This window comes from Actinotalea sp. JY-7876, assembly GCF_014042015.1.
Lineage (GTDB): Bacteria > Actinomycetota > Actinomycetes > Actinomycetales > Cellulomonadaceae > Actinotalea.
Genome location: NZ_CP059493.1, coordinates 1,665,538 through 1,723,089, shown reverse-complemented (window position 1 = coordinate 1,723,089; position 57,552 = coordinate 1,665,538). Strand labels below are relative to the sequence as shown.

At 74.7% G+C, this 57,552-nt stretch carries 50 protein-coding genes and 1 riboswitch (2 of these 51 cut by a window edge); of the genes, 24 read left to right on the top strand and 26 right to left on the bottom strand.

Annotated elements, in window-relative coordinates; all coding sequences use genetic code 11:
• A protein-coding gene (locus tag H2O74_RS08050) for an HNH endonuclease signature motif containing protein (protein ID WP_182113901.1) crosses the window boundary here: on the top strand, positions 1-794 show its 3' portion. It extends 631 nt beyond the left edge of the window; the window shows 794 of its 1,425 coding nt (coding positions 632-1,425); its start codon lies off the left edge, out of view; the stop codon is at positions 792-794.
• Positions 795-861: 67 nt separating this feature from the next.
• Here the strand turns inward: H2O74_RS08050 and H2O74_RS08045 are convergent, their stop codons facing one another.
• On the bottom strand, positions 862-1,929 hold the full coding sequence (locus tag H2O74_RS08045; RefSeq protein ID WP_255491860.1) for a low specificity L-threonine aldolase: 1,068 nt from the start codon (positions 1,927-1,929) through the stop codon (positions 862-864).
• A gap of 13 nt (positions 1,930-1,942) precedes the next feature.
• Positions 1,943-3,253 (bottom strand): DUF6421 family protein, encoded by a 1,311-nt coding sequence (locus H2O74_RS08040; protein ID WP_182114154.1) that lies wholly within the window; start codon positions 3,251-3,253, stop codon positions 1,943-1,945.
• 677 nt (positions 3,254-3,930) lie between these two features.
• Here H2O74_RS08040 and H2O74_RS08035 point away from each other — a divergent pair.
• Together H2O74_RS08035 and H2O74_RS08030 are read left to right on the top strand one after the other, a co-directional pair.
• Positions 3,931-5,448 carry an SDR family oxidoreductase gene (locus H2O74_RS08035; protein ID WP_182113900.1) on the top strand — a complete coding sequence of 506 codons (1,518 nt, stop codon included), beginning with the start codon at positions 3,931-3,933 and terminating at the stop codon, positions 5,446-5,448.
• Positions 5,449-5,738: 290 nt separating this feature from the next.
• Complete coding sequence (locus H2O74_RS08030; RefSeq protein WP_182114152.1) at positions 5,739-7,520, top strand: DEAD/DEAH box helicase; 1,782 nt, start codon at positions 5,739-5,741, stop codon at positions 7,518-7,520.
• Positions 7,521-7,547: 27 nt separating this feature from the next.
• Here H2O74_RS08030 and H2O74_RS08025 read toward each other — a convergent pair whose 3' ends face one another.
• The 4 genes from H2O74_RS08025 to H2O74_RS08010 form a co-directional block, all read right to left on the bottom strand.
• Positions 7,548-8,210, bottom strand: a complete 663-nt coding sequence (locus tag H2O74_RS08025; RefSeq protein ID WP_182113899.1) for a DUF305 domain-containing protein — start codon at positions 8,208-8,210, stop codon at positions 7,548-7,550.
• A 23-nt stretch (positions 8,211-8,233) separates the two neighbouring features.
• Entirely contained in the window at positions 8,234-8,866 is a 633-nt protein-coding gene (locus tag H2O74_RS08020; RefSeq protein WP_182113898.1) for a DUF3105 domain-containing protein, read from the bottom strand.
• A 50-nt stretch (positions 8,867-8,916) separates the two neighbouring features.
• Positions 8,917-9,546, bottom strand: coding sequence for a PilZ domain-containing protein (locus H2O74_RS08015; protein ID WP_182113897.1), 630 nt, complete (start codon positions 9,544-9,546; stop codon positions 8,917-8,919).
• A 61-nt stretch (positions 9,547-9,607) separates the two neighbouring features.
• Positions 9,608-10,156, bottom strand: a complete 549-nt coding sequence (locus H2O74_RS08010; protein WP_182113896.1) for a cob(I)yrinic acid a,c-diamide adenosyltransferase — start codon at positions 10,154-10,156, stop codon at positions 9,608-9,610.
• Positions 10,157-10,229: 73 nt separating this feature from the next.
• Positions 10,230-10,305: riboswitch (cobalamin riboswitch) on the top strand.
• Positions 10,306-10,409: 104 nt separating this feature from the next.
• On the opposite strand from H2O74_RS08010, the gene H2O74_RS08005 reads away from it, so the two are divergent.
• The 16 genes from H2O74_RS08005 to H2O74_RS07930 all read left to right on the top strand — a co-directional run bounded on the left by H2O74_RS08005 (position 10,410) and on the right by H2O74_RS07930 (position 30,197).
• Positions 10,410-11,129: a hypothetical protein gene (locus H2O74_RS08005; protein WP_182113895.1), complete on the top strand. Its 720-nt coding sequence runs from the start codon at positions 10,410-10,412 to the stop codon at positions 11,127-11,129.
• A gap of 8 nt (positions 11,130-11,137) precedes the next feature.
• Positions 11,138-12,211: an energy-coupling factor transporter transmembrane component T gene (locus H2O74_RS08000; RefSeq protein WP_182113894.1), complete on the top strand. Its 1,074-nt coding sequence runs from the start codon at positions 11,138-11,140 to the stop codon at positions 12,209-12,211.
• Positions 12,208-13,968: an ABC transporter ATP-binding protein gene (locus tag H2O74_RS07995; RefSeq protein WP_182113893.1), complete on the top strand. Its 1,761-nt coding sequence runs from the start codon at positions 12,208-12,210 to the stop codon at positions 13,966-13,968. The genes H2O74_RS08000 and H2O74_RS07995 overlap by 4 nt, the downstream gene beginning before the upstream one ends.
• A complete protein-coding gene (locus H2O74_RS07990) occupies positions 13,965-14,849 on the top strand; it encodes an ECF transporter S component (protein ID WP_255491859.1) in 885 nt (294 codons plus the stop codon). The genes H2O74_RS07995 and H2O74_RS07990 overlap by 4 nt, the downstream gene beginning before the upstream one ends.
• 424 nt (positions 14,850-15,273) lie before the next feature.
• Positions 15,274-18,189 carry a vitamin B12-dependent ribonucleotide reductase gene (locus H2O74_RS07985; RefSeq protein ID WP_182113892.1) on the top strand — a complete coding sequence of 972 codons (2,916 nt, stop codon included), beginning with the start codon at positions 15,274-15,276 and terminating at the stop codon, positions 18,187-18,189.
• Positions 18,190-18,293: 104 nt separating this feature from the next.
• Positions 18,294-18,587, top strand: a complete 294-nt coding sequence (locus H2O74_RS07980; protein WP_182113891.1) for a hypothetical protein — start codon at positions 18,294-18,296, stop codon at positions 18,585-18,587.
• A 170-nt stretch (positions 18,588-18,757) separates the two neighbouring features.
• Positions 18,758-20,161 carry a D-alanyl-D-alanine carboxypeptidase family protein gene (locus H2O74_RS07975; RefSeq protein ID WP_182113890.1) on the top strand — a complete coding sequence of 468 codons (1,404 nt, stop codon included), beginning with the start codon at positions 18,758-18,760 and terminating at the stop codon, positions 20,159-20,161.
• 25 nt (positions 20,162-20,186) lie between these two features.
• Positions 20,187-21,893 carry a DUF885 domain-containing protein gene (locus H2O74_RS07970; protein WP_182113889.1) on the top strand — a complete coding sequence of 569 codons (1,707 nt, stop codon included), beginning with the start codon at positions 20,187-20,189 and terminating at the stop codon, positions 21,891-21,893.
• 113 nt (positions 21,894-22,006) lie between these two features.
• Positions 22,007-22,423, top strand: coding sequence for a ChaB family protein (locus tag H2O74_RS07965; protein WP_182113888.1), 417 nt, complete (start codon positions 22,007-22,009; stop codon positions 22,421-22,423).
• Between the two features lie 48 nt (positions 22,424-22,471).
• Positions 22,472-23,488: a magnesium and cobalt transport protein CorA gene (locus H2O74_RS07960; protein WP_182113887.1), complete on the top strand. Its 1,017-nt coding sequence runs from the start codon at positions 22,472-22,474 to the stop codon at positions 23,486-23,488.
• 311 nt (positions 23,489-23,799) lie between these two features.
• Positions 23,800-25,353 (top strand): D-alanyl-D-alanine carboxypeptidase family protein, encoded by a 1,554-nt coding sequence (locus H2O74_RS07955; RefSeq protein ID WP_182113886.1) that lies wholly within the window; start codon positions 23,800-23,802, stop codon positions 25,351-25,353.
• A gap of 61 nt (positions 25,354-25,414) precedes the next feature.
• Entirely contained in the window at positions 25,415-25,705 is a 291-nt protein-coding gene (locus H2O74_RS07950) for a hypothetical protein (RefSeq protein ID WP_255491858.1), read from the top strand.
• 99 nt (positions 25,706-25,804) lie between these two features.
• A complete protein-coding gene (locus tag H2O74_RS07945) occupies positions 25,805-27,076 on the top strand; it encodes a glycoside hydrolase family 3 N-terminal domain-containing protein (RefSeq protein ID WP_182113885.1) in 1,272 nt (423 codons plus the stop codon).
• Positions 27,077-27,116: 40 nt separating this feature from the next.
• The gene (locus tag H2O74_RS07940; RefSeq protein WP_182113884.1) at positions 27,117-28,592 is read left to right on the top strand and encodes an amino acid permease; all 1,476 of its coding nucleotides are present in this window, start codon (positions 27,117-27,119) and stop codon (positions 28,590-28,592) included.
• Positions 28,589-29,344, top strand: a complete 756-nt coding sequence (locus tag H2O74_RS07935; RefSeq protein ID WP_182113883.1) for a histidine phosphatase family protein — start codon at positions 28,589-28,591, stop codon at positions 29,342-29,344. Before H2O74_RS07940 ends, H2O74_RS07935 begins: the two co-directional genes overlap by 4 nt.
• On the top strand, positions 29,331-30,197 hold the full coding sequence (locus H2O74_RS07930) for an NAD(P)H-hydrate dehydratase (RefSeq protein ID WP_182113882.1): 867 nt from the start codon (positions 29,331-29,333) through the stop codon (positions 30,195-30,197). The genes H2O74_RS07935 and H2O74_RS07930 overlap by 14 nt, the downstream gene beginning before the upstream one ends.
• On the opposite strand, the gene dinB is transcribed toward H2O74_RS07930, so the two are convergent.
• The gene (dinB, locus tag H2O74_RS07925) at positions 30,178-31,461 is read right to left on the bottom strand and encodes a DNA polymerase IV (RefSeq protein WP_255491857.1); all 1,284 of its coding nucleotides are present in this window, start codon (positions 31,459-31,461) and stop codon (positions 30,178-30,180) included. The two genes, H2O74_RS07930 and dinB, sit on opposite strands and share 20 nt — an antisense overlap.
• Before the next feature lie 179 nt (positions 31,462-31,640).
• Between dinB and helR the strand changes: the two genes are divergently transcribed.
• On the top strand, positions 31,641-33,848 hold the full coding sequence (helR, locus tag H2O74_RS07920) for an RNA polymerase recycling motor ATPase HelR (RefSeq protein ID WP_182113880.1): 2,208 nt from the start codon (positions 31,641-31,643) through the stop codon (positions 33,846-33,848).
• Here helR and H2O74_RS07915 read toward each other — a convergent pair.
• From H2O74_RS07915 to H2O74_RS07890, 6 genes are read right to left on the bottom strand one after another with little or no spacing between them, the layout of a single operon-like run.
• A complete protein-coding gene (locus H2O74_RS07915) occupies positions 33,836-35,131 on the bottom strand; it encodes an OmpA family protein (protein WP_182113879.1) in 1,296 nt (431 codons plus the stop codon). The two genes, helR and H2O74_RS07915, sit on opposite strands and share 13 nt — an antisense overlap.
• A gap of 6 nt (positions 35,132-35,137) precedes the next feature.
• Complete coding sequence (locus H2O74_RS07910) at positions 35,138-36,952, bottom strand: S8 family serine peptidase (RefSeq protein WP_182113878.1); 1,815 nt, start codon at positions 36,950-36,952, stop codon at positions 35,138-35,140.
• Between the two features lie 22 nt (positions 36,953-36,974).
• Positions 36,975-37,448, bottom strand: coding sequence for a hypothetical protein (locus H2O74_RS07905; RefSeq protein WP_182113877.1), 474 nt, complete (start codon positions 37,446-37,448; stop codon positions 36,975-36,977).
• A 1-nt stretch (position 37,449) separates the two neighbouring features.
• On the bottom strand, positions 37,450-38,211 hold the full coding sequence (locus H2O74_RS07900; RefSeq protein WP_182113876.1) for a hypothetical protein: 762 nt from the start codon (positions 38,209-38,211) through the stop codon (positions 37,450-37,452).
• Positions 38,212-38,244: 33 nt separating this feature from the next.
• Entirely contained in the window at positions 38,245-38,721 is a 477-nt protein-coding gene (locus tag H2O74_RS07895) for a hypothetical protein (RefSeq protein WP_182113875.1), read from the bottom strand.
• Positions 38,721-39,977 carry a M15 family metallopeptidase gene (locus H2O74_RS07890; RefSeq protein WP_182113874.1) on the bottom strand — a complete coding sequence of 419 codons (1,257 nt, stop codon included), beginning with the start codon at positions 39,975-39,977 and terminating at the stop codon, positions 38,721-38,723. Before H2O74_RS07890 ends, H2O74_RS07895 begins: the two co-directional genes overlap by 1 nt.
• A gap of 350 nt (positions 39,978-40,327) precedes the next feature.
• On the opposite strand from H2O74_RS07890, the gene H2O74_RS07885 reads away from it, so the two are divergent.
• On the top strand, positions 40,328-41,095 hold the full coding sequence (locus tag H2O74_RS07885; RefSeq protein ID WP_182113873.1) for a BTAD domain-containing putative transcriptional regulator: 768 nt from the start codon (positions 40,328-40,330) through the stop codon (positions 41,093-41,095).
• 16 nt (positions 41,096-41,111) lie between these two features.
• Here H2O74_RS07885 and H2O74_RS07880 read toward each other — a convergent pair whose 3' ends face one another.
• Complete coding sequence (locus tag H2O74_RS07880) at positions 41,112-42,323, bottom strand: S1C family serine protease (RefSeq protein ID WP_220458035.1); 1,212 nt, start codon at positions 42,321-42,323, stop codon at positions 41,112-41,114.
• Positions 42,324-42,402: 79 nt separating this feature from the next.
• Here H2O74_RS07880 and H2O74_RS07875 point away from each other — a divergent pair, with 79 nt between their 5' ends.
• Positions 42,403-43,275 (top strand): hypothetical protein, encoded by an 873-nt coding sequence (locus H2O74_RS07875; protein ID WP_182113872.1) that lies wholly within the window; start codon positions 42,403-42,405, stop codon positions 43,273-43,275.
• Between the two features lie 80 nt (positions 43,276-43,355).
• Positions 43,356-44,267 carry a sensor domain-containing diguanylate cyclase gene (locus H2O74_RS07870; protein WP_182113871.1) on the top strand — a complete coding sequence of 304 codons (912 nt, stop codon included), beginning with the start codon at positions 43,356-43,358 and terminating at the stop codon, positions 44,265-44,267.
• Between the two features lie 16 nt (positions 44,268-44,283).
• Here the strand turns inward: H2O74_RS07870 and H2O74_RS07865 are convergent, their stop codons facing one another.
• The 12 genes from H2O74_RS07865 to H2O74_RS07810 form a co-directional block, all read right to left on the bottom strand.
• On the bottom strand, positions 44,284-45,051 hold the full coding sequence (locus tag H2O74_RS07865) for an ABC transporter permease (RefSeq protein WP_182113870.1): 768 nt from the start codon (positions 45,049-45,051) through the stop codon (positions 44,284-44,286).
• The gene (locus H2O74_RS07860; RefSeq protein ID WP_255491856.1) at positions 45,048-45,815 is read right to left on the bottom strand and encodes an ABC transporter ATP-binding protein; all 768 of its coding nucleotides are present in this window, start codon (positions 45,813-45,815) and stop codon (positions 45,048-45,050) included. Before H2O74_RS07860 ends, H2O74_RS07865 begins: the two co-directional genes overlap by 4 nt.
• A gap of 35 nt (positions 45,816-45,850) precedes the next feature.
• Positions 45,851-46,423, bottom strand: a complete 573-nt coding sequence (locus tag H2O74_RS07855; RefSeq protein ID WP_182113868.1) for a TetR family transcriptional regulator — start codon at positions 46,421-46,423, stop codon at positions 45,851-45,853.
• Positions 46,424-46,501: 78 nt separating this feature from the next.
• A complete protein-coding gene (locus tag H2O74_RS07850) occupies positions 46,502-47,707 on the bottom strand; it encodes a class II aldolase/adducin family protein (RefSeq protein ID WP_182113867.1) in 1,206 nt (401 codons plus the stop codon).
• Position 47,708: 1 nt separating this feature from the next.
• On the bottom strand, positions 47,709-48,596 hold the full coding sequence (gene lsrF / locus H2O74_RS07845) for a 3-hydroxy-5-phosphonooxypentane-2,4-dione thiolase (protein WP_182113866.1): 888 nt from the start codon (positions 48,594-48,596) through the stop codon (positions 47,709-47,711).
• Positions 48,597-48,654: 58 nt separating this feature from the next.
• Positions 48,655-49,032, bottom strand: a complete 378-nt coding sequence (locus tag H2O74_RS07840; protein WP_182113865.1) for a cupin domain-containing protein — start codon at positions 49,030-49,032, stop codon at positions 48,655-48,657.
• A 37-nt stretch (positions 49,033-49,069) separates the two neighbouring features.
• Positions 49,070-50,626 (bottom strand): autoinducer-2 kinase, encoded by a 1,557-nt coding sequence (gene lsrK / locus H2O74_RS07835; RefSeq protein ID WP_182113864.1) that lies wholly within the window; start codon positions 50,624-50,626, stop codon positions 49,070-49,072.
• On the bottom strand, positions 50,623-51,615 hold the full coding sequence (locus H2O74_RS07830; RefSeq protein ID WP_182113863.1) for a sugar-binding transcriptional regulator: 993 nt from the start codon (positions 51,613-51,615) through the stop codon (positions 50,623-50,625). Before H2O74_RS07830 ends, lsrK begins: the two co-directional genes overlap by 4 nt.
• Before the next feature lie 67 nt (positions 51,616-51,682).
• Positions 51,683-52,744 (bottom strand): autoinducer 2 ABC transporter substrate-binding protein LsrB, encoded by a 1,062-nt coding sequence (gene lsrB / locus H2O74_RS07825; protein WP_182113862.1) that lies wholly within the window; start codon positions 52,742-52,744, stop codon positions 51,683-51,685.
• Between the two features lie 52 nt (positions 52,745-52,796).
• On the bottom strand, positions 52,797-53,831 hold the full coding sequence (locus H2O74_RS07820; protein WP_182113861.1) for a hypothetical protein: 1,035 nt from the start codon (positions 53,829-53,831) through the stop codon (positions 52,797-52,799).
• Positions 53,828-54,886 carry an ABC transporter permease gene (locus H2O74_RS07815; RefSeq protein WP_182113860.1) on the bottom strand — a complete coding sequence of 353 codons (1,059 nt, stop codon included), beginning with the start codon at positions 54,884-54,886 and terminating at the stop codon, positions 53,828-53,830. Before H2O74_RS07815 ends, H2O74_RS07820 begins: the two co-directional genes overlap by 4 nt.
• Entirely contained in the window at positions 54,883-56,394 is a 1,512-nt protein-coding gene (locus tag H2O74_RS07810; RefSeq protein ID WP_182113859.1) for a sugar ABC transporter ATP-binding protein, read from the bottom strand. The genes H2O74_RS07815 and H2O74_RS07810 overlap by 4 nt, the downstream gene beginning before the upstream one ends.
• 634 nt (positions 56,395-57,028) lie before the next feature.
• On the opposite strand from H2O74_RS07810, the gene H2O74_RS07805 reads away from it, so the two are divergent.
• On the top strand, positions 57,029-57,552 hold the 5' portion of the coding sequence (locus H2O74_RS07805) for a hypothetical protein (protein WP_182113858.1). Its footprint extends 16 nt past the window's final position; only the first 524 of its 540 coding nucleotides appear in the window; the start codon lies at positions 57,029-57,031; its stop codon lies off the right edge, out of view.

The window sequence follows — 57,552 nt, the reverse complement described above, 5'->3', positions numbered from 1 at the left end:
AGAACGGTCAGCTCCTGGCCACCGCCGTCCGATCCATCGCCGGCGTGCCCGCGAAAGACGACCAGCGACCCGTTGAGCAGCGCCAGGCCGAAGCCCTGGTCGACCTCGCCCGGCTGGTCCTGGACCAGGGCCTGACCGGTGTCGGGGCCCAGGTTCGCCCGCACCTGAACGTCCACGTCTCCTGGGACACCTTCCAACGCCTGGCCACCGACGCGGCCGCCCGCGACGGCGACGGCGCACCCGCCCGGCGCACCGGGCTCGAAACCGATCTCCTCGACCCCGCCGAGCTCGACTCCGGCGACCCGGTCCCGCCCTCGGTCCTGGCGCGCATCGCCTGCGACTCCGAGGTCACTCGGATCGTGTTCGGACCCGACCGGCAGATCCTCAACGTCGGCCAAACCCGACGCACCTACACCAAACAACTCCGCCGCGCGGTCATCGCCCGCGACCGGCACTGCCAGTACCCCGGATGCACCGCACGACCCGCCCTGGGCGACATCCACCACATCCGGTGGTGGTCACGCGGCGGCGACACCTCCACCGACAACGGCGTCCTGTTGTGCTGGCACCACCACGACCACGTCCACACCCACGACCTACGGATCACCCGAGTCCCGCACGGGTTCGAGTTCCGACACCCCGACGGCCGACCCGCTGTCCTGCCCGAGCACGCACCCGGCGCGCCACCGGGCCGCATCGCCGTCGATGCCCCGGACAGAGGGGCGAGCGGGCCTCCGGGCGAGAACGTGGGGCTCTTCGACGAGACGACGTTCGTCGACGCGCCGGCCGCATGAGCCGAACGGCCCGGCGAGGTGGGAGGGGAATGCCCGGTGCCGGGGCTCGCCCTTGCTCCCGAGCGCCTCAGCCGGCGGGCTGGTCCTCGCGGGCGAGCTCCTCGCGGAGCGCGGTGGCGAACGCGTCGACGTCGGCCTCGGTGGTGTCGAAGGCGCACATCCACCGCACCTCGCCGCGCGCGCGGTTCCAGTCGTAGAAGCGGAAGCGCTCACGGAGCCGGTCGGCCGCGCCGACCGGCAGCGCCGCGAACACCGCGTTCGACTCGACGCGCTGGACGACCTCGACGCCCGGCAGCGGCACGACCGCATCACGCAGGCGCAGCGCCATCGCGTTCGCGTGCTGCGCGGACCGCAACCACAGGTCGCCCTCGAGCAGGGCCACGAGCTGCGCGGAGAGGAAGCGCATCTTGGAGCCCAGCTGCATGTTCATCTTGCGCAGGTAGGGCAGCCCCTGCGCGGCCTCCGGGTTCAGGACGACGACGGCCTCGGCGCCGAGCAGGCCGTTCTTCGTCCCGCCGAACGAGAGCACGTCCACGCCGACGTCCGTCGTGAGCGCCCGCAACGGCACGCCGAGCGTCGCGGCGGCGTTGGCCAGCCGCGCGCCGTCGAGGTGGACCCGCATGCCGAGCGAGTGGGCGTGGTCGCACAGGGCGCGCAGCTCGTCGGGCGTGTAGCAGGTGCCGAGCTCCGTCGTCTGGGTGAGCGAGACGACGAGCGGCTGTGCCCGGTGCTCGTCGCCCCAGCCCCACGCCTGCCGGTCGACGAGCTCGGGCGTCAGCTTGGCGTCCGGCGTCGGCACCGTGAGGAGCTTGATGCCCGCGACGCGCTCGGGCGCGCCGTTCTCGTCCGTGTGGATGTGGGCGTTCTCGCTGCACACCACCGCGCCCCACGGCGGCAGCATGGCCTGGAGCGACAGCACGTTCGCGCCGGTCCCCGTGAACACCGGGAAGACCTCGACCTCGCGCCCGAGGTGGGCCGCCATGACCTCCCGCAGGCGCGCGGTGTAGACGTCCTCGCCGTAGGAGACCTGGTGTCCCCCGTTGGCGTCGACGAGGGCCTGCAGGATCTCGGGGTGGGCGCCGGCGTAGTTGTCGGACGCGAAGCTCGTGGCGGCGGGGTCGTGCAGCGTGGTCACGCGGTGAATCCTCTCACCGCCCCGTGATGCCCGCGGTCGAGCCCACCACGTCGCCGATGCGCCGCGTCAGGGCCTCGTAGAACATCGACAGCGGGAACTCGTCCGGCAGCACCGCGTCCGTGAGGCCCTTGAGGGGGCCGTCGAGCGGCAGCGCGTCGGCGCCCTTCGCCCAGGTGGACGACGGGTGCGGCGTGAGGGTGGCGGAGACGAGCCCGTACGCGGCGAGCCAGTGCGACACCTTGGGCCGGTCGATCGAGCGCCAGTACAGGTCCTCGATCTCGCGGCCGAGCGCGAGCACCACGTCCGGCAGGCCCTCCCAGTCGATCGAGAGCCGGTTGTCCGTCCAGTGCAGGACGTGGTGCTGGTGCAGCCACGCGAACAGCAGCTGCCCGCCCAGGCCGTCGTAGTTCCGCACCCGGCTGCCGGTGATCGCGAACCGGAAGATGCGGTCGAAGACGACCGCGTACTGCACGAGGCGGGCGTGCGGCACCTCGTCCTGCAGGCGCACCGCCTCCCGGAAGGCGACGAGGTCGCAGCGCAGCTCCTCGAGCGCGTAGAGGAAGTACGGCATCCGCTGCTTGATCATGAACGGGTCGAACGGCAGGTCCCCGCGCATGTGGGTGCGGTCGTGGATGAGGTCCCACATGACGAAGGTCTCCTCGGCCAGGCGCTGGTCCGCCAGGAGCCGGGCCGCGTCCGGCGGCAGCGACAGCCGCGTCGTCTCCGCCGCCGCCCGGACCACCCGCCGGAAGCGCGCCGCCTCGCGGTCCGCGAAGATCGCGCCCCACGTGAACGTGGGCACCGCGCGCATCGCGACCGTCTCGGGGAAGAGCACCGCCGAGTTGGTGTCGTACCCCGCCGTGAAGTCGACGAAGCGGATGGGCACGAACATCGCGTTCGAGTAGTCCCCCGCCTCGAGCTCGGCGACGAACTCCGGCCACACCACCTCGACGAGCACCGCCTCGAGGTGCCGGTCCGGGCTGCCGTTCTGCGTGTACATCCCGAAGACCACGAGGTGCTGGAGCCCGTCGATCCGGTGCCGCTGCGGCTGGAAGGCGACGAGCGAGTCGAGGAAGTCCGGCACGAGGAAGCCGCCGTCGGCCCAGCGGGCCAGGTCGACGTCGAGGGCCGCCAGGTAGTCGTCGTCGTGCGGGAACCATGGGCGCAGCGCGGCGACCGCGGCGCGGACGGCGTCGACGGCGGCGCGGGCGGTCGCGTGGTCCGCGGCCTGCGGCACGGATCCGTCCGCGGCCTGGACCGCCTGGAGCGAGGCCACCGCGGCCTTGAGGCGCTGCCACGCCGGATCGGCGACCGCGCCGGACAGGGCCGCCGCGGGCGCGAGCGGCGCCGGCTCGGGCGCGCACCACGCGCTGAGGTTGCGCAGCAGCGCCGCGGCCGAGGCGCCCGGCGTCAGGTCGGCGGCCACGACCGCGGTGCGGCCGTGCTCGCCCTCGGCAAGGACCCCGCAGACGGCCCCCGCGGACGTCCGGACGAAGGGGGCGGCCGTCCCGGTCACGCCCAGGTGGGCGCCCAGCGTGCCCTCCAGGTCGCCGACCCAGGCCCCGAGGTCCTGGTCGGTGACACCGGCCGCCGCGTCGAGCCGCAAGGGGCCCGGCTGGGGCGGGACGGGCACGACGTCGATGCCGCGCGCGGCCAGCAGCGCGACGACCTCGGGGTGCCAGGGGTCCGCCCCGACGACCAGCAGCCCGGCGCCGCGGCCCAGCCGCGTCGCCACCTCACCGTCCGGCGCCCGTCCGGGGCCCAGGACGACGACGTCCGGAACCGCGGCCTGCGAGCTGTCGGTGCTGGTCGTGGCGGCCATGGTGCTCCTCACCGGGTGGTGGTGCAGGACGGGTGCTCGTGCAGCGTGACACCGCTGGGTTACTGGTGGGTAACGGCACGCTAGGGGCGCGGGATCGGGGGGTCAACGATGCGGTGCGTACAGTTGTCCGGGCGCTCTCCGGCCGATCCGGGCGCCGCCACCGACCGAGGACCACCGCCGTGCAGCGCACCACCACCCCCACCACGTCCCCCGCGACCCCGTCCGCGAGCTCCCCCGACGCGATCGAGCCCACCGAGCTCGCCGCGTGCCTCGACGTGCTCCGGCGTGCGGAGCAGCTCCCCGAGGACCACCCGGACGCCCTCGCGCTGCGACGCGCCACCGCCCGCCTCTTCAAGGCGGTGAAGAAGCAGCGGCGCCTGGACCGCCGCGCCGCCGTGAGCGCGCAGGACGCCGCCGTCGTGGCCGCGACCGCCACGGGCAGCCCGCAGCGCATCGACGACGAGACGGCCGGCCTGCCGCTCGTGTCCCAGACCCGCGGCGCGAGCGCCGGCACCCTGCTGCGACCGCGCGCCTGCTACATCTGCAAGGAGCTGTACAGCCAGGTCGACGCGTTCTACCACCAGCTGTGCCCGCAGTGCGCCGCCCTCAACCACGCCAAGCGCGACGCGCGCACCGACCTCACCGGGCGCCGCGCGCTGCTCACCGGCGGCCGCGCCAAGATCGGCATGTACATCGCCCTGCGGCTGCTGCGCGACGGTGCCCACACCACCATCACGACCCGGTTCCCCCGCGACGCCGTGCGCCGGTTCTCCTCCATGCCCGACGCGCACGAGTGGATCGACCGCCTCACGGTCGTCGGCATCGACCTGCGCGACCCGGCGCAGGTCGTCGCCCTCGCCGACGAGGTGGCCGCGGCGGGTCCGCTCGACGTGCTGATCAACAACGCGGCGCAGACGGTGCGCCGGTCCGCCGGCTCCTACGCACCGCTCGTCGAGGCCGAGAGCGCGCCGCTGCCCGACGGCCCCCTCCCGCGCCTGGTGACCTTCGACCACGCCAGCGACGCGCACCCGGCAGCCCTCGTGCGCTCGGTCGGCACCACCGCCGTGGCCCACCACGACGACGACACCAGCACCACCGAGGGGGCCGACCGGCTCACCGCCGCGGCGCTGCGGGCCGGCTCGACGTCGCTCGAGCGCCTCACGAGCGGCGCGAGCGGGACCATCGACGCGGGCGGCCTCCTGCCGGACCTGCACGACACCAACAGCTGGGTCGCCACGGTCGACCAGGTGGACCCCCTCGAGATGCTCGAGGTCCAGCTCTGCAACGAGACGGCGCCGTTCATCCTCGTCAGCCGCCTGCGTCCCTCGCTCGCGGCCTCGCCCGCGCGCCGGACGTACATCGTCAACGTCTCCGCCATGGAGGGCGTCTTCTCCCGCGGCTACAAGGGCCCCGGGCACCCGCACACCAACATGGCCAAGGCCGCGGTCAACATGCTGACGCGCACGAGCGCCGCCGAGCTCGCGCGGGACGGCATCCTCATGACCAGCGTCGACACGGGCTGGATCACGGACGAGCGCCCGCACCCCACGAAGGTGCGCCTCGCCACGGAGGGCTTCCACGCCCCGCTCGACCTCGTCGACGGCGCCGCGCGGGTCTACGACCCGATCGTGCGCGGCGAGGCCGGCGAGGACGTCTACGGCGTCTTCCTCAAGGACTACAAGCCCGCGGGCTGGTAAGGGTGGGCACAACCCCGGAGGCTTGTGTCGTCGGGGGTGGCGGGCGTCACGGCCGCGAACCCGGACGCCGCGCCGGTCGACCGGTAGGGTGGACCGCGAATCCCCAGGAGCACGTCGCCCTTCCCTGTGTGTGACCGCCGACATCGGCGGCTGTGTGCAGCCGGCCCAGAGCCGGCCGATCGAGAGTTCGGGACAGCGACGGACGGCCCCGCCGACACGGCGAGGCACCGCCTGGACCCACCTCGACCGATGCGGACACCGTGACCACGACTGCCTCCTCGCTGCCTGCCATGCCCTCGAACGCCCCGGCAGCCCCCTCCGAGTCGCGCGAGCTCGACCTCGTCGACCTCGGCCTGCCCGAGCCGCTCCTGCGCGCGGTGCTCGACCTCGGCTTCACGCGCCCCACGCCGATCCAGCAGGCAGCCATCCCCGCCCTGCTCGCCGGGCGCGACATCACGGGCGTCGCCCAGACCGGCACGGGCAAGACGGCGGCGTTCGGCCTGCCCCTCCTCGCGGCGGTCGACCCGGACCTCGGCCAGGTGCAGGGCCTCGTCCTGGCCCCCACCCGCGAGCTCGCCATGCAGGTGGCCGATGCGCTCGAGACCTTCGCCAAGCACCTGCCGGGCGTGAGCGTCGTCGCCGTCTACGGCGGCTCGCCCTTCCTCCCGCAGCAGCGCGCCCTGGCCCGCGGCGCCCAGATCGTCGTCGGCACGCCGGGCCGCGTGATCGACCACCTCGAGCGCCGCACGCTGCGGCTCGACGCGATCAACTTCCTCGTCCTGGACGAGGCGGACGAGATGCTCCGCATGGGCTTCGCGGAGGACGTCGACAACATCTTCGCCCGCGCCCCCAAGGAGCGTCAGGTCGCGCTGTTCTCCGCGACGATGCCGCCGCCGATCGTCCGCGTCGCCGCGCAGCACCTCAAGGACCCGGTGCAGATCGCCACGTCGCGCCAGGCGTCGACCGTCGCGAACGTCAAGCAGACCTTCGCCGTCGTGCCCTTCCGCCACAAGATCGGCGCCCTCGCCCGCGTCCTCGCGACGTCGGACGCGGACGCCGCGATCGTCTTCACCCGCACCCGGGGCGCCGCCGAGGAGGTGGGCGTGGCGCTCGCCGAGCGCGGCATCTCCGCCGCGACCATCTCGGGCGACGTCGCGCAGAAGGACCGGGAGAAGCTCGTCGAGCGCCTGCGCTCCGGCAGCCTCGACGTGCTGGTGGCGACCGACGTCGCCGCGCGCGGCCTCGACGTGGAGCGCGTCGGTCTCGTCGTGAACTTCGACGTCCCGACCGAGCCGGAGGCCTACGTCCACCGCATCGGGCGCACCGGCCGCGCCGGGCGCACCGGCACCGCGCTGACCTTCGTCACCCCCAACGAGCAGGGCCGGCTCCGCGCGATCGAGCGGACCACGCGTCAGCGCCTCGAGGAGGCCTCCATCCCGACGCCCGCCGACGTCTCGGCGCACCGCGTCGCCAAGATCCTCGGGCGCACGGGCGAGCGCATCGAGGCCGGCCGCCTGGACATGTACCGCACGGCGGTCCGCGAGTTCCTCGCGACGTCGGACGTCGACGCGGCCGAGCTCGCCGCCGTCCTGGCCGCGCTGGCCGTCGGCGACGAGGGCCCCATGCCCGCCGACGAGATCGAGGCCGCGCCGCTGCAGCAGGCACGCGGCGCGCGCAGCGACGACGGACGGGTCTCCTTCACGAGCGAGGAGCGGGCGCGCACGGCCTCCCTGCGGCCCACGCGCGGCACCCGGTACCGGGTCGCGGTCGGCCACACCCACGGCGCCCGCCCGGAGGCGATCGTCGGTGCCCTGACCGGCGAGGGCGGCCTCAGCGGCAAGGACCTCGGCAAGATCGACATCTTCGCGAGCTTCAGCCTCGTGGAGATCGACGCCACCCTCTCCCCCGAGGCGTTCCGCCGCATCGGCGGCGCGCGCGTCGCCGGCCGGCCGCTGCGCATCGCCGTGGACGAGGGCCCGCGTGTGCGGTCCGCTGCCCGGGCCACGGCGCACCCCGGCACCAAGCACTCGGGTCCGCGTCGCCCCGCCCCGGCGCGCGCGCCGCGGGTCTGAGCGCCGGGCGGACGTCGCCGGCCGACCCTAGAGGTCGGCCGGCGGCCCGCCCCGCTCGTCGAGCATCTGCTCGAGGAGCGTGATCTCGGCCGCCTGGGACGCGACCACGGCCTCGGCCAGTCGGCGGACCTGCGGCTGCGTCGCGCGCTCCGTGGCGACCTCGGCCATCGCGACGCCGCCCCGGTGGTGCGGGATCATCAGCGCGAGGAAGAGCCGGTCCGCCTCCGCGCCGTCGGCCGCCTCGAGCCGCGCCAGCTGGTCGGAGGTCACCAGGCCCGGCATCCCGCCGTCGGCGGACTGCCCGCCGTGCTCGTGGTCGCCCGCCCACGCCATCGGCGGCGCGCTCGACGTCGGGCTCAGGCCCCACGTCGCGAGCCAGCCGAACATCTGCCCCTGCTGGTGCCCCTGCGTGACGAGGATGTCGAGCGCCAGCTGCCGGACGGCAGGGTCCTGGCTGCGGTCGCGGACCAGCACCGCCATCTCGACGGCCTGCCCGTGGTGCACCGACATGTCGCGAGCGAACCCCGCGTCCACCGAGCCCTCCACGGGCGCGGCCGGGCGCAGCAGCGAGCCGCCCGCGAGCAGGCCGATCGCGGCGCCCGCGGCGAGGGCCACCACGGCGACGGCGACCAGGACGACGCGGCCCACGCCAGCACGCGCGGGCGCGGCCGCGGGCGCGTCAGCACTCACGATCAGCACTCACGATCCGGCGCTCACGCGCCCATGCCGCCCGTGCACGCGGCGCCGGGCTCGAGGGTCTGCGGCCCCTGCAGGTACTTGGTGAGGAAGACGCCGACCCGCTCGTCCGAGGCCGAGTCGACCTCGAGCTGCAGCCCCCAGGCCGAGAGGGTGACGGGCGCGGCGACGTCGTCGCGCGGGCTCACCAGCACGTAGGGGTGACGATCGGCGAGCGCCTCGAGCTGGGCGACCTCGTCGCCGGCCAGGTCGGGCGCGTAGGTGATCCAGACCGCGCCGTGCTCGAGCGAGTGGACCGCGTACTCCTCGACCACCGGCTCGGAGTAGAAGCCGCAGTTCTGCCACGTCGGGTGGTGGTCGCCGCCGACGGGGGGCGACTGCTCGTACTCGACGTCCTCCTGGACGTGGTTCGCGGAGGGCACCTCCACCTCCGCGATGCCCTCGATCGGGCGGTTCGCCGCCGCCTCGACCTCGGACTGGCGCCGCTGCTCACCGGAGATCAGGACGATCGCCGGGACGATGAGCGCCAGGGCCACCACCACCGAGATCCCGATGATCAGGCCGTTGCGACGGCGCTCGGCGCGGCGCTGCTGCTCCTGGAGGGCGGCGAGCTGGGCGCGCCGGTCGTCTCGGGTGGATGCCTTGCTCACGTCGCTCCTGGGGCCGGCTCGGTCGTTGACGCGTCAGAATACGTGACGCGTCAACGATCTTCGGCGGCGCGCTGCGCCAGGAGCCGGCGCTGCTCCTCGAGCACGAAGCGGAACAGCTCGTCGGTCTCCCGCTCGGAGACGTCGACGAGACGGCAGCCCACGGCCGTGGCGCCGCCGATCTCGTGGCCTCGCAGGACCTCGAGCTGCAGGTCGAGGGGCACACGCGTGGCGTCGAGGCGGAAGGTGAAGCGGGTGCCCTGGTCCAGCGGTTCCGCGAGACGCACCCGGACGCCGGTGGCGCTGACGTCGATGAGGACGCCCTGGACGTCCGGCTCGGCGTCCTCACCGGTGCGCGCGGGAGGCCCGACGGGGTGCAGGGTGACCGGGATGCTGGTCGGGACGCGGACGGCGGAGCGCATCTGCACGGTCTCGCGCAGGACGAGGTCGCAGAGCTCGACCCGTCGCTCACCGGAGGCGACGACGACGGCGTCGAAGGTGCAGGCACCGCGCACGGAGCTGAGGACCTCGAGGAGCACGGCGTCGCCGTCCTGGATCCAGCCGCCCGCCTCGTGGTCGACCTCCACCTCGGCGCCTGTGCCCCAGTGCTCACGCACGAAGCCCTGGACGAGCAGCTCGCCCTCGGTGGTGCGGATGCGGCACGGGTCCAGCTCGAACGCCACGCGACCCCCTCGCTGCGCCGCGGAGGCGCCGGCGCGCCTCGGTCGGCGCCGACTCTAGTGGTCAGTCGTGGCTCGCCGCCTCGTCCACGCCACGGGCGGCGTAGCGCGCGAGCACGAACACCAGGTCCGAGAGCCGGTTCAGGTACTGCAGCACGAGCGGGCTGACCCGGTGACCCGCGTCCTGGGCGCGCACCACGTTGCGCTCCGCGCGCCGCACCACCGTGCGCGCGTGGTCGATCGCCGCGGCCAGGGGCGTCGCGCCCGGCACGACGAAGACGGGGCGCAGGGGGTGCTCGCGGACGAGCTCGTCGATCAGCCCTTCGACGCGGTCGACCATCTCCTGGGTCACGAGCGAGATGCCGGGCTGCAGCCGGTCCCGGTGGGCGGGGTTCGTCGCGAGGTCCGCGGCCGCCACGAAGAGCTCGCGCTGGCGCTCGAAGAGGAGGGTCGCGAGGCGTTCCTCGGTGCACGCCGCGCGCGCGACGCCGAGCAGCGAGACGGCCTCGTCGACGTCGCCGTAGGCGTCCACCAGCACGTCCGCCTTGGAGACGCGGCTCCCGAGGAAGAGGCCCGTCGTGCCGTCGTCGCCGACCTTGGTGTAGATGCGCATCCGTCGATCCTGCCGGAGGCGAGGCGGTACCGTGTGCAGGCCGCCACCAGGCGGTGCACGACGTCCTGCAGCCAGGGGAAGCCGGTCCGAGTCCGGCGCTGACCCGCAACCGTAGGTCGGACCACGCGGTCCGGCGAGCCGGAGCACCTGGTGCAGGCCGAGAGGCTCCACCCGTCGAGGCATACGGGACGGAGCCCGGTCGCCTCCCTGGAGCGTGCCGGGTCCGTCACGGACCACTCAGGAAGAAGGCACCATGACCACCCTCGCCCGCTCCGGCGCGCCCCACGTCCTCCCACGCCGGCACGCCGCCCGCGCGGCGGCAACCGGCTCCGTGCTGCTCGGCACGGCCCTTGCCGGCCTGCTCGGCGCCGCGTCCGCGTCGGCCGTCGCACCGACGGCGCTCCCTGCGGGGGCGTGCACCGACGACACGGGCATCACGGTCGTCGTCGACAAGACCGACCTCGGCGGCGAGGTCGAGGTCGGCTGCGCCCCGCAGGCCGCGACCGGCACGGAGGCGCTCCAGGCGGCCGGCTTCACCGACACGCGCGACGCCGCGACGATGATCTGCGCGATCGACGGCCTCCCGGACCCCTGCCCGACCGAGTTCACCGGCTCGTACTGGGCCTACTGGACGGCCTCGGCCGACGGCGGCTGGGAGCAGGCCCAGGTGGGCTCCGACCAGGCGGTCCCCGCGCCGGGCGGCATCGAGGGCTGGCGGTACAACGACGGCGCCGAGCCCCCGACGCTCGCCCCGGCGGACGCCGCGACCGCCGACGACGCCGCGGACGCCGTGGACGACGGCGCCTCGGTCACCACGACGCAGGGCGAGCCGGCGCAGGACGAGGGTGCCGGCGACGGGTCCGGCGTCCCGCCGACCGTCGTGGCCGGGATCGGGGTCGTCGCCGTCCTCGGCGCCGCGGCGTTCGTGGTCGCGCGCCGGCGCTCGCCGCACGGTCCCGCCGGCCAGGACTGACCACGACGATGCACCCGCTCGCCTGGTGGGCGTGGGCTCTGGGGCTCGCGGTCGCCGCGACGCGCACCACCAACCCGCTCGTGCTCGGGCTGGTGCTGGCCGCCGTCGTGCTCGTGGTCGTGGCGCGGCGGGAGGACGCGCCCTGGGCGCGCGCCTTCCGCGGCTACCTCCTGCTCGGCGGGTGCATCGTCGCCGCCCGCGTCCTGTTCTACGTCGTGGTCGGCATCAAGGCGCCGGGCCCGGTGCTCCTGGACCTGCCGCGCCTGGCGCTGCCCGGCTGGGCCGTCAACGTGGAGCTGCTCGGGCCGATCACGCTCACGGGCCTCCTCACGGCCGGGTACGCCGGGCTGCGCCTCGCGACGCTCGTCGTGTGCGTCGGGGCGGCGAACGCCCTCGCCAACCCGCGCCGTGCCCTGCGTTCGCTGCCCGCGGCGCTGCACCAGGTCGGCACGGCCGTCGTCATCGCCGTGAGCGTCACGCCCGCGCTCGTGGCGTCGGCGGCCTCGGTGCGCCGGGCGCTGCGCCTGCGGGGCCACGACGCGCGCGGGCTGCGAACGCTCGCGCGTACCGCGGTCCCCGTGCTCGCGGACGCGCTCGACCGGGCCATCGCGCTCGCCGCCTCCATGGACTCGCGGGGGTACGCGCGGGCGGTGGCCGGCACCAGCGACCGGCGGGTGTCCGGGCTGCTGCTCCTCTCGCTGGTCGCCGCGGCGGTCGGCACCTACGGGCTCCTGGACGGCACCTCGCCCCCGTGGCTCGGGGTCCCGGTGCTCGCGGCCGGCGCCGTGACCGCGACCGTCGGTGGCGTGCTCGCCGGCCGCCGCGTCTCGCGCACCCGCTACCGCCCCGACCCGTGGCGGACCCCGGAGACGCTCGTCGCGGGCTGCGGGCTCCTGGCCGCTGCCGTCCTCGTCGCCGTGACGGCGAGCGACCCCTCGGCGCTCGACCCCTCGCTGCAGCCGCTCGGCTGGCCCGCGCTGCCTCCCGTCGCGCTGCTGTGCGCCGCCCTGGCCGCAGCGCCCGCCGTCCTGGGGACCACCGCGCGGGACGCCCGCCCCGTCGCCGGCACGGTGACCCCGTGATCCGGCTCGACGGCGTCACCGTCACCTACCCCGGGGCCTCGCGCCCGAGCCTCGTCGACGTCGACCTGAGCGTCGGCGAGGGCGAGCTCTGCCTCGTCGTGGGGCCCACCGGCGCCGGCAAGTCGACGCTCCTGCGCGCCGTCGCCTCGCTCGTCCCGCACTTCACCGGCGGCCTGCTCGAGGGCACGGTCGTCGTGGCGGGCCGGGACACGCGCACGCACCTCCCGCGCGACCTGGCGGACGTGGTGGGCGTCGTCGTCCAGGACCCCGCGACCGGCTTCGTCACCGACACGGTCGAGGAGGAGCTGGCCTACGGCATGGAGCAGCTCGGCGTGCCGCCGGAGGTGATGCGCCGCCGCGTCGAGGAGGTGCTGGACCTGCTGGGGCTGGCTCCCCTGCGCGCGCGCCCGCTCGCCGACCTCTCCGGTGGGGAGCAGCAGCGCGTCGCGATCGGCGCCGTCCTGACGAGCAACCCGCGCGTGCTGGTGCTCGACGAGCCGACGTCGGCCCTCGACCCGACGGCGGCCGAGGAGGTGCTCGCGGCGCTCACCCGCCTCGTGCACGACCTCGGCCTGACGGTCCTGCTCGCGGAGCACCGGCTCGAGCGCGTGGTGCAGTACGCGGACCGCGTCGTGCTCGTCTCCCCCGACGGCACCGTCACCGACGGGCGACCGCAGGACGTGCTGCCCGGCTCGCCCGTCGCGCCCCCCGTCGTCGAGCTGGCGCAGGTCGCCGGGTGGTCGCCGGTGCCGCTGTCCGTGCGCGACGCGCGGCGGCTCGCGGCACCCCTGCGCGAGCGGCTCCTCGACGCGGAGCCGGGGCTCGCGGCCGGCACGCCCGCGGCGGCGCCCCCCGCCACGCCGGCGGCGCCGCTCCTGGAGGCCCGGGCGCTCGAGGTGCGCCACGGCGCCACCCGCGCCGTGCGCGGGGTCGACCTGCAGGTGCGGCCCGGCGAGGTGCTCGCGGTGATGGGGCGCAACGGCGCGGGCAAGACGTCGCTGCTGTGGGCGCTGCAGGGCTCGGGGCGGCGCTCGGGCGGCACCGTCGTGGTGCACGTCCCGGCGCCGGGCGAGGCGCCGGCAGACCGGCCGGACCCCGCCCGCGCGACCGACCGGGCCGCGCGGCCCACCGGCCCGGGCAGGTTCCTGCCCTGGCGGGCACGACGGCCGGTGGCCGTCGCGGGGAGCGCCGACCCCGCGCTCCTGGCCCCGGCCGCCGCGCGGGCCCTGGTCGGGCTCGTGCCGCAGGACCCCGCCCAGCTCCTCTACCTCGAGACCGTGGCGGCGGAGTGCGCCGCGGCCGACCGCGAGTCCGGCGCCGAGCCGGGCACCACCGCAGCGCTGCTGGCCGGCCTGGCGGGCACCGTCCCGGCGGACGCCCACCCGCGCGACCTCTCCGAAGGTCAGCGCCTGGCGCTGGTCCTCGCGGTCCAGCTCGCGGCACGCCCGCGCGTGCTGCTCCTCGACGAGCCGACGCGCGGGCTGGACTACGCGGCCAAGGCGAGGCTCTCGGTGGCCCTGCGGGCGCACGCCGACGCGGGCGGCGCGGTGGTGCTCTCGAGCCACGACGTGGAGTTCGTCGCCGAGGCGGCCGACCGCGTCGTCGTGCTCGCCGCGGGCGAGGTCGTCACCGACGGGCCGGCGCGTGACGTGCTCGTCGCCTCCCCCACGTTCGCGCCGCAGGTCGCCAAGGTGCTGCACCCGGTGGGCCTCCTCACGGTGGGTGCGGTCAGCGCCACGCTCGGGGCGGTCCCGTGAGCGCGCCGACCGCCGCGGTGCGCCGCGCCGCGCCCGCGGTCGACGTGGCCGCGCTGCCGCTCGGGCCCCGCACCCGCCTCGCGCTGGGGCTGGCCACGCTCGCCGGGATCCTCGCGTTCGGCTGGCCGCTCGTGCTGCAGCCCGGCAGCGGGCTCGAGCACAGCACCGACGCCCCGCTCGTCCTGGCGGTGGTGCTCGTGGCGGTGGTCGCCGTCGTGCTCGTGGCCCTCAGCGAGGGCGGGCTCGACGTCAAGGCCGTCGCGGTGCTGGGGCTGCTGTCGGCGGTGGGCTCCGTGCTGCGGCCGCTCTCGGCCGGCACCGCCGGCGTCGAGCTGGTGTTCGTCGTCATCGTGCTGGGCGGGCGCGTCTTCGGGCCCGGCTTCGGCTTCGCGCTCGGCTCCACGACGATCCTCGCCTCGGCGCTGCTGACCGGCGGGGTCGGGCCGTGGATGCCGTTCCAGATGCTCGGGGCCTCGTGGATCGGGCTCGGCGCCGGGCTGCTGCCCCGGCGCGTGCGGGGCGCGCGCGAGATCGCCCTGCTGGTCGCGTACGGCGCCGTCGCGGCGTTCGCCTTCGGCCTCGCGATGAACCTGTCCTTCTGGCCGTTCGGCGTCGGGACCGGCACGGGGATCTCCTTCGTCGCGGGCGACCCCGTGCTGGAGAACCTGCGCCGGTTCGGGCTCTTCACGCTCGCCACCTCCCTGGGCTGGGACGTGGGACGCGCCCTGACGACGGCGCTCGCGCTGGCCCTCGTCGCACGGCCCACGCTGGTCGCGCTGCGCCGCACCGCGGCGCGGGCGGCGTTCGCGCCGCGCCGCGCCGCTCCCGCACCCGACCCCGCCGTCGTCCCGTCCCCCGGAGCCCGACACGCCGAGCGGTGAGACACGCCGGGCGCTCAGGATCACCCCCACGGCCTACGTCCATCATCGACAGCGCCCTGGCCTGCGGCTTCGTCGCGCCCGGCGCGGCCGCGGCGTCATGGCCCGCAGATTCACCGCCCGTGGCACTACATCTAGTGGTTCCACGGTTGTAAGTTAGGCACCTGTAGTGGTGAGCGGCCAAAACTGTGCATGAACCTGTGCATGACCCTGTGCAGGACGCGCCCCCGCTGTGGACCGGCGCCAGGACCCACCACCCGCGACGCAGCACGGCCAGCACGACCACCACCGCACGACGACACGACGAGCACGGCACGACGAGCAGCACGCGCGACGAGCAGCACGGCGAGCACGGCACGACCACCTGGGACAGCGAGCCCCGAACACCCGCGCGAGCGCCACCCGGCACCCCGCTGAAGGAGAAGTCATGACAGAGACGTCGGAGTCCACCGGCAAGGCGGGCGCCCGCGGGACCCGCGGACGCAAGAACGGCCTCGTGGTCGAGCGCGTGTTCACCACGCCCGGGGTCCACCCGTACGACGAGGTCGAGTGGGACCGTCGCGACGTCGTGCAGACGAACTGGAAGAGCGGCGAGACGATCTTCGAGCAGAAGGGCGTCGAGTTCCCGGCGTCGTGGTCGCTCAACGCGACCACGATCGTCACGACCAAGTACTTCCGCGGCGCCGTCGGCTCCTCGCAGCGCGAGTGGAGCCTCAAGCAGCTCATCGACCGGGTGGTGCTGACCTACACCAAGGCCGGCCGCGAGTTCGGCTACTTCGCGACCGACGAGGACGCGACGGTCTTCGAGCACGAGCTGACGTGGATGCTGCTGCACCAGGTCTTCTCGTTCAACTCCCCGGTGTGGTTCAACGTCGGCACGCCGTCGCCGCAGCAGGTGAGCGCGTGCTTCATCCTCGCCGTCGACGACACCATGGACTCGATCCTCAACTGGTACCGCGAGGAGGGGATGATCTTCAAGGGTGGCTCGGGCGCCGGCCTGAACCTCTCCCGCATCCGCTCCTCCAAGGAGCTGCTGTCCTCGGGCGGCACCGCGAGCGGCCCCATCTCCTTCATGCGCGGCGCGGACGCGTCCGCGGGCACCATCAAGTCGGGCGGCGCCACGCGCCGCGCCGCCAAGATGGTCGTGCTCGACGTCGACCACCCCGACATCGAGGAGTTCGTCGAGACCAAGGCGCGCGAGGAGCACAAGATCCGCGCGCTGCGCGACGCCGGCTTCGACATGGACCTCGGCGGCAAGGACATCGTCTCGGTCCAGTACCAGAACGCGAACAACTCGGTCCGCGTGAGCGACGAGTTCATGCAGGCGGTCGAGGACGGCGGCACCTTCGGGCTGCGCGCGCGTCAGGACAACCGCGTCATCGAGACGGTCGACGCCAAGGGCCTCTTCCGCAAGATCGCGAAGGCCGCCTGGGAGTGCGCCGACCCGGGCCTGCAGTACGACTCCACGATCAACGACTGGCACACGAGCCCGGAGTCCGGCCGCATCACCGCGTCCAACCCGTGCTCGGAGTACATGCACCTGGACAACTCCTCGTGCAACCTCGCCTCGCTCAACCTCCTGACGTTCCTCAGGGCCGACGACACGTTCGACGTCGAGCGCTTCGAGAAGGCGGTCGAGCTCGTCATCACGGCGATGGACATCTCGATCTGCTTCGCGGACTTCCCGACGGAGGCGATCGGCGACACGACGCGCAAGTTCCGCCAGCTCGGCATCGGCTACGCCAACCTCGGTGCGCTGCTCATGGCGACGGGGCACGGCTACGACTCGGACGGCGGGCGTGCGCTCGCCGCGTCGATCACCTCGCTCATGACGGGCACGGCCTACAAGCGCTCGGCCCAGCTCGCGGGCGTCGTGGGCCCGTACGAGGGCTACCGCCTCAACGAGGCCGGGCACAAGCGCGTCATGCGCAAGCACGCCGCGGCGAACGACGACATCCGCACGCTCGGCTCGATGGACGCCGGCATCCACGCCGCCGCGACCAAGGTCTGGGCCGAGGGCAACCGGATCGGCGAGACGAACGGCTGGCGCAACGCGCAGGCGTCGGTGCTCGCCCCGACCGGGACCATCGGCTTCATGATGGACTGCGACACCACGGGCGTGGAGCCGGACTTCTCGCTGGTGAAGTTCAAGAAGCTCGTCGGCGGCGGCTCGATGCAGATCGTCAACCAGACGATCCCGCGGGCGCTGCGCCGCATGGGCTACGCCGAGGAGACGGTCGAGGCGATCGTCGAGTACATCGCCGAGCACGGCCACGTCGTCGACGCCCCCGGCCTCAAGCCGGAGCACTACGAGGTGTTCGACTGCGCCATGGGCGAGCGCGCCATCTCCCCGATGGGGCACGTCCGGATGATGGCCGCGGTGCAGCCGTTCATCTCGGGCGCGATCTCCAAGACGGTGAACATGCCGGAGACGGCCACCGTCGAGGAGATCGAGGAGATCTACTTCAAGTCCTGGAAGATGGGCATCAAGGCGCTCGCCATCTACCGCGACAACTGCAAGGTCGGCCAGCCGCTCTCCGACGCCAAGGCCAAGGGCGCCGACTCGGCGGTCGAGGCGACGGCGGCGACGACGGTCGTCGAGGCCGCGCCCGCACGGGCCACGCGCAAGCGCCTGCCCCGCCAGCGCACGTCCCTGACGACGTCGTTCACGGTGGGCGGCGCCGACGGCTACATCACCGCGGGCTCGTACCCCGGCGACGGCCTCGGCGAGCTGTTCGTCAAGCTCGGCAAGCAGGGCTCGACCCTGGCGGGCGTCATGGACGCGTTCTCGATCGCGATCTCCGTCGCGCTGCAGTACGGCGTGCCGCTGGAGACGTACGTGCAGAAGTTCACCAACATGCGCTTCGAGCCGGCCGGCATGACGGACGACCCGGACATCCGCATGGCGCAGTCGATGATGGACTACATCTTCCGTCGCCTGGCGCTGGACTACCTGCCGTTCGAGACGCGCGCGTCGCTCGGCATCTACACGACGCAGGAGCGCACGCGTCAGCTCGAGACCGGGTCGTACGAGCCCGTCCCCAGCGACGCGTACGAGGCCCTGAACGAGCCGCCGTCGGCGTCGGACCTCGCCGAGTCGTCCGCACGTACCGCGGCGTCCGCGCCCGCCCCGGCACCGGCCCCCTCGGCACCCGCGCCGTCGGTCGCGGCGGCGTCGGTGGCCCCCGTGCCCGCGAGCGTGCACTCCTCCGCCGAGCTCATGGACCTCATGCAGGGCCGCGCGGCGGACGCGCCGCTGTGCATGAACTGCGGCATCAAGATGCGCCCGGCGGGCTCGTGCCACGTCTGCGAGGGCTGCGGCTCGACCAGCGGCTGCAGCTGACCGCTCGCTGAGCACCGGTGAGGGGCGCCGACCGTCGGGTCGGCGCCCCTCACGCGTGCCCGGCGGCTCTGGACATCCGCGCGGCGCCGGAGCATCGTGCGTCCATGGGAGACGTCGTCGCGGTGCCGCTACCGGGTGCCACCGCGCTGCCTGACCTGCGGGGTGAGCGCCGTGCCCTGCAGGTCACCTGGCACGAGGAGGACGCCGTCGTGGTGGTCAGCACGTGGCGCCAGGGCCAGTGCGTCGCGAGCGTCCGGCTCTCCGCCACCGAGGCGGCCGCCCTGGTCTCGGTCCTCGCCGACGGCCTCTCGCGCTGCCGCATCGACGCGCCGCCACCGGGCGGCGCGGGCCGGGATGCCGGCGTGCCGCCCGCGGGGGGCACGACGTCCGTCGGCTGACCTGCCCCGCGGTGCGGGCGCCGCCGGTTCCCTCATACGGGTGAACTCCTGGGACGACACGCCGGCCGGGCTTCAGTCCGGCCGCCGGCGCGCCGAGACAGGTCGTACTAGCGACCGCGGACGCCCCCACGTCCCCGGTCGTCGACGGCCACCGAAGGACGACGCCCCGGATGCAGCTCGACCAGCCCCCCCTGACTCGTCGCGAGCTCAGGGCGCGCGAGCAGGCGGCGGCCGGGCGGCACCGCGCGCGCCGCAGGTCGGCCGTGCCCGGCAGCCCGTGGCCGGCACTCCGCGCCGCGCTCCGCGGCCCGGCCGCCGCGCTCGCGCCGGACGCCTGGGCGGGCACGCTGCGCGGGGTCGTCGCGCGTCCGGGCGCCGTCATGCTCCTCTCCGCGGCGTTCCTGGCGGGGGCGGTGACCCAGGTCAACGTCGAGCAGACCGCGCGGGACGACCGCCAGGCCGCGGCGGTCGCGGCGCAGGAGGCGGCCGAGCAGGCCGCTGCCGAGCACCTACGGCGCGTCGGCGCCGCCGAGTCCGCACGCCTGACCGAGCAGGCCGTGGCGTACGCGGCGCGGGAGCGCGACGACGCCCTGGCGCAGGCGCAGGCGGCCCTCGCCGCGGCGGGCGCCGTCGTCGTCGTGGCCACGCCGGTCGTCGCACCGGAGGAGGTCGGCCCGCTCGACGCGGCGGCGGCGCAGCTCGCCGAGCTCGTCGCGGCGGCGCCCTCGGCGTCCCAGGTCATCGCCCCGCCGCCGAGGACCGACAGCATGCTGCGCACCGACACGGAGCCGGCCGCCGCACCCGCACCGGAGGCCGCACCGGAGGCCGCACCGGAGGCCGCCGGAACCAGCGGCACGGCAGCCGACCGCGCCGCGGCCGCGACGGCCACGCTCGTGGCGGCGGAGCGCGCGACGGACGACGGCGCACGCAGCAGCACGACTCCACGGGGCGCGACGCCGTCGGTGGTCACCAGCGCCGCGCAGGCCCTCGACCTGACCGTCACGGCCCAGGTCCGGGCCGCCGCGGTGGAGCTCGTGGCACTGGCGGAGAGCCTCCGGGTCACGGCGGAGTCCACGATCGCCGCGAACGCAGCCGCCGAGGCCGCCGCCCAGGCGCAGGCGCAGGCGCAGGCCGAGCTCGCGCGGCGCGTCGACGCGGTGCGCGACGCGCCCAACGGCGCGATCCCCGCCAGCGCGCTCTGCGGCGTCGACTTCGCCCCGCGGGTCCAGCTGCGGTGCGACGCGGCCGCGGCGCTCGAGCAGCTCAACGTGGCGTTCCGCGCCCACTTCGGGCGCGACCTGGGGGTGTCCTCGTCCTACCGCGACCTCGCCTCGCAGGCGGCGGTGAGGCAGGCCCGCGGCAGCCTCGCGGCGGCGGCCGGCACGTCCAACCACGGGCTCGGCCTGGCCGTGGACCTCGAGGGGTTCGGGTCGCTGGGGCAGTTCGACCGCCCGACGTACCGGTGGATGCGCGAGAACGCGGGCGCCTACGGCTGGCACCACCCCTCGTACATGCAGCCCGGCGGCGCCGGGCCGGCCGAACCGTGGCACTGGGAGTACGACACGGAGGACTGAGCCGACCTCGGTTACCGTGCGAGGCATGACAGCACCCGCGCCGCAGCCCACCGACGCCCGCGAGCCCGACGGGACGCCGACGGCCCGCGAGGTCGCCGACCGGTGGGTCGACACGCTCGTCGAGCTCGACCCCTCGGTGAGCACGGCCCTGGGGGTCCGGCCCCACGAGCACCGCATGCCCGACCTGTCCCCCGCCGGGCTCGAGGAGCGGGCGGACGCCGCCCGCTCGGCCCTCGCGGACCTGGCGCGCGCCCGGGTCACCGACGAGGACGACCGCCGGTGCGCGACCCTGCTCGCCGAGCGCCTGGGCTCCCAGCTCGCGCTCCACGAGGCCGGCGAGGACCTGGTCAGCCTGCGGCCGATCGCCTCGCCCGTGCACCAGCTCCAGTCCCTGTTCCTCATGATGCCGACGCAGGACGAGGAGGACTGGCGCACCGTCGGCCGCCGGCTCGACGCCGTGCCCGAGTGCGCGCGCAGCTACCGGGCGCAGCTCGCGGCGGGCCTGACGTCCGGCCGCACGAGCGCGCCGCGCCAGGCGGAGGCCGTGGTCGGCCAGCTGGGCGCGTGGCTCACCGGGCGCGGGTGGCACGCCGGGTTCGTCGAGGCCGCGCCCGAGTCGCTGCGGCCCGAGCTCGACGCGGCCGCGGCCCGGGCCGGGGACGGGGTGGCGGAGCTGCGCGACTGGATCGCGCAGACCTACCTGCCCGGATGCGCCGGAACCCCGGACGGCGTCGGACGAGAGCGCTACCTGCTCGGGGCCAGGGCCGCGACCGGCGCGCAGGTCGACCCGGAGGAGGCCTACGCGTGGGGCTGGGAGGAGCTGGCGCGCATCGAGGCCGAGATGGCCGCCGAGGCCGACCGGGTGCTGCCGGGCGCGACGCCGGCGCAGGCCCTGGCCCACCTCGACGTCCACGGCGAGGCCGTCGAGGGCGTGGACGAGGTGCGCGCGTGGCTCCAGGCGATGATGGACCGCGCCATCGCCGAGCTCGACGGCACGGTGGTCGACGTCGCCGAGCCCGTGCGGCGGGTCGAGGCGATGATCGCGCCGCCGGGCGCGGCCGCGGCGCCGTACTACACCCGCCCCTCGCTCGACTTCAGCCGGCCGGGCCGCACCTGGCTGCCGACGCTCGGCCGCACCCGCTTCCCCACGTGGGACCTCATCAGCACCTGGTACCACGAGGGCGTGCCGGGCCATCACCTCCAGCTCGGCCAGTGGGCGTACCGTGCCGCGGAGCTCTCGCGCTACCAGGTCAGCCTCGGCTCGGTCTCGGCCACGACGGAGGGCTGGGCGCTGTACGCCGAGCGGCTCATGGACGAGCTCGGCTACCTGACGGACCCGGGCGCGCGCCTGGGCTACCTCGACGGTCAGCGCATGCGGGCCGTCCGCGTGGTGATCGACATCGGCATGCACCTGTCCCTCCCGGTCCCGGCCGCCGTCGCGTCCGCACCCGGCGAGCGGTGGACCGCCGAGCTCGGCGAGGAGTTCTTCGCGGCCCGCAGCGGCTCGCCCCGCGCCTTCGTGCACAGCGAGATCGTCCGGTACCTCGGGTGGCCCGGCCAGGCCATCAGCTACAAGCTCGGCGAGCGGGCATGGCTCGCCGGCCGCGAGGCCGCCCGCGCCCGCCACGCGGCGAGCGGCGCGGACTTCGACCTGCGGGCGTGGCACACCGCCGCGCTCGGGCTCGGGTCGCTCGGCCTGGACGACCTCGCGCGGGAGCTCGCCGCGCTCTGAGGCCGCGCCCGGACCGCGCCGGGTGACCGCGTGCGCCGGCGGGCCTGCGGTGGCGCGGGCCTGCCGACCGGCTCATCGTGGAGCCACGGCCGTCACCACCAGGGAGGACTGAGATGCCCAAGACGACGCGACGCGGCACGGCCAAGCAGGAGGAGCTGCCGTCGACCCTGCAGCGGTCGGACGCCAAGGCGCAGCGCACCTTCGCCAAGGCCCACGACTCGGCGGCGGACGAGTACGGCGAGGGCGAGCGCGCCCACCGCGTCGCGTACTCCGCGCTCAAGCACACCCACGAGAAGGTCGGCGACCACTGGGAGCCCAAGGACGAGAACGGGCCGTCGGACCGCAAGGCCGCCGGGGGGCGCGGCACCCGCGCCGAGACGTCCGGCGGCGTGGACGCCAACGCCTCGAAGCGCCACCTGTACGACGTCGCGAAGCGGCTGGAGGTCGCAGGACGATCGAGCATGACCAAGGACGAGCTGGTCGACGCCATCGGCAAGGAGAACGCGCGCCGCACGCGCAGCGCCCGCTAGGTTCCCGGGTGGCCCCGGCGACGTCGTGGCACGAGGACAGGAGCGGGCATGGGCATCGTCGACAACGCGATCTACGTCGACGGCAAGCGGCACTCGGAGCCGATGGGTCTCGAGGAGACGTACGAGGCCATACGCGCCACGGGCGGGATGGCCTGGATCGGGATGTACCGGCCGCACGAGTCCGAGCTGGCCTCGGTGGCCCGGGAGTTCGACATCCACCCGCTCGCGGTCGAGGACACGGTCAAGGCGCACCAGCGCCCCAAGCTCGAGCGCTACGGCGACGTCCTGTTCGCGGTGCTCCGGCCCGCGCGGTACCTCGACGCGGACGAGAGCGTCGAGTTCGGCGAGCTGCACGTGTTCCTCGGCCCCGGCGTGGTCGTGACGGTGCGCCACGCCGAGTCCCCCGACCTCGCCGAGGTGCGCCGCCGGATGGAGGCCGCGCCGGAGCTGCTGCGACTCGGGCCCGAGGCCGTGCTCTACGCCATCCTCGACGAGGTCGTCGACGAGTACGGGCCCGTGGTCGCGGGGCTCGAGAACGACATCGACGAGATCGAGGACCAGCTCTTCGCGGGCGACCGGGCCGTCTCGCGCCGCATCTACGAGCTGCTCCGCGAGGTGATGGCGTTCCAGCGCGCCACGCACCCGCTCCTCGGGATGCTGGCCGCGCTCGAGGCGGGCGCGGACGAGTACCACGTCGACGAGGAGCTCCGCCGCCACCTGCGCGACGTCCAGGACCACGTCGTGCGGGTCGTCGAGCGGGCGGACGGCTTCCGCGCGCTGCTGCAGAACGCGCTGTCGGTCAACGCGACGGTCGTCACCGAGCGGCAGAACGAGGAGGTCCGCGCGATGACCGAGGCGAGCCTCGCGCAGAACGAGGAGGTCAAGAAGATCTCCGCGTGGGCCGCCATCCTCTTCGCGCCCACGCTCGTGGGGACGGTCTACGGCATGAACTTCGAGCACATGCCCGAGCTGACCTGGCCCTGGGCGTACCCGGCCGCCCTCGGGCTCATGGTCCTGGGGTCCGTCGTCCTGCACGCCTACTTCCGGTCCCGGCGCTGGCTGTGAGGTACTCAGCCCCGCTCCCTGGCGGCGTGAGCCCCGGCGGGGCGGCCGTGATGGAACCGTGACCAACGCGCGGAACGGTTCACCGGGGGGCCTGCCCAACCCCTGACGCGATCGGTGTGCGGGTCATGTGAAGGGCGCTCCCTCGATTCGTCCGACGGGCCTCCGGCGTGTGCCAATGGACAGCAGACCTCGAACCCCGTCGCGCGAAGCCCCCAGGCGAGCCCGGCAGCGCCCCCGGACCCGCCCGCGCCGTCCGCCCCTCGACGATCAAGGATCCCCCCGCTTTGCAGCACGAGCCCCAGCAGTCGGCCATGCCGTCCGCGTCCGCGAACCCTGGGCACCCCACCGCACCGACCGGCCCCACGCGCCGCTCGCTCCGCCTCGCGGCGGCACGCGTCGCCGCCGCCGCGGTCGACGACGCAGCCGCTGCCGCCGCGCGTCCGGCCACCGCCGCGCCGGCACCCGCACCCGCGACGGCACCGCTGGCCGCGACGGCGACCACCCGCCGCATGCTCCGAGCGGCTGCGACGGCTGGCGCCACGACCGGCACGACGCCCGCCTCGACGGTCGGCACGACGACGACCCTCCCCCGCCCGACGCCGTCGGCCGCCCGGGACCACGCCGTCGCGGGCGACGCACCGCGGCCGGAGGCGCAGCGCACCCGCCGCGAGCTGCGGGCCGCGGTGACGTGCCCGCCGCCGTTCGCGCTGATCGACGGCCCTGCCGCCGCCTCGCCGGCCCCCAGGTCGCGCTCCGTGCGCGCCGCCAAGGGCGCGACCGCGCTCGCCCTGTCCGCCGCCCTGGCGGTCAGCGGGTTCGCGCTCCAGGAGGGCGTCGGCGCCACCCCGCCTCACGTGGCCACCGAGGCGGTCGGTGCCCGGCAGCAGCACGTCGCCCGCGTCGCGAACGCGGAGACGGCGCGGCTCACCGCCCAGGCCGAGGCGTGGGCGGCCGGCCAGCGGACGCAGGCCCTGCAGGTCGCCGCGGCGGCCATCGAGCAGGCCGACGCCGTCGCCGCGACGGCCGCGCCCGTCGTGGACCCCGGCGCCGTCGCGCCGCTGGACCAGGCGGTCGCCAGCCTCGAGGCCATGATCGGCTCTGCCGAGCCGGCCCCGGGCACCACCCAGGCCGCCGAGACCGAGCTGCGCGACACGCTCCTCGAGCGCACGAGCCGCGCCTCCGGCGGCCGGGGTGCCGTGCCCACCGACGGCGACGCCGAGGCGCCGGCCGAGGCCACGCCGGCGCCGCAGGCACCCGTCGCCCCGGTCTCGGACCTGGCGGCCACCCAGGAGATGGTCCAGGTCGCGGAGCAGGTCACGGCCCTCGCCGCACAGGTGCAGGCGGCGACCGAGGCACGCATCGCGGAGAACGCCGCCCGCGCGGCCGCCGAGGCGGCCGCCGCGGAGATGGCCCGCAAGGTCGCCATCGCCGAGGCCGCACCGAACGGCGAGATCCCGGCCGAGGCGCTGTGCGCCCCGGCGTTCGCGGCCGACGAGCTCCTGCGCTGCGACGCGGCCGAGGCGCTGGAGCGCCTCAACGAGGCCTACCGCGCCGAGCACGGCCACGACCTGTCGGTCGTCAGCTCCTACCGCAGCTACGGCATGCAGGTCGCCACGCGGCGCTCCCGCGGCGGCCTGGCCGCCACCCCCGGCACCTCCAACCACGGCCGCGCCGTCGCCGTCGACTTCGGGAACTTCGGTCGGCTGGGCAGCTTCAGCCACCCCGACTACCTCTGGATGAAGGAGCACGGGCCCGCGTTCGGCTGGCACCACCCGTCGATCATGGAACCCGGCGGCGGCGGCCCCCAGGAGCCGTGGCACTGGGAGTACGGCACCGACGCCGGGTGGGACAGCCCGAACCGCTGACGCGGCGTCCTGCCCACGGGGTATCCTCGAACACACGTTCGAGCAGCAGGAGGATCCCGTGGTGGGTGGGGACGGGCGCGTGGTCGCCAACCGGGACCAGCCCGCCGACGTGCCGGTGCGGCCGATGGGCGAGGTCCCCGTCATCGTGCGGGTGCAGTGGGCGGACGGGACCGAGGAGTGGCGCCCGGCCCGCGCCAACCGGTGGACCACGTCGCACGTCTTCGTCTGCTGGCGGGACAACCCGTCGGACGCCACCACGGAGCGCTACGAGTGGCTGCGCGCCGGTGACGTGATGCGCTCCGTCAGCTGGCTGGTGCCGCCCCACCGCACCCCGCTGCCCGGCCGGCGCTGAGGCCCGGAAGCGGCCGCTGCGGGGGAACCCGCACGTCGGGGCCACCGCCCCCGCCCCCGCCCGCTCGCGCGCCGGGCGGTCGGCCCGCACGATGGGCCCGTGCGGGACAACCACGCCGTGGCGGGTGTCGGTCGACGGCAGCGCGCCGTCGTCGGCGTGGTCGTCGCGACCGCGCTGCTCGGCGGCTGCGCGACGGTCGGCGACGTCTTCCCGCACGCTGCCGACGCGGTGCCGCGGATGGACGCCCTCGTGGCCACCGGGACCGACGTGGCGCCCCCGGCTGCGCCCGAGCCCGCGGAGCCCGCCTGCGTGCCGGCACCGCTCGAGCAGCGCGCCGCCGCCGTGCTCGTCGTGGGGCTCCCCGGTGTGACGGCGCCCGACGACGCGTTGGCGCAGCAGGTCGTCGATCTCGGCGTCGGCGGCGTCTTCCTCTCGGAGTCCAACGTCCGCTCCGCCGCGCAGGTCGCCACGCTCTCGGCGGGGCTGCGCGAGCGCGCCGCCCGGCCGCTGCTCGTCTCGACCGACGAGGAGTCGGGGCGGGTCGCCGTGACCCGCGCCATCGTGGGCGCGGGCCCCTCGCCGCGCCGGCTCGCGGCGATGTCGACCGCCGAGGTCCAGGCGTACGCCGCGGGGCTCGGCGCGCGCCTCGCCGAGGTCGGCGTCGACCTGGACCTCGCCCCGCTGCTCGACCTCGACGACGGCGCCGCCGGCGGCGTCATCGGGGACCGCTCCTTCAGCGCCGACCCGGCGACCGCCTCGCGGTACGGCCTCGCGTTCGCGGCCGGGCTCCAGGACGCGGGCGTCACGCCGACCGTCAAGCACTTCCCGGGGCAGGGCCGCGCGACCGACGACACCCACGCCGGGAGCGCCGTCGTGACGACGCCCCTGGCCGAGCTGCGGACCACGGACCTGCTGCCGTTCCAGGACGCCGTCGACGCCGGGGTGCCGGTGGTCATGCTCAACCACGTGCAGTACGAGGCCCTGGACCCCGCCCTGCCCGCCTCGCTGAGCCCCGCGGCGTACGCGCTGCTGCGCGAGATGGGCTTCGAGGGCGTCGCGATGACGGACAGCATCGGCATGGGCGCCGTGAACGTGCGGTGGGACTTCCCGGTCGCGGCGGTGCTCGCGGTCGGTGCGGGCGCCGACGCCGTCCTGGCGACCGACGGCAACCAGGCCGTCCGGATGCGTGACGCCCTCGTCGCCGCCGTGCACGCGGGCGAGCTGCCCGAGGGGCGCCTCTCCGAGGCGGCGGCACGGGTCACGGCACTGGCCGGGGGCGACGCGCGCGCGATGTCATGCCTCGATCCCGGGGTGCCGGGAAGGGGCGGACCAGGAGAGACTGGCCGAGCAGCCGTCAGCGTGCCCCGCTAGGGTCCCGCAGAGCGACGCGCACCATCACGACGGAGGACCCATGGCCAGGCGGGTGAAGTCGGTCGAGCAGTCGATCCGCGAGACGGACGAGCCGGCCCACCGGCTCAAGCGCGACCTCAGCGCGTGGGACCTGGTGGTGTTCGGGGTCGGCGTCATCGTCGGCACGGGCATCTTCGTGCTCACGGGCACCCAGGCCGCCACGAACGCTGGCCCCGCGGTGGTCCTCTCGTTCCTCCTCGCGGGGCTCACCTGCGGGCTCGCGGCGCTGTGCTACGCCGAGCTCGCCTCGTCCGTGCCCGTCGCGGGCAGCGCGTACACGTTCTCCTACGCGACCCTCGGCGAGGTCGCGGCGTGGATCATCGGGTGGGACCTGCTGCTCGAGCTCATGCTGGGCGGCGCGGTCGTGGCGCGCGGCTGGTCGGCGTACCTCGCGCAGCTCTTCGGCCTGCCCACCTGGCTCGCCGGTGACGCCGCCCGCCCGGACTTCGCGGCGATGGCCATCGTCATCCTGCTGGGCTTCCTCCTCATCCGCGGGTCCAAGCTCTCCAGCCGGTTCACCGCCGTGCTCGTCGTGGTGAAGATCGCCGTCGTGCTCCTGGTGATCGTGCTCGGCGCCATGTACATCAACACGGCGAACTGGAGCCCCTTCGTCCCGCCCGCCGAGCCGGCTCCGGCCGCCGAGGGCGGCGGCCTCATGCACCAGCCGATCATCCAGGCGTTCCTCGGCCTGGAGCCGACGATGTTCGGGGCGTTCGGCGTCGTCGCCGCCGCGTCCGTCGTCTTCTTCGCCTACATCGGGTTCGACATCGTGGCCACCACGGCCGAGGAGACGCGCAACCCGCAGCGGGACATGCCGCGCGGCATCCTGGGGTCGCTCGCCATCTGCACGGTCCTCTACATGGCCGTCGCCGCCGTCATCACCGGGATGGTGCCGTACGGGGAGCTCAACACCGCGGCGCCGCTGGCCGAGGCCTTCTCGAGCCTCGGCCTCACGTGGGCGGCGCGGCTCATCGCGCTCGGCGCCGTGGCCGGGATCACGAGCGTGATCCTCGTGCTGATGCTCGGCCAGTCCCGCGTGCTCTTCGCGATGGCTCGCGACCACCTGCTGCCCCCGGGTCTGGCACGCGTCCACCCGAAGTTCGGCACGCCGTGGCTCATCACCGTCGTGGTCACGGCGTGCGTCGCCGGGCTCGCCGGCTTCGTCCCGCTCGAGACGCTCTCCGAGCTCGTGAGCATCGGCACGCTCTTCGCGTTCGCCGTGGTCTGCATCGGCGTCCTCGTGCTGCGCCGGACGCGTCCCGACCTGCCGCGCTCGTTCCGCACGCCCGGCGTGCCCCTCGTCCCGATCCTCGGTGTGGTGGCGTGCCTGTGGCTCATGATCAACCTGCCGCTGGACACGTGGATCCGCTTCCTCGTCTGGATGGTGATCGGCCTCGTGGTGTACATGGCCTACGGCCGGCGGCGCAGCCGCCTGGCGACCGGCGCGACGACCGGCGCGACGCAGGGCGAGGCATGAGCCCGAGCACGCTCCTGCTGGTCCGCCACGGCCAGAGCCTGGGCAACGTGGCGGCCGACGCCGCCCACTCCTCCGGTGCCGAGGTCGTGCCCGTCCCCGCGCGCGACCCGGACGTCGAGCTCTCGGCGCTGGGCGAGGCGCAGGCCCGCGCGCTGGGCGCATGGCTGGCTGCGCAGCCGGTCGCGGAGCGTCCCGCGACCGTGTGGGCGTCGCCGTACGTCCGCGCCCACCGGACCGCCGAGATCGCCCTGCGCTCGGCCGGTCTGGACCTGCGTGTCCGCCTGGACGAGCGCCTGCGGGACCGCGAGCTCGGGGTGCTGGACACGCTGACCGGCCGCGGCGTCGACGCCCAGCAGCCGTTCGAGGCCCAGCGCCGGCGCTGGCTCGGGAAGTTCTACTACCGACCGCCGGGCGGGGAGTCCTGGGCCGACATCGCGCTGCGGCTGCGCGCCTTCCTCACGGACCTCGACGTGCTGCGTGCGGCGGGCGCGGTGGGCGAGGGCCCCGTGATGGTCGTGTGCCACGACGCGCCCATCATGGTGCTGCGCTACCTGTGCGAGGAGCTGACCGAGTCGGAGATCCTCGCCGTCGGGCGGGAGCGCTCGCTGCGCAACACGTCGGTCACGCGCCTCGTGCGCGACGGGGGCCCGGGCACCGTCTGGACGATGCGCGACTTCGACGCGGCGGACCACCTGGCCGAGCTCGACGTGCCGGCGACCGCGCCTCCGGGGACCACTGATGGCGCGCTCTGAGCCGATCACGCCGGCCACCCTGCGCGCGTGGCCGCTCCCCCGGGACGCCGGGTCCAAGGACGAGCGCGGCTCCGTGCTCGTCGTGGGCGGCGCGCGGGAGACGCCGGGTGCGGCGATGCTCGCCGGCATCGCGGCGCTGCGCGTCGGTGCGGGCCGGTTGACGTTCGCCGTCGCGGAGTCGGTGGCGACGGCCGTCGCCGTCGCCGTGCCCGAGTCCGGCGCGGTGGGGCTGCCGGAGACCGCGGGTGGCCTGCTCGACGGGGCCGGGACGGACCGCCTGGCCCCGAACCTCGAGCGCGCACGGGTCCTCGTGGTCGGGCCCGGCCTGGCGGGGGCCGACGAGACCCTGGCCCTCCTCGAGACACTCCTGCCGCTGGTGGGCAGCGACACCCAGGTGGTGCTCGACGCCTTCGCCCTCGGGGTCCTGCCGTCGGTGGACGACGCCCTCGTGGCCCGCCTCGCGGGCCGCCTCCTCCTGACGCCCAACGGCGACGAGGGCGCGCGCCTGCTCGACGGCGACGAGGACGACCCCGTCGCCATGGCCCCCCGCATCGCGCGGCGGTACGGCGCCGTGGTCACGTGCCGCGGCGCCGTCGCGGACCCGGACGGCGCCCTCCACGAGGCCTCGACCGGCAACGGCGGCCTCGCGACGTCCGGCAGCGGCGACGTCCTGGTGGGCGCGGTCGCCGGGGTCCTCGCCCGCGGCGCGACGCCGCTCCAGGCGGCGTGCTGGGGCACCCACCTGCACGGCGCCTCGGGCGGCCGGCTCGCGGCGCGCGTCGCCCAGCGCGGCTACCTGGCCCGCGAGCTGCTGGAGGAGCTCCCCTCGGTCCTCACCGAGCTCGAGGCCTGACCACGCCGTCGTCCTGCAGGTCGTGCTCGGCGAGCTCGCGGAACTCGTCGGGGACGCCGTTCGACCTGGTCAGGGCCGGGAGGTAGCCGACCGCCCCGGCGCCGAACCGCTGCCGGATCGCGTCCATCGAGCCGTCGACGGCGTGCCGCGCCGCACCCGTCGGGGATCCCGCGCGCCAGGGGTCGCTGGGCCCGAGCTCGAGCTCCAGCTGGATCGCGCGCTGCTCGGCGAGGTGGGAGACCTGGACGCCGAGCAGCGAGATCTCCGGCTCGTCGGGCGTCTCCTCGATCGCGGCCCACGCCAGCCGCTCGGCGACCTCGGTGAGCGTCAGCGTGCTGGCCACGGCCACGTCGAGGGTCCGCGAGCGCGTGACCGAGCGCATCCCCGCGAAGCGGACCCGCACGGTCACGGTCCGGCCCGCCTGGTGCGTGGCCCGGAGCCGGCGCGAGACCCGGTCGGCCAGGTGGGCCAGCACCTCCCGCACGAGGTGCCGCTCGGGCCGGCGCCGCCCGAGCGCGGACTGGGCACCGACCGACCGGGCGCGCCGGGACGTCACGACGGGTCGCGGGTCGTCGTCGTGCGCCATGGCGTGGAGCTTGCGCCCGACGCCGCGGCCGAGCAGGTACTCCACGAGGTCCGTCGGCATCCGCGCCAGCTCGCCGATGGTGCGGATCCCGGCGTCGGCCAAGCGGCGCGAGGTCACGGGCCCCACGCCCCAGACGAGGTCCACGGACAGCGGCGCGAGGAACTGCTGCTCCGTGCCGGGCGTGACCACCACGAGCCCGTCCGGCTTGGCGACCTGGGAGGCGATCTTCGCGAGGTGCTTGGTCCGCGCGACGCCGACGGAGATCGGCAGGCCGACGTCGCCGCGGACGCGACGACGCACCATCCCGGCGATCGTCTCGGGCGTCCCGAACAGGTGCGTCGCCCCCGAGACGTCGAGGAACGCCTCGTCGATCGAGATCCGCTCCACCTCCGGCGTTACGTCCTCGAGCACCGCCATCACCCGGTCGGCGATCCGCTGGTACTCCCCGAAGGTGCCGCGCACGAAGACGAGCGAGGGGCACAGCCGCGCGGCGCGCCACCCCGCCATCCCGCCCTGGACCCCGTAGGCCTTCGCCTCGTACGACGCCGCCAGCACGACGCCGCCCGTCGGCCCGCCGCCGACCGCCACGGGGCGTCCGCGCAGGTCCGGGTCCAGCAGCTGCTCGACCGACGCGTAGAACGCGTCCAGGTCGGCGTGCAGGATCGTCGCGGCGGTCACGCGATCAGCGTACTCGAACACACGTTCGACAGCGCCGGTCGCGGGCGCGGCGCACAGCGATGGCAAGGACCCGCGGGTCCTTGCCATGCTCAACGTATAGCGCGCCCGGGATCTTGCGGCAAGACCCCCGTCGCGCCGGAGAATCGCCGGCCTGGGCCGCCGACGATCGGAGCCGCACCATGGAACCCGTCACGACCAGCGCGTTCGCCCTGCCGGAGCGCCTCGCGGCGAAGGCCGACCCGCGCCTCACGGCCGACGACGACCGCCACCTCGCCGCGGTCGCGGCGGCGCTCGCGGCGGCCGCCGCGACGGCCTCGACGCGCCTCACCGCCGCCCGACGCCGGCCCACCCGCGGCGGCCAGGCGGCGCTCGAGCGCGACCAGGAGGTGCACCGCCAGACCGCGCGCCTGAAGGCGCTGAGCCGCGCCGGCCTCGAGGCGTGCCTCGGCCGCATGGTGCGGGCCGACGGTACGACGGTCTACGTCGGGCGGCTCGGGCTCACCGACGACGGCGGCCGGCGCCTGCTGGTGGACTGGCGCTCCCCGGCCGCGGAACCGTTCTTCGGCGCCACCCACGCCGACCCGCACGGGCTCGTCAGCCGCCGCCGGTACCGGTGGACCGCCGGCCGGGTCACGGACTACTGGGACGAGGTGTTCACCCCCGAGGGCCTCGAGGGCCACGCCGCCCTCGACGACCAGTCGGCGTTCGTCGCGAGCCTCGGTGCCAGCCGATCGGCCCGGATGCGCGACGTGCTCGGGACCATCCAGGCCGACCAGGACGCGATCATCCGGGCGGGGTCCCGGGGCGCCCTCGTGGTCGACGGCGGCCCGGGTACGGGCAAGACGGTCGTCGCCCTGCACCGCACCGCGTACCTGCTCCACTCCGACCCGCGCCTGGGCCACCGGCGCGGCGGGGTGCTGGTCGTCGGCCCGCACGAGCCGTACCTGGCGTACGTGGGGGACGTGCTGCCGAGCCTCGGCGAGGAGGGGGTGCGCACCTGCACCCTGCGCGACCTCGTCCCCGAGGGGGCCGGCGCGCTCGAGGAGACGGACCCGCGGGTCGCGCTGCTCAAGGCCTCCGCGCGGATGGTCGACGCGATCGAGCCGGCGGTCCGCTTCTCCGAGCGTCCGCCGGCGTCCGGCATGACCGTCGAGACGCCGTGGGGGGACGTCCGCCTCGTCCCCGACGACTGGGACGAGGCCTTCGCTGCGGTGGACCCCGGCACCTCGCACAACGAGGCCCGCGAGGACATCTGGGCGGCGCTGCTCGACCTCCTGGTGGACCGGCTCGACGGCCTCGACGAGGAGGTCCCGGCCGACGAGCTGCGCCGCGCCCTCGCACGGCACCGCCCGCTGCGGCGGGCCCTCGACCGTGCGTGGCCGGCGATCGACGCTCCCGACCTGGTCGCCGACCTCTGGTCCGTGCCCGCCTACCTGCGCCTGTGCGCGCCGTGGCTCACTCCGGAGGAGGTCCGCCTCCTGCAGCGCGCCGAGCCGCACGCCTGGACCGTCGCCGACCTGCCCCTGCTCGACGCGGCGCGGGATCGGCTGGGCGACCCCGAGGCCGCACGCCGCCGGCGACGGCACGAGGCGCAGATCGCGTCCGAGCGCGAGCGCCGGGCCGACGTCGTCGACGACCTCATCGCGTCCGACGACTCGGAGCTGCTGGTCATGTCGATGCTGCGGGGCGAGGACCTGAGCGACGCGCTGGTGGCCGACGCCCAGGCGCCCGTGGATCCCGGCTCGACCACGGGCCCGTTCGCGCACGTCGTCGTCGACGAGGCGCAGGAGCTCACGGACGCGCAGTGGCGGATGGTCCTGCGCCGGTGCCCGTCGCGGAGCCTGACGGTGGTCGGCGACCGGGCCCAGGCCCGGCAGGGCTTCCCCGAGCCCTGGCAGGAGCGGCTGCGCCGGGTCGGGCTCGACGACGTCACCGTCGCGTCCCTGAGCCTGAACTACCGCACGCCGGCCGAGGTCATGGCCGAGGCGGAGCCGGTGATCCGCGCCGCGGTCCCGGACGCGAACGTCCCGGCGTCGGTCCGGAGCACGGGTGTCCCCGTGCGTCACGGGACCATCGCCGAGCTCGAGGACGTCCTCGACGCGTGGCTCGCGGAGCACCCCGAGGGCACGGCGTGCGTCATCGGCGCGCCCGCACCGTCCGGGTCGGACCGGGTCCGGTCGCTGACCCCGCTGCTCGCCAAGGGCCTCGAGGTCGACCTCGTCGTGCTCGTGGACCCGGAGGCGTTCGGCGACGGGATCCAGGGCGCCGTCGACCGCTACGTCGCCATGACCCGCGCGACGCAGCAGCTCGTCGTGCTGCGGGGCGCCTCGGGCGCCGGGGTCGCGCGGCGCCGCGCCGCGACCTGGCCCGCGGTTCAGAGCTGGTAGACCTGGTACTCGCACCGCACGTCGACGCGCCGCTCCGCGGGCACCTCCTGCGCGTCGGGCGTCCGCGCCCCGAGCTCGCCGTGCACCTCCACGTCGACGCGGGCCGACGTGCCGGCCAGGTCCCGCAGCACCCGGGCCACCGCGTCGGCGCGCTTGCGGGCGAGCTCCTGGTTCTGCTGCACGGTGCCGGTCGTCGACGCCCGGCCGGTGAGGCGGACGGGCTGCACGCCGCGACGGATCTCCGCCTGCACGGCGCCCGGGAGCCCGGTGTACCAGGTGTGCAGGTGGCGGATCTTCTCCTGGGTGAGGGCGAAGCTCCCCGACGGGTCGAAGTGCACGGTCGTCGCCTGCACGGCGGTCGTGGGCCGCGGGACGGGGCCCCCACCCGAGTACGTCAGCGCGCCATGGCGGACCCAGCTCTGCGAGGAGGCGACCTGCAGCCCGGTGAGGTTGCCCGCGGCGTCGACGACGAACCGTCCGGTGAAGCTCTCGTCGCCGCTGCCGACGGGGTCCCACCGGCCGCCGATCGTGAAGGCCACCGCGGACACCGGCTCGTTCGCCGCGGTGTAGGCGGACGGGGTGAAGGAGACCGAGAAGCTCGACGAGACCAGCGTGCTCGAGCTGCCGCGGTCCTCCGACACCGCGACCCGCCGCACGTTGAAGCCGTCGTACTCGAGCGCCACGTCGAACCAGAAGGTCTGGGTGTCGATGCCGACCCTCGGGTGGTGCGCGGTGATCGGGAACCGGAACGAGCGACGCTGGATCGCCAGGCCCGTCGGGCTCGGGTTGTGCACGTACGTCGCGGGCGTGGAGGTCACGGAGAACGAGCCGTTGAACACGTGCTGCTGGAGCCGGTCGAACACCCCGAGCCCGAGCTCCGCCGCCGGGATCAGCACGCCCGCGAGCGCGATGAACCCGACCTCCGGCGAGGCGCCGTCGTCGGGCTCGAGGTGCTCCGTGAGGTGCGCCGGCCCAGGCTCCCAGCCACCCGTGTCGGACCCGTCCGGGTCGGGCGCCTCCGCGGTGCCCGGTCCGGTGACCCGGACGAGCGCCTCCAGGAGCGCGGGCATCGCCTCGAGGAGCGGCGGGACGACGCGCAGCGCGGCGACGGCCGCCCCGGTCGGGGGTCGGGCCTCGGCACCCTCACCGACGAGCCACGCGGCGGCGGCGTCGGAGGACTCGCCGTCCGGGGGCCACGCGCTCGCGTCCTCGGTGGACTCGCCGTCGGTCAGCCACGCGACCGCGGCGTCCTCGGAGTACCCGGTCAGCAGGTCGTCGTCCATCGTCCCTCACCTCGTCCGTCCGTCGTCGGTCGCCGGGCCACCGGCCGGCGTCACCGGCGTCCCGGGGCGTGCGGCCAACGCCGCCAGCGCGGCGTCGACGTCGAGAAGGCCGCGTCCGACGCGGTCGGTCCCCAGCGGGCAGGGACGCGCGGTCGAGCGCAGCAGGTCCCCCACCTCCGCCGCGGCCAGGGGCCGCCCCGCGGCCTCGAACAGCACGGCGACCGCGGCACTGACGTGCGGGGCGGCCATGCTCGTCCCGGTCATGGTCGTGGTGCCGTCCCGCTCCCGGCGCCCGTTGAGCAGCACGGCCGAGCGCGCGGCGGTGATCGCCACGCCGGGCGCGGCGAGGTCGGGCTTCGGGTGCAGGTCCCGGGCCGGACCGGCGCTGCTGAACGCACCGGGGACCGGCACCGGCGCCCGGTGGTCGTACGCCGCGACCGCGAGGGTGCGCCTGCCGTTGCACAGGGTGTTGGTGGTGAAGAGCGGGTCCGGGTCGGTGAAGCGGCTCTGGCGGCCGCGGTGCACCCGCTCGATCCAGCCGTGGACCTCACCGTCCTGCACCCGGTCCGGCAGGAGGCGCACCCGCCAGGTCCCGGCGGGCGCCCCGGGCCACAGGAACAGGTCGACCACGCCGTCCCCGGTGGCGGGGTCCGCCCGCCGGTGGAAGCCGGAGACCACCACGCGCCCGTCGTCGCGCAGCACGCGCGCCTCCCCCGCCGCGAGCCGCACGACGGCGCCACCCGGCGCCAGGAGCTCGACCGTGACCTCGTCGGCGGCCGGGTACCAGATCTCGAGCTCGGCGTCGTCGACCAGGGGAGCCTCGACGTGCCATCCCCACGTGACCGGGACGCCCTCCCGCAGCTGGGCGCTGGTGTGCTGGCCCGTCGCGTAGTAGTTGCCGGCCGAGCAGACGATCTGCCGGCCCGGGACCTCGAGCATCGTGTCGAGCGCCCGCACGACCAGCGGCGACGCGTCGTGCGGGCCACCGCAGCGCCCCAGGCTCATGTTGAGCACGACCGGCCGGTCCCCCGCCGTCCGGAAGACCCAGTCGACGCCCTCGAGGATGCGGACGGAGTCGCCGAGCGTGTCGTGCGGGGCGGTGTCGTCACCGCGCAGGTGCACGGCCAGGATCGCCGCGTCGGGCGCCAGGCCCCGCGGCGCTCCCGAGCGCCCCGTGCCGCACGCGATCCCCAGGGTGTGGGTGCCGTGGGTGCCCTGCCCGAACGGGTCGACGTCGGCGGGGTCGTACCCGAGCGCCGCATACGGGTCGGGCGTCGCGAGCGCGGCGTCGAGGGCCGCCGCGTCCAGCACGCGGCCGTACCCGTAGGCGGCCGGGCTCAGGGGCGTGCGACCGCCCCGCTGGTCCCACAGGGCCAGGAACCGGCTGCGCCCGTCGGCGTCGAGCAGGTCGACGTGCGCCGGGTCGAACCCCCAGTCGAGCATCCCGACGACGACGCCACGCCCGGTCCACGGGCGGTCGGCCGCGGCGGGCTCCCGGGCGTCGCGGTCGCCGGGCCGGTCCGCGACCGTGGCACCGGGCACGGTGACGGCGTCGTGGGGCAGGTACCGATGGGTGCGCTTGAGGCTCAGCACGTCGGGGTGCCGGCGCAGGGCCGGCAGCGCCGCCACGTCGGTGCGGCCGGTCACCACCGTCCCGGCCCGCACCACGACGTCCAGACCCGGGACCTCGACCTGCGCCCCGCGGAGCCGCGCGATGACGCCGACGCGGCGACGGCGCACCACCGGCTCCCGCTCCGCCTCCTCCAGCAGGAGCTGGCGCAGGTGGGGGTCGAGATCGAGGTCGAGGCCCGGGCCGCCCATGATCGCCTGCCTCTCCCCGGCCTCAGGCCTTGCTCCCGCCGGCACCTCCACCCTGCGGTGGCGACGTCGCGCCCTTCGCGCCGGACGACGCGCCCCCGGCCGGCTTGCCGTCGCCGTCCGCGTCCAGCGCCGCCTGGATGACCGCGGCCGCTCGCTGCAGCTCGGCCCGCGAGACGCCCGAGAGCGAGGAGGTCGCGAGGATGTCCGGGTCGGCGGCCACGACCTGCCGGGCGAGCGGGATGTGCGCGAGGTCCTCCGCGGTGAGGACGGCGCCCTTGTCGACGGCGGTGGTCAGGACCGCGGTGACCGCGGTGACCGCCTCCGCGCTCGCGAGCGCGCCCTCGCGCCGCGCCACGCCGTCGGCGGAGACGACCGCGAGCGCGCCGGCCTGCGCGGCCGGCAGGCCCGCGACCGCGGGCAGGACGATCGGCATGAGGCGCCGACGCCGGTTCTTGGGCACGGACATCAGCGCCACGAACGGCAGCACGTTGCTCATGTCAGAACCCCCCGGACATGGCCATCGCCATCATCATCATGGTCATCGAGCTGTCACCGCCGGAGCCGCCGGACGGCATCATCATGAACAGCAGCGGCAGCATGCTGTTGTCGTCGCCGTCGGCGTTCTTGGGCACGCTCGTGTCCGCGCCCCCGGCCGCGTGGGTATGGGCCTCGAACCGGGTGGTGAGCTGCTGCTGCTGCATCAGTCCCATGACCATGCTCATCATCTGCTGCTGCTGCTGGTCCGCCTTGATCTTGCGCAGGGCGGCCTGCGTCTCGAAGCGCAGCTTGCGCAGCGCGGCCTGCTGCTCCGTGCGCTGCTTGGCGATCGCGCCCTGGGTCTCGCCGACGACCGTGCCGACGCGGGCGCCGAGCGTCGTCAGGTCCTTCTGCAGGGTGTTGATCCGCGTCGAGTCCGCGTTGATCACCGCCTGGAGGCGCCCGACGGCGGCGTTGAACTCGTCCTTGTGGACCATCGGCGTCTGGAGCTGGACCTGCGCCTGCCCGCGCGGCGTCTGCACCGTCGCGCTGTTGACGCCGCGCGAGGGCGCCACGGACACGCGGGGTGCCGCCGGACGGGCGGGCGGCGTCAGCGCGTTGCCCACGGCCTTGATCCCGGCCCCGATGGGGTCCAGGAACCCGAGCTGCGGGACGAGGGCGCCGAGGCCGGGGATGAACTCGGCCCCCTCGTCCCAGTCCGGCAGGGTCTCGGACTCGTCGAACATCTCCGACTCGTCCAGAAGGTCGTCGAGTGCGGTCATCTCTGTCTCCTCGGTTGGCCGTGCCGGTGGGCGCTAGACCCACTCGTCGGTGCCAGCGGCGGGTGCCGCTGCCTGGTCCTGCGGTGGCGGTGCGGGGTCGAGGCGGGCGAGCGCGGGCGCGATCCACGCCGCGAGCTGGGGGTCGGGCCGGAAGTGGCCGGGAGAACCCGCCCCGGCACAGGTGCTGCACGTCGGGTCGGTCCCCCAGCAGCGCTGGCAGCAGCCCAGACGCGCCGCGAGCTGACGGAGGAGCTGCACGGCCGCGTCGCGCTGGCCGCGGACGACCGCGAGCCGGCCGGCGACGCGCTCGAGGACGGCGCCCACGTCCTCGTCGCCCGGGGGGTCGTCGGGCCCGCTCACGTCGGCAACGGCGCCCGCCGCCCCATCGCGTCCGGTCCGTTCGGCGAGGAGCGCGGCCCAGTCGCGGCGCCGCAGGGCGTCGAGCTGGCCCTCGGTGAGGCCGGCGCGCTGCGCGGCCAGCTGGAGGACGAGGTCCCGGTCGGCGGGCATCAGAAGGTCCCTTCGTCGAGCCATCGGTGCACGACCTCCGCACCGACCTCGAAGTGCACGGTGTCCTGGGGGCGCAGTGCGGCGCCCCAGAAGATGCCGAAGCGGCCGAGCACCTCGTGCAGCGTGAGGAACGCCTGCTGGACGAGGCCGTCGCTGCGGATCTCGACGTGACCGTCCACCGTCACGTCGAGCGCGAGGCCGAGCGCGTGGTTGCTCAGCAGGTCCGGGCGCCCCCGGACGTGGCGGACGCACAGCATGCCGTTCGAGCCGAGCCGGGAGTGGACCTCCGGGTGCTCGCGCTCGAGCGCGCGGAACGCCTCGGCGAACAGCGCCACGGCCGCACGGTGGCCCCTGACCCGCGCCCCGCCGACCTGGCCGGTGGCCATCCGCGACGCCCAGGGCGTCGACGTGATCGCGCGGCACTCGTGCGAGACGAGCTCGCGCGGCCGGCCGAACCGGGCGACCAGGAGACTGGTCGGGCACGGGCTGACGCCGACGTTCAGCGCGGTGGCGGGGGGCACGGCGACGAGCCGGGCGGCCGTGGGCCCGGCGGCCGCCGGGGGCGGTCCCCGCCCGCCCGTGGTGCCCTCCGACGCGTCGTCGGACGAGCCTTCGGAGACGTCGTGGACGGACGCGTGGCCGGACGTGCGCCCGGACATGGCCTCCGGCGCGTGCCGCCCCCCGGTCCCGGACGTCCGCTCGGACACCAGCCACTCCCGGGCCTCCGGCCGGCTCACGAGGTCCGCGATCCGCGGCAGGAGGGCGGCGAGCTGCTGGAGCAGGTCGAGCGCTCCCGCGGGCGCCGGACCTGTCGTCGGGGGCCCTCCGCTCGGCGGCGGAGCTGCCGGGGCGCCGGGTGCGGCGGCGGGACGCGGCGCCGTGACCGGCGCACCGAGGGCCGGCCGGACCGCTGCCGGCGCGGGCGCGACCGGCCGGAGGACGGGTGCGGGAGCCGGACGCGGCGGGGCGGCTGGCCGGGGTGCCGCGACCGGTGGGGCCGGGGCCGGCGCGGCGGCGGGCGGCGCGGCCGGCCGGGGTCGGCTCGTCAGCTGCTGGACCGCGCTGATGATCGCGGGTGCCGCGCTGATCACGGCCGGGATGATCGCCGCGAGAGCGGGGAGGAACTCTGCCTCGTCGGTGCCGGCGTCGTCCGTGAGCCACTCGAGCGCAGCGTCCTGGGACCGGTCGGACCAGGCCGCACCGTGCCCCCCGTCCCACGGCAGCCCGCCGGGGTCCGTGCCCTGCCCCTGGTCCATGCCAGCCTCCCTCGACCCGGCGCCGGCGCCGGAGGTGCCGTGCGCAGCGAACGTATGCGCCGCGGCGTCCGGCGGAGGTGTGCCCGACGTCGGTCCCGTGTCCGGCGCGCGTGGGACGCACGTCGGGACGCCGTCGGGCCGGCGTCTCGACGCCGTCCGCGCGGCGGTGTCGCGTGCACGCGACCACCGACCGTGCCCGTGGGGCGCCCTTGTCCCCGCTGCTCGCCCGGGTGAAGACTGGTCGCGGCACCTCACCCGCTCCTGCGCTGCGGCATCGGCCCACGGCGGCGCGGCCACGTGGCACCCGCCCGACGTGGAGCAGGCCGCCCCGGGGGGAGGCGCGGTTACGAATGTCCGTACCGGCGTCCCCGCCGCCCGTCGAGCTGCGCCTGCTCGGCGGCTTCCAGGCGTGGTGCGGTGCGGACGAGATCCGGTTGCCCCGGACGCTGCAGCACCTCGTCGCGCGCGTCGCCCTGGGCGGCCGCGCCGCTCGGGCCCTCCTCGCCGGGGAGCTGTGGCCCGACCTGCCGGAGCACCGGGCCCACGGCAACCTGCGCACCTCGATCTGGCAGGTCAGGCGCCTGTGCCCCGACCTCGTGGCCGACGCTGGTGACGCTCTCATGCTGGCGCCGCACGCCGTGGTGGACGTGCACCAGGCCCACGCCCTCGCGATGTCCGTCATCCGGGACGCCGCCGGTGTGCCGACGGACGCGCTGATGCCGCACCTGCACGCCCTCGAGCTGCTGCCGGGGTGGTACGACGACTGGGTGCTCGCCGAGCGCGAGCGGGACCGGCAGCTGCGCGTCCACGCCCTGGAGCTGGCGGCCTCGGAGCTGCTCCGCCGGGGCGTCCCGGGAGCCGCGATGCACGCCGCGCTCGCCGCCGTCCGGCTCGAGCCGCTGCGCGAGAGCGCGCACCGGGCCGTGATCGAGGTCCATCTGCGTGAGGGGAACGTCGCGCTCGCGCTCGACGCCTACAGCCTGTACGGCAAGCTCGTCCTGGCCGAGTTCGGCATCGAGCCGAGCCCGGCCCTGCAGCACCTCCTCGGCATCGGGGGCCCGGCCGCGCGGGCGCTCGCGCCGCACGCCGGGCACAACGGCCTCCCGCGCACGCGATGAGCCGCACGGCACGCGATCAGGACTCCGCGTCCTCCCGCACCGCGAGCGTGACGTCGACGTCGGTCGGCGTGCCGTCGCGCACGACGGTCAGCGCGACGTCGTCCCCCGCCGCGTGCTGGCGGATGAACCCGATGAGCGACTCCGCGCCGCTCACGTGGTCGCCGTCGATCGCGATCACGACGTCGCCGGGGCGCAGTCCCGCCTGGTCGGCCGGGCTGCCCGGCTCGACGGTCAGCACCTCGGCGCCCGCCCGCCGGGCGTCGTCGACCGCCACGACCGTGTCGTCGAGCGCGACGCCCAGGTAGGCGTGCTCCGCGACGCCGTCCTCGTCGAGCTGGGAGGTGACCAGGTCCACGACGTCGCTCGGGATGGCGAAGCCCAGGCCGATGCTGCCGGCCTGCCCGCCGGAGTCCGTCGGCAGCGACGCGATCGAGCTGTTGATCCCGATCACGCGCCCCTGCGCGTCGAAGAGCGGGCCGCCGGAGTTGCCGGGGTTCACGGGCGCGTCGACCTGGATCGCGTTCGTCGTCGAGGCCACCGCCTGCTCCCCCGGCGACTGGGCCTGCTGCACCGTCGTGGTCGGCCGGTCCAGGGCCGAGACCGTCCCGGTCGTCAGCGTGTTGCTCAGGCCCAGCGGGTTGCCGATCGCCGCGACGGGCTGGCCGACGCGCACGGCGTCGGAGTCTGCGAGCTCGGCCACCCGGAGGTCGTCGGGCGGGTGGACGAGCCGGAGGACCGCCAGGTCGGTGGCCTCGTCCGTGCCGACGATCTCGGCCTGGTACATGCGGCCGTCGTGCAGGGTCACCACGACGCCGCCGTCCACGGCCCCGGCGACGACGTGGTGGTTCGTCACGACGCGGCCCGGCTCCCCGAGCATGACGCCCGAGCCCGCGCCGCCGCCCGACGCCGTCCGCACGTCGATCGCGACGACGGTGGGCTCGACCTCCTCCGCGACGGCGACCCAGTCGGGCGCGCCGCCGCCCGTGGTGGCGCCGCCGCCTCGGTCGTCGTCCGCCGTGGCCGTGACGGTGGCGGCCGCCTGGTCGTCCGACGCGGCCGCGCCCTGGCTCAGGCCCAGGGCCGCCAGCGCGCCGACGACGGCGGCGAGGACCGCGGCCAGTCCGAGCGCCCACCACGACGGCCGCGACCGTTGCGCCCCGCGGGTCGTCGTCCGTGGTGGGGGGTGCGGGCCGGCGGCGGGCTTCGGGTCGAACGGTTCGTGCGACATGACGCCCCCTGAGGAAGTAGCAGCCCTACCAGTGGACGCCCGATGTGCCGCGCGCGCCGCTCGGACGCACACTCGGGGCGTGAGCGACGACGACGTCCGCGCGCGACGGGTCCACGCCCCGACGGTGCTCGACACCTACCGCGCCATCCGGCTCGCCGTCGTGCTCCTCGTCCTGCTCCTGGCCACCGCGGTGGCGACCCAGGCGCTCACCACAGGCTGCTGGCAGACGTCGCTCAGCGCGTACTACTGGACCGGCGCGCACGACGTCGTCGTCGGCGTGCTGTGCGCGGTCGGCGCGTGCCTGCTCGTGTACCGCGGCAGCTCGCCGCTCGAGGACACGCTGCTGGACCTGTCGGGGTTCCTCGCGTTCGTCGTGGCGCTCGTCCCGGCCGCCCGCGAGCCGTCGTGCGGCCCCGCGATGCTGGCACCGCAGGACATGGCCGTCGACGGGGTGCGCGCCAACGTGCTGGCGGCCCTGCTGGTCGCGGCGCTCGCGCAGGCGGTCGCCGCGGTGCTGGAGCGCCGCGGCGCCGTCGTGCGGGAGCGCAGCGGACCGGCCGACGTCGTCCGCGCGCTCGCCTGGGTCCTGGCCCTCGCGGGCGGGGTGGTCGCCGTCGCCGACCCGGACCGGCTCGCGGCGTCGGGTCACGACGTGGCGGCGCCCGCGATGTTCGCCGGGATCGTCGTGGTCGTGGCGATCAACGCCTGGCAGGACCAGGTCGCGCGACGCGCCCGCTACGCGCGGGTGTACGCGGTGATCGCCCTCGCGATGCTCGTCACGCTCGCGGGTGTGGGCCTGCTCCGGTTCGTCGTCGTGCCGGAGTGGACCCACGCAGTACTCGTGGTCGAGGCACTGCTCGTCGCGGAGTTCGCGGCGTTCTGGCTGGTCCAGACGGTCGAGCTGTGGCACGTGGCCGACCGGCGCGAGCTCATGCCGCCATCGCGCGGCTAGCGTCACGTCGTCGTCGTCGCCCGGCCGACCGGCGCCGTCGGAGGGCTCATCGGCGGCGCTGACCGGCCGATACGCAGGTCATGCTCCTCGCGCGTCCCGCATGTCCTGACCTGCCGAGCGTCGAGGGCGCCGAGGCGGGGTGGGCCGAGCTGGTCTCGACGCTGCCGCAGATCGTGTGGGTCGCACGGCCCGACGGCTACCACACGTACTTCAACCAGCAGTGGCTGGACTACACGGGGCTGACCCTGGCCGAGAGCCTCGGCGACGGGTGGAACCCCCCGTTCCACCCCGACGATCGTCCCCTGTCGCGCCGGTTGTGGGCCGAGGCGACCCGCACCGGGCAGCCCTACGAGATCGAGTACCGGCTGCGGCGCCACGACGGCGTCTACCGCTGGATGCTCGGCCGCGCGGTCCCGATGCGCGACGACACCGGCGCGATCGTGAAGTGGTTCGGGACCTGCACCGACATCGAGGACCTCAAGGCGGCGCTCGAGGAGGCCGCCACACTCCGCGAGGAGCTGGAGCGCCGCGCCACCCACGACCCGCTGACCGGGCTGGCCAACCGGGACCTGCTCTTCGAGCAGATGGACCTCATGCTCCACCGGCGGCAGGGCGCGGGCCTCGCCGTGGTCTTCATCGACCTCGACTGGTTCAAGGCGATCAACGACCGGCTCGGCCACCGCATCGGCGACCAGCTGCTCGTGGTGGTCGCCGACCGGCTGCGCGCCGCCGTGCGCCCGGGCGACGTCGCGGCCCGGATCGGGGGCGACGAGTTCGTGGTCGTCGGTGCGGCCGACGACCAGGACGAGGCCGAGCGCCTCGCGCGGCGCATCACCGAGGCGGTCGGCGGCAGCGTGCGCCTCGAGGGAGTGCCGATCAGCGTCACCGCAAGCGTCGGCGTGACCTTCGTCGAGGCGGGCGAGGCACCGAGCGCCGACCTGGTGCTCGCGCAGGCCGACGCCCGGATGTACGAGGCGAAGCGGCGACGCTGACCGGGCGGTGGGGCGTTCACCCGAGCTCCGACCGCTCCCACCACACCGCGGTCCAGAGCGCTGCGAGGCCTGCGACGGGAAGCGCGATCAGCAGCTGGACCGGCAGGACCGCCGACGCCGCGTCGGCTCCCCCCATGCCCGCCCAGAGGCTGGGTGCCGCCCACGGGAACCACGCGCCCGCGCCGGCGACGGTGGCGACCTGCGTGACGACGACGATGCAGAGCAGCGCCCCGATCGCAGGGAGATAGCCCCGACGTCCGCTCGCGACGGTCGCCAGCGGCAGCGCCAGCATCGCCATGAGGACGGCGACCGCGAGCACGCGTCCGACGCCCCGGAGCGCGTCCGCGTCCGGCGCGCCCAGCCCGATGACGCCGCCCACGCCGAGCGCCAGGACGGCGGTGATCGCGGCAGCCCCCACGGCGCCCACCATGACGGCTCCCAGCTTGGCCGTCACGATGGCGCCCGGCCGCGTCGGCAGGGCGAGCAGCCCCGTGACGGTGCCGTCGGTGAACTCGCGGCCCACCGACCAGCTCACCACGATCCCCACGCAGAGCAGCTCGGCCACCGACAGGATCTGCGCCAGGACCCCGAGGTAGCCCTCCCAGCCGGTGCCCTGCATCATCGGACGCACCTTCGACGCCATCACGCTGTCGCCGGTGCCGAGCGCGACGGCGCTGAAGGCCGCAGCCATGGCCACGGGAACGAGCGTCAGCACGACGGCGGCGGTGCGTCCCACGCCGGAGCGCCGCAGCTTCAGGACCTCCACCCGCCACGCCGCCCTCATGCCGGCCACTCGCTCACGCCTTCCCCGGTCCGACTCGCCTCGGCCCGGTACACCGTGGCGAAGAAGGCCCGCTCGAGGTCGACGGCCCCGGGCGCCAGCGTGTCCACGACCGTGCCGCGGTGCAGGACGGTGATCCGGTCGGCCACGCGCGCGACCTCGTCGAGGTGGTGGCTCGAGACCAGGACGCCCGTGCCGCGCCGGCGAGCCTCCTGGAGCCAGCGGCGCACGACGAGGACGCCCGCGGGGTCGAGGGCGTTCGTCGGCTCGTCGAGCACCAGGAGCTCCGGCCGATGGACTGCTGCGCACGCCAACCCGACGCGTTGCCGGTTGCCGGTGGACAGGTGGGCGCAGCGACGGTCCGCCCAGTGCCGCAGCTCCAGCTCGTCGATGATGCGGTCGCTCAGCACCGGGACGTCCCGACGGTCGACGCCGCGAAGGAGGGCGGCGGAGCGGATCACCTCGGTCACGGTGAGCTCGCCGTACAGGAAGGGCACGCCGACCAGGTGCCCGGTGCGCGCCCAGGTCGGCGACGGCGCTCGCCACGCGTTCACCGCACCTGTGGCGGTGGTGACGGCGGCGCTGCCGGCGTCCGGCCGCAGCATCCCGAGGCACAACCGCATCAACGTCGTCTTGCCCGCGCCGTTGAGGCCCACGAGGGCGTGCACCTCGCCGCGGCGCACCGTGAGGTCGACACCGGCGACGGCGACCTCGGTGCCGAACGTCCGGGAGATGCCGCGCAGGCGCAGGAGCGCATCGTCCGGCACGCCGCCACCCACGGCCGGTTTCGCGCGTCCCGCCGTCATCCGGCCGCTCCGTCGGGAGCCGGTTCCCCGGTGCCGGGCCCCAGCACCGCGAGGGCCTGCAGGACGACGTCGCCGAGGTCGCGGTCGTCGGGCCCGGCACCCCAGTCGAACAGCGCCTCCATGAGTGCGCCCAGGCACGCGCCGGTGGCGACCCGCGCCTCGAAGCGGTCCACCCCGTCCAGCACGAGCGCCTCCACGACGAGGTCGCCGGTGCGCCGGTTGTGCGACCACGCGCTCGCCATGAGTCCGCGGTGCTCCGCCACGATCCGCACCCGCAGCCGCGTCTCCTCCGAGGCCGATGGCGGGAGCTGCCCCCACGCGCCGGCGAGGCCACGCCGCACCCGCTCCAGGACGGGGAGCCGCCGGTCCTGAGCGAGGACCTGGGAGGCGATGGCGTCGTCGTAGGGGTCGTCGAACAGGACGGACTCCTTCGTCGGGAAGTGCCGGAAGAACGTCATGTGGGAGACCCCGGCGTCCTGGGCGATCCGCTGGACGGTGGTGCCGTCGAACCCCAGCTCGGCGAACAGGCGCAGCGCGCTCGCACGCAGTCGTTCGCGGGTCCGCGTCATAGCGCAATGTTAGTGACTAACATTGCGCTAGGGCCAGGGCCCGGTTGCTCAGTGAACGGTTCCCGGTGCGTCGTTCGATCAGCGGAGCTTGGCCTGTTCGAGCTCCCAGTACTCCATGTCGAACTGCTCGCCCTCGCTGGTCGTGACGTACCCGCCCAGCGCCTGCGCCGCCGTCATCACCCGGATCGTGTGCCGGTAGATGTCGCGCGCGACCCGGGCCTGCTTGGCGGTACGGCCGAGCCCCACCAGGCCGAGCTCGGGGTCGAGGACCACGCGAGGCATCGGGTCGAGCATCCGCACCGGCATCCGGGCTCTGGGGCGGTTCCGCGTGAAGTAGGCCCGGTAGTCGGCGACGTACTGCTCGACGTCCCGACCGATGAGAGGGACGCGCTTCGTGTGGATGACGTGCTCGAGCGTGGTCGGCCCCCGGCTCGTCACCTCGGCGAGGTCGGCCCTGTCGAGGAAGACGTCGACCTGGTCCGAGCGGACCGCCTCGGCCACCACCTCCCCGCCGACGACGTCGCGCACCTCTCTCGCGAAAGCGGCGAGCGCACCGTCCTCGGCCGCGTCGACGACCCTCTCGTGGGGGTCGTCGACGAAGCGCACGCCCGTGTGCTCCGCGATGAGCGACTCGGCGAGATCGACCAGGCGCAGGTGCCGCTCGTACGCCGTCCGGACGTCGTCGCCGAACGTGAACGCACCGTGGTGCGCCAGGACGAACCCGACCGCGCCGCCCCGGGCGATCTCGGGCCAGCGGGAACGCACGAGGCGGGCGAGCTCGAAGCCCGGCATGCAGTACGGCAGCAACGGAGCGGTGTCACCGAACAGGTCGTCGAGGAGGGCCGCCCCGTTCACGGTGTCCGTGAGCGTCACGATCGCGTCCGCGTGGGTGTGCAGGACCGCTGCGTACGGCAGGAAGGCGTGCAGCGGCGCCTCGATCGAGGGGTTCGGCGCCGACGCGTCGACCAGCGCAGCGCGCAGGGCGGCGACCATCTCCGTGTCGCTCACCTGATCCCGAGCCAGCAGGGTGGCGAGCGCGGCCCGCCGCAGCGGCGCGAAACCCTCTGGTCCGATCGAGCTCATGTCGTGCCCGGAGCCCTTGACGTAGAGAACCCCCTCGTCCTTGACCGAGGTGTTGCCACCCCCGTGGAGCACCAGGGAGGGGTCGGACCCCAGGAGGCGCGACGCGCGGACGACGTCGGCAGGGCTGTCGGCCCCGTCCGCGGGTGCCGGGTCGGTCGGCCAGTGAGTCGAGCGCATCAGCTCCTCAGTCCTCTCTGCCACCTCAGTCCTCTTTGCCCCCCGAGAGGTCCGTGTACATCTCCAGCGCCTCCGTCGGCTTGGCGCCGCCGTGCACCACCGCACGCACGGCCCGGATCATGGCCGAGGGATCCTGCCGCTGGAAGATGTTGCGCCCCATGTCGACACCGGCCGCCCCCTGACTGATCGCGTCGTGCGCCATGGTCAGGGCGTCCAGCACCGGGAGCTTCTTCCCCCCGGCCATGATCACGGGCACGGGGCACGCGGCCGTGACGGACTCGAACTCGCCGTCGCAGTAGTACGTCTTCACGAGCTGCGCGCCGAGCTCGGCGATCATCCGGGTGGCCAGGCGCAGGTACCGGGCGTCCCGCGTGAGCTCCGTGCCGACCGCGGTCACGCCGAGCACGGGGATGCCGAGCCGCAGGCCTGCGTCCACGAGGGTCGTCATGTTGTGCACCGACTGCGTCTCGTGGGCACCGCCGACGAACACCTGGACGGCCACGGCGGAGGCGTCGATCCGCACGGCGTCCTCCATGTCCATCGCCACGCGCTCGTCGGACAGCTCCTTGAGCACCGACGGGCCCCCCGACGCCCGGACCACCAGCGGTGTGCCCGTGCCGGCGGGGATCACCGAGCGGATGATGCCGCGGGTCGCCATGAGCGCGTCCGCGTGAGCCGCGAGCGGCACGATCGACAGGTCGACCCGCTCCAGGCCGCTGGTGGGGCCCTGGAAGTACCCGTGGTCGAACGCGAGCATGACGGTCCGGCCGTCGGCCGGGTCGAAGATCCGGCCCAGCCGGTGCTTCATGCCGAAGTCGAGCCCGGACGCTCCCTTGACGTGGAACCCGTGGGTCTCCTGCGGGATGTCCGCGTGGTACTGCTTCGCCGAGACGTTGCCCTCGAGGTCGGCCATCGGTGATTCCCTTCGTCGACGTGGGTGGGGTGGTCGTCGTGGTGCCCACGACGAGGGCTCAGGGAGCGAGGTCGGGCTCAGGCTCGCCGGGGACCCACGGCACCTGGACGCCGTCCTGCGGGTCGAACGGCGCCTTGATGAACAGCGCCCGGAACACCTCGTCGGACTCGTTGACGAAGTAGTGCTGCTCGCCGGGCTCCATCTGGTAGACGTCGCCGACGCCGACCGCGTAGGCGCGGCGTCCGTCCACCCACAGCGTGGCCCGCCCCTCGAGGACCACGAACGTCTCCTCGATGGCGGCGTGGTAGTGGTTCGAGGCGTCGTCGCCCGGGCGCAGGCGCACGAGCCCGACGTCGGTACGAGGACCGCGGATGACGTAGCCCGGCCCGTACTGCCCGAACCGGTGCTCGGTGTCGTCAAGATGGCGGTGGATCACGGTGGCTCTCTCTCGCGTGGATCGGTCGTGAGGGTGGTCAGCTGCCCGGCGCGTGCCACATCGGGGTGGTCACACCCCGACGCGCGAGCTCGCGCTGGGGCGTGTAGGCGGTCTCCCAGCGGGCACGGACCTCCCGGTACCGTTCGTGCCGCTCGGGATCGGGGGTGACCTCCCGTTCCCAGGTCACCCACGCGGCGGCGTCCGCCGGCGTGCCGAGCGCGCCCGCCGCCGTCGCGGCGCAGGCGGCGGTCCCCTGCGCGGTGGCCTCGGTGACCTTCGGCACGCGCAGGCTCCGGCCGAGGGCGTCGGCGACGATCTGCGACCACACGGGCGACGCGGCGGCCCCGCCGGCGAACACCACCGGGGCGTCCGGGGCGACGGGCGCGAACGAGGAGACGAGGTCGAGGTTCGCCGCCGAGACGACGGCGGCGTTCTCCAGCAGCGAGCGGAACATCGCCGCGCGGAGCCGCGGCCCGCCGTCGAGGGACAGGTTGAGGAACGACGGCGCCGCGTGCCGCCAGTGCCGGTAGTCCATGACGTCGCTGAAGATCGGGATGACGCCGTCCGCACCGACCGGCACCCGCGCCGCCGCCTCCGTGAGCACGTCGAGCGGGTTGCGTCCCCCCTCGCGGGCGGTCGCCACCTCGGGCGCGGCGAAGGTGTCGCGGAACCACCGGACGGCGGTGCCGGGGTGGAACGCGATCGCCTCCGCCTGCCGCAGGCCGGGCACGGCGGCGCCGTTGACCCGGACCGCGAGGTCCGGGTGGGTGAGCGGCTCCCCGATGTTGACGTTGAGCTGCCAGAAGGTCCCCCCGGTCAGGAGGACCTGGCCGGGTTCCGTCTGCCCCAGGCCGAGCGCCGCGAGCTGGGCGTCGCCGCCCCCGACGGCGAGCGGGATGCCGGCGGCCAGTCCTGTGGCCTCGGCGGCGCTGTCCGAGAGCTTCCCGACCGCGGTCCCCGGCTCGACGACGTCCGGCACGAGGTCGCCGCGCAGGCCGCACAGGGTGGCCAGCTCCGGGTCGGCAGAGCGCGTCGCCAGGGCGAGCATGCCGGACGTCGAGCCGTTGGAGGGCTCCATCACGGGCTCGGCGCCCAGCCGGTGCAGCACCCACTCGCTGAGCATCACCACCCGCGCGGCGCGCTCGTAGAGGTCCGGGCGGTGGCGCGCGAGCCAGAGAAGGCGGGGCTGGGCGGCGAGCGCGAAGGTCTGTCCGCTGCGGCGGTAGACCTCCTCCAGCAGGCCGGTCCGGGCCTGGAGGTCCACCACCTCGACGTCGGCCCGGGAGTCCACGTTCGCGCACGCCCACAGCTCGCGGCCGGCGGCGTCGAGGACGACGAGCCCTTCCCGCATCGCGCTCGCGCTGACGGCCTGCACGGCCGAGCCGCCGATCCCTGACGTGGCCAGCACCTCGCGCACGGTCTCCAGGACCAGGGCGTGGTTGCGCTCGGTGGCGAAGCCCATCGACCCCGGCACCCCGGGCTCGGGGTCGTGCTCCCACGGCCGGGAGGCGACGGCCACGAACCGGCCCTCGACCGTGAAGAGTGCGGCGCGGACCGAGCCCGTGCCGGCGTCGATCGCGAGGACGTGGCTCATGCCACGTCCTCGGTCTCGGTGCCCTCCTCGTCGAGGAGCGCCCGGGCGACCTCCTCGGTGGTGACGAGCACGTCGAGATACCCGCCGCCCAGCGCGCCGCGGATGGCGTCGAGCTTCGCCCGGCCGCCGGCGACGCCGACGACGTTGGGGATGGCGCGCAGGTCGTCGAGGTCGATGCCGATGCGACGCCGGTGGATGGGCAGGTCGAGCGGGGTGCCCTCGGCGTCGTAGAAGACGCCGAGGATGTCGCCGACCGCTCCGGCCGCCGCGTTCCGCTCGAGCTCGTCCTCGGCCGCGTAGCCGAGCTTGGCGAGCGTCGGGCCACCGCTGAGCGCACCGATCCCGACGATCGCGTGGTCGGCCTGGCGGGCCAGGTCGAGCCCCTGCTGCACCTGCGTCTCCGCCCGCAGCGCCTCGGCCAGGCCCTCGGACGAGGCGAGGATCGGCGTCGGGAGCACCGCGTCCAGCGTGCCGTGGTCCCGGCCCGCCCGCGCCCGGCGCAGGTTGTCCAGGTAGGCGCCGACGCCGCCCGTGAGGCTGACCGTGCGGACGCCGGCGAGCGCGTCCGGCTGGAGCTGCTCCATGGTCTGCTGGACCGTGTCGCCCCACCCCATGCCCAGCAGGTCGCCCGGCCGCAGGTGGCTCTGGAGGTACTGCGCTCCCCCGCGTCCCAGCCGCGTGTTGACGACCGACTGCTGCTCCGCGTCCGTCTCCAGGCCCGGCGGGACCAGCACCTCCCGCAGGCCGAACTTCTCCTTCAGCATCCGGCTGACGCGGAAGGCGCTGTAGTACTCCGAGTTGATGGTGAAGCTGACGACGCCGGACTGCCGGCACCGCTCGAGCAGGCGCCCGGCCGACGCGCGCGAGACGTTGATCCGCTTGGCGATGTCGTCCTGCGTCATGCCGTCGACGTAGTAGTACCAGGCGACGCGCAGGAGCTGTTCCTGCGCCGGCCAGTCGTCGTCGCCGTACCGGCGGGTGCTGTCCACTGTCCCTCCTCGGGGAGTGCTGGTGGCCGGGTGGGGCGGACCGGCCGGGTCCGCCCCACCCGGGCCGTCAGAAGTCGTAGTCGGCGATGTTCTCGGCGGTGAAAACCACGCGCTCGGGCATCACGACGATGCCGTTGCCGTCGGCCTCGTAGTCGTAGCCCTGGACCGAGTTGGGCGAGACCTCGACCGTGCCGATGCCCTCGACCTCGAACGTGTCACCCACGTTGAGCTCCTCACCGTCGAGCAGCCGCTTGGCGACGGCGACGGAGAGTGCGCCCTGCTTCGTGACGTCCCAGAGCCCGAAGCGGTCGATGGTGCCGTTCTCGACGAACGTCCGCATGACGTTCGGCGTGGAGAAGCCCACGACGACGATGTCGTCGCGCCCGAGGTTCTCGAGCGCCTGCGCCGTTCCGGGCAGGGCGTTCGCGTCCGGGCAGATGATCGCCTTGAGGTTCGGGTTGGCGTTGATGAGCGCCTCCGCCTGCTGGACGGCGAGCTCGGTCTGGTTCTCGGAGAAGACGGTGTCGACGACGTTCCACTGCGTGTCCTCGTCGATGATCTGCTTGGCGACCTCGGTCCACTGGTTCTGGTCGGTCACCGTGGGGCTCGAGTAGTGGAAGGCGACGTCCACCGCCTCGTCGGCACCGATGTCCTCCTGGACCATCTCCACCAGGAGCGCGCCGAGCTGCTCGGGCGTGCCCTGGCTGATGTAGTGGCTGCGGCACTCGGGGTTGGTGTCCGAGTCCCAGGTGAGCACCTTGACGCCCTGGTCCATGGCCCGCTGGAGCGCCTGGCAGAGCCCGTCGGGCGAGACGGAGGAGACGATGATCGCCTCGGCTCCCTGCTGGACCTCCGTGTTGATGAGCTCGACCTGCTTGGCGACCGCCGCCTCCGGCGAGCCGACGTAGCGCACGTCGAGCCCGTACTCGTCGCCCGCGGCCACGGCGCCGGCGCCACCGCTCTCGAAGAAGCCCACGCCGGTGAGCTTGGGGATGAACGCCACCCGGGCGCCGTCCGACGCGCCCTCCTCACCGGTGTCGGTCTCGGAGCCGCCGCCCGACGAGCAGGCCGCGGTCAGGGCGAGCGCGAGTGCCGCGCTCGCAGCCAGGATGCTGGAACGGATCTTCATTGAACGTTCTCCGATCTGGTTGGACGCTGACGACGCAGCGTGCGGTGGGTGTCTACGAGGCCGCGACGTCGGCGAGCAGCGCCCGCCGCCGTCGGGCACGCTGGTTCTTGAACCGTTCCGCCGCGTGGGAGGTCCACCAGCGGAGGCTGGCGACCGCGACGAGCGCCGTGCCGGTCGCCACGGCGACCTGGGACTCGGTCATCCCGGCGAACCGCAGCCCCTGCTGCAGGAACCCGATGACGAAGGCGGCGATGACGACGCCGCCGATGGTTCCCTCGCCGCCGAACATGCTCACGCCGCCGATGACGACGAGCGTCAAGACGGGCATCAGCACCGAGGACCCGATGTCGGCCCGCGCGGAGGCCAGGTACGAGGTCAGGAGCAGGCCGGCGACCCCGGCGCCGAGAGCGGTCAGCAGGTAACCGGTGAGCGTGATCCGTCCGACCGAGAAGCCGCTGTAGACGGCGGCCCGCGGGTTCGCGCCGATCAACCGCGCCTGGCGCCCGAACGACGTGCCGTGCAGCAGCACCGTGAAGACGACCGCCGCGACGCCGAAGATCAGCAGCATGTTGGGCAGGCCGAAGGTCTTGCCGTTCCCGATCTCCACGAACCCGTCGGGCAGTCCCGAGATCCCCTCGAAGGAGGACACGTTGGCGAGTCCGGAGATCCCCACCGCCAGCCCGGCGAACAGGAACTGCGTGCCCAGGGTGATGACCATGGGGTTCGCGCCGGTGAGCAGGATGGCACCGCCGTTGACCAGCCCGGCGAGGAGCGCCGCCGCGAGCCCGCCGACGCAGGCCAGCCAGATGTTCGTGCCGTTCGCGAACAGGACGCCGGTCACGATCGCCGAGAGGCTGACGATCGAGCCGATCGAGATGTCGATGCCGCCGGTCATCATCACGATGGCGAGCGGCAGGGCGATGATGCCCAGGTACAGGAAGTCCGACGTCGAGCCGATCAGGCGGGTCGGGTCCAGGAAGCGGGGGTTGAGGGCACCGAACACGAGGATCTCGACGGCCAGCACCACGACGAGAGCGCCCTCCCACCGCGCCAGCGGCGCGAGCAGCACACGGATGCGGTCGTTCACGATGCCCCTCCCGAGGTGACGCGCGTGCTCTCGGCGACCGCGGCCGCCGGCGGGGGTTCGACTGGCTCGTCTCCCGGCACCTCGTCGGTGCGGTACCGAGCAGCGCGACGACGCCGCTCCAGGCCGGCCCGCACGCGGGAGTCGGCGAACAGGGCGGCCAGGAGGATGGCTCCGATGACCGTGTCCGCCCAGAAGCCGGGGATCCCGAGGAAGCTGAGCGAGCTCGTGACCGTCGTGATGAACACGGCGCCGAACGTCGCGCCCAGGATGCTGCCCACGCCACCGCTGAGGGCCACTCCGCCGATGACGGCTGCGGCGATCGCCCGCATCTCGATCCCCATGCCCGCCTGGTTCGACACCGAGCCGATCTGGGCGAGGAAGACCAGGGCGGCGACGGCGGCGAGCGTGCCGGACGCCGTGAAGGCGAGCACGACCATGCCGTTGGTGCGGACCCCGATGAGGTGGGCGCCGGTGGCGTTGTCGCCCGTCGCGTAGATGTGCCGGCCGGTGCGGGTTCGCGCCATGACGAGCATCAGGGCGACGAGCAGCGCGAGCGCCGTCCACACCAGCACGGGCATCCCGAGGACCTCGAGCGTGCCGATGCGCTTGTAGCTGGCCGGGATGTTCTCGACCGAGTGGCCTCCGGTGATGATGAAGGAGATGCCCCGGTAGGCGCCGAGTGTGCCGAGGGTCATGACGATGGACGGCACGTGGCCGTACGTGACCCCGACGCCGTTGATCGCGCCGAGAGCGGCGCCTGCCGCGACCACGGCGAGCACCGTGAGGGCGGCTGGGACCCCGTCGCGGAGCATGAGGCCGCCGAGGATGCCCGTCAGCGCCATGGTGGAGCCGACCGAGACGTCGATGTTCCGGGTGATGATCACCAGCGCGACGCCGGCGGCGAGCAGCGCGAGGATGACGGCCGAGTTGGCCATCCGCACGAGGTTCCCGACCTCGACGAACCGCGACTGCACCAGGCCGACGACGAGGAGGAAGAGCAGCGCCCCGATGATCGTCACGGCCTCGCGGGCCCGGAGGAAGGCAGGGACCCTCATGCTGACACCCCCTTCAGCGCACCGAAGGCCGTGTTGCGGACGTTCTCGAGGGTGATGGCGTCACCGACCAGCTCGTCGGTCAGACGGCCGTCCCGCATCACGACCACGCGGCTGCTGAGCTGGACCACCTCCTCGAAGTCGGAGGAGATGAGCAGCACCGCCAGGCCCTCGGCGGCGAGCTTCTCGACCAGCCGGTAGAGGTCCGCGCGCGCAGCGACGTCGATGCCGCGCGAGGGCTCATCGAGCATGATCACGCCCGGACGCGGGGCGAGCGCCTTCGCGAGCGAGACCTTCTGCTGGTTGCCGCCAGACAGGTTGGCGACGTGCCGGTCCCGCGACCCCGTCTGGATGGCCAGGTCGCGGCACATCTCGTCCGTCAGTGCCCGGTCGCTCCGGCGATCGACGAAGCCCGCCCTGCTGACCGCGGCGAGCACGGTCGAGGAGATGTTCTCCACGATCGACCCCAGGAGGAAGACGCCGTTCTCGTGGCGGTCCTCGGGGACGTACGACAGGCCGCGGGTCATGCTGCGTCGCGGGCTCCGACGGCTGTACCCGCGCCCGCCGAGCCTCACGCTGCCCCGTCCGGGACGCAGCCCGAAGACGGTCTCCGCGAGCTCGGTGCGTCCGGAGCCGACGACGCCGGCGATGCCGAGCACCTCGCCCGGGAAGACGTCGAGGGTGATGTCCCGGAACCCGTTGCCGGACAGCTCGCGCAGCGACAGTGCCGGCGGGCTGTCCGGCTGCTGGGCGGCGCGGCGCTCGGGGCGGACCGCGGCGACGGAGTCCGGCACCATCGCCGCGACGAGGGCGGGGATCGACGTGTCGGCGGTGCGCTCCTGGAGGCAGGTCGCGCCGTCGCGCAGCACCGTCACGCGATCGCACAGCGCGAAGATCTCCGGCATGCGGTGCGAGACGTAGAAGATGCCGACGCCGTCGGCGGCGAGCGTGCGCAGCTGGGTGAACAGCCGCTCCACCTCGCGTGCCGTGAGGGCCGACGTCGGCTCGTCGACGATGAGCAGCCGCGCACCGCGCAGGATGCCGCGCACGAGCTCGACCAGCTGCTGGTCGGAGATCGACAGGTCCGAGGCGCGGGCGTCGAGGTCGATCGACGCGCCGAGCTGCTCCGCGACCTGCCGCACCCGTGCCGGCGGCACGCGGTCGCGGCCCAGGGAGAGCTGCACGTTCTCGAGGACGGACAGGTTCGGGAAGAGCTCGGGCTCCTGCGGCACCAGGTACACGCCGTTGGCGTGAGCGGCTCGGGGCGAGAGGCGTCGGACCTCCTCCCCCGCGATCGCGATCCTCCCGGCGTCCGGGCTCACCACACCGGTCACGATCTTCATGAGGGTCGACTTGCCGGCACCGTTCCCGCCGACGAGCGCGTGGATCTCACCGGCCTGCAGGTCGATGCTCACGTCCTTGAGCACGGCGACCCCGCCGTAGGACTTCCAGATGCCCTCGAGCACCGCGACCGGGGCCACGGGGTCGTGGTTCGAGCTGTCGGGACGCATCACCGTTGACGCTGCCTCTCGTAAGGCCTGAGCAGATGCTCACGCGCTGAGCGAGTGCGCTCAACGTAGGGCCGGGTTCGAGGCGAGCGCAAGGATCTGGGCACCCGTCGTTGCGGTTTCGTGACGTGCCGCGCGGACGCGCTCCTCGTCGCCGGGTCCGCTCGGTGCGTACTTCCCGACGGCCTCATCCGGTTCCCGTCGGCGTCCGACCTGCGCGGCGCACATCTGCGTGACGACGGCCGACATCGAGCCGTTCTGGGTGGGCGAGCGACCCGGAGGGCCCGTCATCGAGAGGTCCGCGCCGCGCTACCGCTGAGTCGTGAGGAGCAGCAGCGGACGCGGCTACTGCGGGTGATCGAGCGCCTGGAGCGGTCCCTCCGCATCCCGCGGCCTAGATCAGACGTCCTTGCTCACGCCGATCACGGAGCCGGAGCCGCCGAGCGATCGAAGAGCCTCGACCAGCGGCCTCGGCATGATCCGACCTCTCGGACGAAGCAGCCCACACGACCTCACCTGCATCTCCGCCGAACCGGGTCAACGGGGTGCCACTGGAGATCATTGAGTACGCCGCCGAGAACGGTGTCATCATCCGTGACGTCACCGGCACCGTCTACGGTCCATGACGGAGGAGACGATGACTGAGGTCCTGTACACCAGCCGGTGGAACCCCCTGACGGGCCGGCCGGCGATGAAGCACCGTTGGCTGCCTGAGGACGAAGCGCGACGGGCGTTCGAGTCCGGATCGGGCATCATCACGATCGTCGACGCCGCGACGCGTGGTGATGGCGATGTCCCGCGCCCACGGTGGGTCATCGGCGCCGGCGCCAAGGGCAGAGTTCGCGTCCAGTTCTTCACCCCGGGCGGTGCGGTGTGGCGCCAGATCGACTACGACGACATCGATGGCCGACTGTGGCGCTGGATCTGCATCACGTACGTGTACCCCGACGACCAGACGCGCTACATGCGGCTGCAGGCGACCCGCATCCTCACCGAGGAGTTCCGCCCCGACGGCACAGGTCGCGTGAAGGACGACTCCAAACTCGAGCCGAACGTCGATGCCTACACATTGACCAATGCCCCGGTCGGCGCCTTCTGGATGGATAGGCCCGACTTCGGGAACTGGGAGGGCCTGACCAATCCGGAATACGGCGTCCCCTC

Excerpts from the sequence above, each read along its gene's own strand:
- H2O74_RS07810 (WP_182113859.1), bottom strand. The coding sequence starts at position 56,394 with ATGCGTCCCGACAGCTCGAACCACGACCCCGTGGCCCCGGTCGCGGTG.
- H2O74_RS07965 (WP_182113888.1), top strand. The coding sequence starts at position 22,007 with ATGCCCAAGACGACGCGACGCGGCACGGCCAAGCAGGAGGAGCTGCCG.
- lsrB (WP_182113862.1), bottom strand. The coding sequence starts at position 52,744 with ATGAAGATCCGTTCCAGCATCCTGGCTGCGAGCGCGGCACTCGCGCTC.
- H2O74_RS07895 (WP_182113875.1), bottom strand. The coding sequence starts at position 38,721 with ATGCCCGCCGACCGGGACCTCGTCCTCCAGCTGGCCGCGCAGCGCGCC.
- H2O74_RS07890 (WP_182113874.1), bottom strand. The coding sequence starts at position 39,977 with ATGGACCAGGGGCAGGGCACGGACCCCGGCGGGCTGCCGTGGGACGGG.
- lsrF (WP_182113866.1), bottom strand. The coding sequence starts at position 48,596 with ATGGCCGACCTCGAGGGCAACGTCTCGGCGAAGCAGTACCACGCGGAC.
- H2O74_RS07900 (WP_182113876.1), bottom strand. The coding sequence starts at position 38,211 with ATGACCGCACTCGACGACCTTCTGGACGAGTCGGAGATGTTCGACGAG.
- H2O74_RS08000 (WP_182113894.1), top strand. The coding sequence starts at position 11,138 with ATGCACCCGCTCGCCTGGTGGGCGTGGGCTCTGGGGCTCGCGGTCGCC.
- H2O74_RS07980 (WP_182113891.1), top strand. The coding sequence starts at position 18,294 with ATGGGAGACGTCGTCGCGGTGCCGCTACCGGGTGCCACCGCGCTGCCT.
- H2O74_RS07955 (WP_182113886.1), top strand. The coding sequence starts at position 23,800 with ATGCCGTCCGCGTCCGCGAACCCTGGGCACCCCACCGCACCGACCGGC.
- H2O74_RS07975 (WP_182113890.1), top strand. The coding sequence starts at position 18,758 with ATGCAGCTCGACCAGCCCCCCCTGACTCGTCGCGAGCTCAGGGCGCGC.
- helR (WP_182113880.1), top strand. The coding sequence starts at position 31,641 with ATGGAACCCGTCACGACCAGCGCGTTCGCCCTGCCGGAGCGCCTCGCG.
- H2O74_RS07815 (WP_182113860.1), bottom strand. The coding sequence starts at position 54,886 with ATGAGGGTCCCTGCCTTCCTCCGGGCCCGCGAGGCCGTGACGATCATC.
- H2O74_RS07885 (WP_182113873.1), top strand. The coding sequence starts at position 40,328 with ATGTCCGTACCGGCGTCCCCGCCGCCCGTCGAGCTGCGCCTGCTCGGC.
- H2O74_RS08005 (WP_182113895.1), top strand. The coding sequence starts at position 10,410 with ATGACCACCCTCGCCCGCTCCGGCGCGCCCCACGTCCTCCCACGCCGG.
- H2O74_RS07905 (WP_182113877.1), bottom strand. The coding sequence starts at position 37,448 with ATGAGCAACGTGCTGCCGTTCGTGGCGCTGATGTCCGTGCCCAAGAAC.
- H2O74_RS07985 (WP_182113892.1), top strand. The coding sequence starts at position 15,274 with ATGACAGAGACGTCGGAGTCCACCGGCAAGGCGGGCGCCCGCGGGACC.
- H2O74_RS08030 (WP_182114152.1), top strand. The coding sequence starts at position 5,739 with ATGCCCTCGAACGCCCCGGCAGCCCCCTCCGAGTCGCGCGAGCTCGAC.
- H2O74_RS07910 (WP_182113878.1), bottom strand. The coding sequence starts at position 36,952 with ATGGGCGGCCCGGGCCTCGACCTCGATCTCGACCCCCACCTGCGCCAG.
- H2O74_RS08010 (WP_182113896.1), bottom strand. The coding sequence starts at position 10,156 with ATGCGCATCTACACCAAGGTCGGCGACGACGGCACGACGGGCCTCTTC.
- H2O74_RS07915 (WP_182113879.1), bottom strand. The coding sequence starts at position 35,131 with ATGGACGACGACCTGCTGACCGGGTACTCCGAGGACGCCGCGGTCGCG.
- H2O74_RS07935 (WP_182113883.1), top strand. The coding sequence starts at position 28,589 with ATGAGCCCGAGCACGCTCCTGCTGGTCCGCCACGGCCAGAGCCTGGGC.
- H2O74_RS07855 (WP_182113868.1), bottom strand. The coding sequence starts at position 46,423 with ATGACGCGGACCCGCGAACGACTGCGTGCGAGCGCGCTGCGCCTGTTC.
- H2O74_RS07870 (WP_182113871.1), top strand. The coding sequence starts at position 43,356 with ATGCTCCTCGCGCGTCCCGCATGTCCTGACCTGCCGAGCGTCGAGGGC.
- lsrK (WP_182113864.1), bottom strand. The coding sequence starts at position 50,626 with ATGAGCCACGTCCTCGCGATCGACGCCGGCACGGGCTCGGTCCGCGCC.
- H2O74_RS07940 (WP_182113884.1), top strand. The coding sequence starts at position 27,117 with ATGGCCAGGCGGGTGAAGTCGGTCGAGCAGTCGATCCGCGAGACGGAC.
- H2O74_RS07960 (WP_182113887.1), top strand. The coding sequence starts at position 22,472 with ATGGGCATCGTCGACAACGCGATCTACGTCGACGGCAAGCGGCACTCG.
- H2O74_RS07880 (WP_220458035.1), bottom strand. The coding sequence starts at position 42,323 with ATGTCGCACGAACCGTTCGACCCGAAGCCCGCCGCCGGCCCGCACCCC.
- H2O74_RS07970 (WP_182113889.1), top strand. The coding sequence starts at position 20,187 with ATGACAGCACCCGCGCCGCAGCCCACCGACGCCCGCGAGCCCGACGGG.
- H2O74_RS07930 (WP_182113882.1), top strand. The coding sequence starts at position 29,331 with ATGGCGCGCTCTGAGCCGATCACGCCGGCCACCCTGCGCGCGTGGCCG.
- H2O74_RS07865 (WP_182113870.1), bottom strand. The coding sequence starts at position 45,051 with ATGAGGGCGGCGTGGCGGGTGGAGGTCCTGAAGCTGCGGCGCTCCGGC.